Raw genomic sequence first — 57,671 nt, 5'->3', positions numbered from 1 at the left:
ATGATAAATTAGCGAGTACATATAAAGAAAATCTAGATTTCGCAAATCCATATAACAGTTATTATGAAAGACCGGCGATGATGGAGCTTATTCCAAAGGAACTAGAAGGAAAAAAGATATTAGATGCTGGATGTGCAGCTGGATGGTATACTTCTCAATTCATAGGAAGAGGAGCAAATGTTACAGCAATTGATGTAAGTCCTGAAATGGTAAAAGCAGCAAAAGAAAATATAGGAGAAGAAGCGACGTTCCTTTGTCATGATCTGCAAGAAACATTGCCATTTGAAGATAATACGTATGATGTGATTGTAAGTTCATTAACTCTTCATTATATAGAAAATTGGAATCAAGTATTTCAAGAATTTCGTCGTGTATTGAAGCCAGGTGGAGAACTTATTTATTCTATTCATCATCCTTTTATGGATTTCACAAAGTTTCCATGTGAAAATTATTTTGAAAAACAGTTATTAATAGATACTTGGGTTAAACCGAATATTACTATTGAAGTCAAGTTTTTTAGAAGATCATTACAAGACATACTAAATGAAACTACAAATTATTTTGTATTAGAAGAGATAGTGGAACCGAAGGCAATTGAAAAAATGAAAGAAGTAAGCGAAAAATCATATCATTATTTAAATATTAATCCACATTTTCTTATCATAAAAGCAATCAATAAATAGCTAGTAAAATAACTTTGTTTTACTAGCTATTTACAGTTTTACATTACATATTAGGAGACTTTAAAATGAATACGAAACGAAATAGAGTAGTATATGCACTATTTACTATAGTTGTTATTATTTTAGGTCTTAGCTCAAGAAAGTTTGCTTTTGCACTACCACATCTATTAAATGATTATTTAGGTGATGCATTATGGGCATTAATGATTTTCACTGGCTTTGGATTTTTGTTTCCTAAAACAGAGACGAAGAAGTTGGCTTTTATTAGTTTAATGTTTTGCTACGGGATTGAAGCGAGCCAATTGTATCATGCGGAATGGATAGATAGCATTCGTGCAACGACTTTGGGCGGACTCGTGTTGGGATACGGTTTTTTGTGGAGTGATGTAGTGGCTTATACAATTGGTGTTGGAGTGGGAATACTGTGTGAGGTTATTTTTCGGAAGAAATAAGAATTGTAAAAGGGGTATTTGTAAATGGAACAAGCACTGGAAATTGCAAAGCTTTGGTTTCGAAATGAACATGTCACAGCTATTGTAATGCAACCAAAAGTAGCGAAGGTTTTATGCAAGAATAAAGAGTACATTTTAAAGAGAACGGGATCGATAAAGCAACTTCTAGTTGAATTCGATGTTTTGAAGCAACTGTATGAAAAGGGAATTAAAGTACAGAGAGTAGTAAAGACAGAAAATGATGAACAATATGTATTATATAAAGAAAAATGTTATTGCTTATATGAGTATGTTGCCGGAAGTGTTTTAGAAATAAAAGATACGAATAAGCTGGAAAGGCTAGCAAGTACAATTGGAGAAGAAATAGCTAATCTGCACAAAGCATTACATTCGGTGAATAGTGACCATGAGTTAATAAAAAGAGATTTATATAAGATGGTATTTGAATGGGCTATACCGATTTTAGAAAAGAATGAGTATGTTCATCGAGAGGTAATTCAAAAGATGGAGCGAATGCACGCAGCTTTCAAGGAAACGGTCCATTCATTACCGAGACAAATTATTCATCGTGATATGCATCTATCAAATGTAATCTTTAAAGATGATAAACTGGAAGGGTTTATAGATTTTGAAATTTTAGAAAATAATGTAAAAATATTTGATTTATGTTATTGCTGTACAAGTATATTAAGCGAGCTATTTAGTGATGAAAGATTAAGAGGGAAATGGTTACATATCGTTAGCAAAGTCTTTGAAGGTTATTATAAACAAAATGATTTAACGAAAGAAGAACTAAAAGCCGTTTGGTATGTTATGCTTTCAATTCAAATTATCTTTATTGCTTATTTTGTCCAGTTACCAGATTTATTAAAGTTAAATGAAGAAATGTTCTTCTGGATTTTTGCTAATAAGGAAGCTATTGAAAAAGTTATAGAAGGTATCGTAAAGGTATGAAAAAAATAATATTAATTGGTTCTGGTGGTTCAGGAAAATCTACATTAGCAAGGCAGTTAGGAAATAAATTAAATATTAAGGTGCATCATCTTGATGCATTATTTTGGAAACCGAATTGGGAAGGTGTTCCGAGAGAAGAACAAATAGCAGTTCAAAATAACTTAATTAAAGATGAGAAGTGGATTATTGATGGGAATTATGGCGGGACGATGGATATCAGACTGAATGCAGCTGATACAATTATCTTCCTTGATATTCATAGAACAATTTGTATTTATCGTGCGTTTAAAAGAATTGTAAAATACCGGAATAAAACAAGACCAGATATGGGCGCGGGATGTGAAGAAAGATTTGATTTGCAATTTTTTAAATGGATATGGAAATATCCTAATGCTAAACGACCTACAATTTTAAAAGGGTTAGAGCAATTGTCCGAAGAGAAAAAGGTTATTGTTTTAAAATCTCCAAATGAGGTTCGGAAATTTTTAGAGCACATATAATAATAGAATGTGACACAACAATTCTTTTTGGATCTTACCGATTAGTTTAATTAAACTAATCGTTTTTTATTATGAAAAATTTAACGCTTTTTGAAAATTGTATTTTGTAATGAGTATATGACTATAAATTCATATAAAATGAACGTTTGGAGGAATAGAAAATGACTAATGATTTAATTCAAACAATCGATTCATTAATGGTAAATATTCCAGCTGGAGAGGTAGTATTAAGAGATGATCGAATAAAAAAAGAATGGCTAGTGCAAATTCAACCATTTCTTCTTGCGAAGTATGCTGTAACAATGGAACTATATGATGCTATTACAAATAGTCCATTAAATAATTTTGATAAAAATCATAAACCAGTTGTCAATATTTCATGGAACGATGCCATTGCGTTTTGTAATGTACTTTCAAAAAAAGCGGGATTAAAAGAATATTATTCTATTAGTGATGGTGGTCAAATTGTGAAATGTAATTTAGATTCAAATGGCTACCGATTACCATCTGAGGCAGAGTGGCAATATGCATGTAAAGCAAGTACAACCGGATATACATACGGGAAACTTCATGATATAGCGTGGTATAATGAAAATTCAAATGGAGAGATTCATGACGTTGGCCAAAAAGAACCGAATGCATGGGGACTTTATGATATGCTAGGGAACGTTTGGGAATGGTGTTATGATTTGTATGATGAAACAGTGTACGGATCATATCGCATTTTTCGTGGTGGTAGTTGGGCTGAAACAGCGAGAGGGTGCGGCGCTACTTGTCGTCGTCGAAGCCATCCTACATTTCATATAGATGATCTCGGTTTTAGACTCGCTAGGTCAATTTAGTAGGAACATGCTACGAACAACTAAGAAAAGAGTATGGAGAAAATCCGTACTCTTGCCAACATAGAAACGATTTAACGTAAGGAGTGTTTATTATGGCGCGTGTTTTATTTATTAACGCTGGATCAGAAGGACATATAAATCCAACTTTACAAGTTGTAGAAGAATTGATTTCTCGTGGTGAAGAGGTCGTTTATTTTTCAATAGAAGCTTTCAGGGATCGGATTGAGAAGACAGGTGCTACTGTACGAACGATTGATGATCAAAAATTTATAAAAGCGTTTCTATCTGGAGGCAGAAATTATTTACAGGAAAGAATAAACGGCCTTCTACATACAGCGGATATTGTAATATCTAGCGTTCTAGAACAAATTGAAGGTGAACATTTTGATTATATGATTCATGATTCTATGTTTGGTTGTGGCCATTTAATTGCTCAAATTCTTAAACTTCCAGCCATAAATTCATGCACATCTTTTGCGCAGGATGAAAAATCATTTGAACAAATGTTAGACCACTTGTCTAAAAGTATCCCAGTGAAAGTTCAGGATAAGATACATAATGATTTTGAAAGATTAACTAAGGGGATTGCGGAAAAATATAGTGTTGAAATAAACTCACCATATGAAGTTTTCTGTAATCCAGCGCCACTTACTATTGTGTATACAATAAAAGAGTTCCAACCTTTTGGAGATATGTTTGATGAAACATTTAAATTTGTAGGTCCATCCATCCCTGCACAAGTAAAAGATGAAGAGTTTGATTTTACTACAATTGAAGAAAAAAGCCCGATTTACATTTCACTAGGTACTGTTTTTAATGAAGCGCTTAATTTTTATAAACTTTGCATAAAGGAGTTCGAGAATAGTAATTATACAATTGTGATGTCTATCGGTAATAAAACGAAAATAAGTGATTTAGGTGAAATTCCTAAAAACTTCATTGTAAAAAACTATGTACCACAAACGAAACTACTTGCATATACAAAGTTGTTTATTACACATGGCGGAATGAACAGTACACATGAAGGACTATATAACGGGATTCCACTCATTGTAATTCCGCAAAGTGCAGATCAGCCAGTAATCGCAAAGCAAGTAGAGAATCTAGGAGCTGGGATTAAGTTATCTATAAATGAATTAACTGTGGAACAACTACGTGAAAGTGTAAAACTTGTATTAAATAATCCTTCATTTAAAGAAGCTGCTTTGAATTTGAAGGAGTCTTTCCGAAAATCTGGTGGCTATAAGGAAGCTGCTGATGAGATTTTTACATTTATAGGTCAGTAATAAATAGAAAATTATACATGAGAAGAGTGTCTATATCATTTCATATAGACACTCTTCTTTTATATGAATCGGAGAATGCGTTGTTTTGAAATGTTAAATATTCTGTTTTATAAATTCGGACCATAGTTTTACGTGTTACTAATGCTTTCATCATTTCTGCACAACTTCTGCACATACTTTGATGATTTCTATGTCATGATATATTTATCAAGTGAAATGTTTCACAAGAAATGAAATATATTTTCACTGCGGTGTATGCATAATGAACACATACATCGATACAAGATTGTCTCTTGTTATTCTTTTACATCGAAGCCCACATTACACTACGAAGTATAACAAGAAGGGGACAGGAATATGAATAATCGATTATTAAAACAACTACAAAATATGAAAATGAACAAAAAAAGTCTAGGAGCTGTTGCATTAACAGCTGGAATTATTGGCACGACACTTATTCCTCAAAACGCATACGCGCACGGTTTTGTTGAAAAGCCTAGCAGCCGATCTGCTTTATGTAGTCCAACTTATGGTGCACTAAATGTAAACTGCGGAAGTGTTATGTATGAACCACAAAGTTTGGAAGCTCCAAAAGGGTTCCCGCAAGCTGGCCCAGTTGATGGCCAAATCGCTTCTGCAGGTGGTAAATTTGGTGGTATTTTAGATCAACAAACAGCAAATCGTTGGTTTAAAAATACAATCACAGGCGGGGAAAATACTTTTACTTGGAAGTATACAGCGCCTCACTTAACGAGCAAATGGCATTACTATATTACTAAAAAAGGATGGAATCCAAATAAAGCGCTCACAAGAGCAGATTTAGAACCAATTGGAACTGTACAACATGATGGCTCTGCAGCCTCAAATCATTTAACTCACAAAATTAATGTACCTACTGATAGAAGTGGATATCATGTGATTTTAGCAGTATGGGATGTAGCTGATACAGCAAATGCATTCTATAATGTAATTGATGTTAATCTAATTAATGATGTGAAACCAGATATAGAAGCTCCAAGTAGTCCAAATGGAATTCAGACACAAAAAGTAACAGCGAATAGTATAGAACTAACGTGGAACGCTTCTACGGATAATGTAGGGGTAAAAGGGTATCAAATCTTCCGTAACGGAGAGATGATTGATACAGTACCAGGAACTCATTTTATTGATAAAAAATTACAACCAAGTACAGAATACTCTTATACTGTAAAAGCAATTGACTCAGCTGGAAATGTATCGAAAGAAAGTGCAGCGCTTACAGTAAAAACAACAGTTGAGGTGCCTGATACAGAAGTACCAACACAACCAAAAGGATTACATAGTATGGGAACGACAGCGTCAAGTGTGGATCTAATGTGGAGTCCTTCTGACGATAATATTGGTGTAGACCATTACGATATTTATAGAGAAACAGAAGGATCAATGAAAAAGATTGCAACATCCAATGCGACTTCTTATATGGATAAAAATTTACTTCCTAATACTACTTATAAATATGTAGTGAAAGCTGTTGATGTAGCTGGAAATGAATCTGTACAGAGTGATATATTCACAATTACTACAAAAACTGAAAGCGCTTCATATGAAGAGTGGAATGCAAAGAAAGCATATGAAAAGGGAGATAGAGTTCTACACGAGGGAAAAGTATATGAAGCTGTCCAGAGTTATAAAGGAAATGGGGATCCAAACTGGATTTATGCCTTATCATTATGGAAAAGAGTGTAAGCTTTACCTAGGTATGAACTAAGAGATGATGGGCTTTGATGCAAAAGGAAATTTTGAGAATTCACTTTTCTGTTTATAAAAAAGACGACGTTGAATACGTCGTCTTTTTTTCTAAATTTTACTTTCCTTCATTAAATGATGATAAGTCCCGTAATTAAACTAAAGTGTTATTTTCATAAAATAACGGGGAAGGAGAGATTTAAAGAAAAATCATAGTGTATGATTCTAAAATGTTTTTGAAAATGTATGGAGCGAAATAAAAAGAACCCTGTATAAAACGGTTTCTTTTGCTGCGTTAATCTATTAATTACAATCTTGATAATATTCATCACACGAATCCTTATTATCGTTACAGCAAATACAAAATGTTTTTTGCACAAATAAACTAACTATACTAGTAGGACCTTCCTGTTTGGTAAAAGTAAGACTTTGAAAATCTTCAACTTGAAATATTTTTGTTTGAACAGGTTGTAATGTTGCAGTAATTGGGCGGCTAGATTTTCTTGTTAGAATAGTTACTTGAACGGGTGCACTCATCCCGACAACGAATAACTGAATTAATGTTTTATTATGATTGTTTGTGAAATCCTCAAATACAGTTTGTGGCGCGGTGGTTTCAAGGAAAATAGATAAAGGTATATTTCCATTTGCATTTTCTGCAGAACCAGTTATCGTATGAGTTTCAATAAAACAGTTATTTTTTTGATCGTTCGAATGCGATTGATTTTTATAATATTTTTTACCATCTTTATAAAAATAATTAGCCATAAATATTTTGCTCTCCTTTCTTTGGAATATCAATATATATTATTAATTAAAAGGAAAGAGTGCTTGTACAAAAGAATAATATCCGCTTTTGTAAAAAAAGAAATATATTTGAGGATGTTGTAGTTTCTAACTAAAAATCAGCACACATTGAAGTGTGCTCTAGATAAGAAAGGTAAGAATCTTATGAATGGAGAATCTCCATTCAATAACATATGCTTGTCTAATTTTAAGGTGAAAACTTTTTAACAAAAAAGTTATTCGGAAAATTTTCCTGTGATGATACAATTATATTTTTTGATTTTAGATGTTTGGAATTATGAATATCGAGATGTATTTTAAAAAAATTCAGAAATTTAATTTCATTGCAAATAATGAAGCAGTTAGCCAACTTTAACTAATCGATACAGGGGTAGTAATCTAGATACATAGATATTATATTGAGTTATGTATTGTATTCAAGGGGGAATACAGAATGTGTACGTATGGGGAAACGTATTTAAAGAATTCTTCGAGAAGCAAGAACGAAATAAAAGAGCGATTAGCAAAAGCTAACTGCTCCAAACAGAGATGTCACACTTGATGTATTTATAGTATTGACGAAATATCGAGTTTTATTCAAATGGAGAGTAGTAGGCTATTAACATGGAGATGCATAAATTCATATCCTGTAAGTAGTAAATTAATGACGGGATAGATTGAAAATGGATGATCCGATTAAGGAGATAGTTGGTGCTTGGTTTGTTGCAGTAGGGACAATTATTGCTGCGATTGGTAGTACACCTTTTAAAAAATTGAACGACGAATTAAGAAGAGATTTAAACGTATGGGGGAATGTATTACAGGCAACAGGGAACGGCCTGGAAGCTGATGGACAAGGGGAAATATCTCTTGAAAAAATCGGTAATGAAATCCAATCAATTGGTAATATAACGGTTTTAACAGGACTCATTATAGAATTTGAAGATAATACACAAAAAAAAGTAGTGATTGCAGGAAATTGGATACAAGCATTAGGTGGTATTACATCAATAGGTGGGGAATTAGAGGATAGTTCCGATATAGATGAATCGTATAACATTGCCGGGAATGTGTTACAAGCGACTGGAAATTCATTACAGGCAATTGGTGGAATAGATGAATTGAAAACTAGTGGGGATAAAGTGGAAGAAATTTCGGAAGGAAATGAGGAGGATGGACAGATTATAGTGATTATGGGGAGTTGGATTCAAGCAGTTGGTTCTGTAGTTTCATTAATCGGTCAAATAAGAGAAGAAAGAGAAGAGATAGTAGAGAACAATTCATAGTGAGTTTAATAAAATAATCTTTTTAAAGTGAAAGCTAACAGAATATAGTGCGAATAGAAAACTAGAGAACACCAATTCATTAAGGTTGTTTTAAGACTATGTATGATAGGTTCTTTGCTTTCAAGTGAATAAGATACAGAAAGGTGACTATATGAATAAACAATATAGTCACCTTTCTGTTATGATAACACTTTCATCATAAGTATATGTGGAATACCATCTTCCATAAATATATCAGAAGAAGTTTCATAGCCTAATTTCCTATAAAATCCTTCAGCTTGTGTTTGCCCGTGTAATTTCACTTTTGTAGCTTGTTCATTACGAGCAATTTCTTCTAACGTTTGAATGATGACTTTACCTAATCCATATTTACGATAGTCTTTTAAAATACAAATTCGCTCTAATTTTCCTGCACCGTCAACAAATCGTATACGACCTGTACCTACAGGAAGATCGTTATAATAAACTAAAATATGTTTGCATTTCTCACCGATTTTATCGAATGTATCGAATTCATCTTCAAGAGGGACACTTTGTTCTTTTACAAATACTTCTTTTCGAATATGAAAGGCAGTCTCTAAATCTGTAAGTTCTGTTATGACTTTAGAGTGCAAATTGTTCAGTCCTTTCTAGTGTGATGTTCTTTTGTTTTCATAGTATATCATAATGATACGCAATACAGAGAAAATATAAAAAGCTGACTGTAAGAGTCAGCTTTCATTATAGTTCCTTTATCCCGTTTTTTGTTCCAATAATCGCCTTACTAGTCATATTAACAAACAATCCTGTTTCAACTACACCTGTAATCATTTTTAATTGAGTGTGTAAATTGGTAGGATTAGTTATGTTATGAGGGAATATACAATCAATAATCATGTTATTGTTATCGGTAATAAACGTTTCATTATTTTTTAAACGTAACGTTGTTTGACAACCTAAAGATTGAATTTTCCTTTCGGTTTGTTTCCAGGAAAAAGGTATTATTTCAATAGGTAATGGGAAAGTACCTAAATGTGTTACAAGTTTCGATTCGTCAGCAATAATAATTAGTTCTTTGGAGGAAGTGGCAACAATTTTCTCGCGAAGTAATGCGCCACCACCACCTTTTATAAGTTGTAAATTAGCATCAATTTCATCCGCTCCATCAATTGTAAGATCAAGGCTTTGTACGTCGTTTAACGAAATTAGAGAGATATTTAGTTGTTTAGCTAATACTTCCGTTTCTTTTGACGTTGGTACAGCTTGAAATGATAAGCCTTCTTTTACACGCTCACCTAATTTTTGTATCAACCAATATACAGTAGAACCTGTGCCAAGTCCAACTTTCATCCCATCTTTTACAAAGTTTGCAGCATATTCACCAGCGAGCTGTTTTAAATTCAGCATATTATTCTGCTGGACGTGGGCCTGCATCTAGACCTGAATTTTCCACTGTAAGTATAGGACGAACGACTATATCTTTATGTACGTGCATTTGGCATGATAAACGTAAGTGATCTTCAATTCCTTTTTCCGTAATTGCATTTTTTTCATTAGAACTTGCTTCACAAAACTCACCTGCTATAATTTCTACTCTACAAGTTGTACAGCGCGCTTTCCCACCACAGCGATGGAGAATGTGTACACCGTTATCTTCGATCGCTAATACTAACTTTGTGCCTTCTTTTACATCAAAAGTTCCCGCACCTTCAATTGTTAATTTTGGCAAATTTGTTCCTCCTCACGTAAAATTGTACATAACATATTTATGACCGCGAATTATTGAACATAAACATAATATTTTTATATGCCCCGTAACTTTTTTATTTGTTTAATCGTTAATTAAGTAAGCGCTGAAAAGGAGTGGTTATTTTGTGCACAAAAGTAACTCATATTTTAAAGAATCATATCGATATGAATCATTCAAATATAAACTTTTTAATTGAGCAATATGGAGAATTGAAAAGGTACTGTACATTTTTAACAAAAAACAAATGGGACGGCGAAGATCTTGCCCAAGAAACAGTTTGTAAAGTTCTTCAAAAATATAGTAATAAAGATATTTGTATGACGCTTGTATATAAAATAGCTAGAAATCGTTGGTTAGACCAGATGAAATCAAAATCAGTTCATGAAAAAATAAAGGAACAAATTACTTTTGAAGAACCACAAGAGAATATTGCAGATTTGCATGAAATGGTAGGGAAAGTATTATCTTCATTAAATGTACAGCAATCCACGATTTTATTATTAAAGGATGTTTTTCAATATAGTATCGCTGATATTGCTAAAGTATGTTCCGTATCGGAAGGGGCAGTAAAAGCTTCTTTGTTTCGTAGTAGAAATAGGCTGAAAACTGTAAGTGAAGAAGGGATTGAGATCGTCGAATTCACAGATGATATGGAAGTTGTAGTAACGTCTATTCGAGAGGAGAGACCGGAATTATTAACGAAACTGCTTCCGACAATAGATTTTACTAAGTTACCATCTAAACAGCCAGTCTTATTATTTAATGTGAAAAAACCTTCTTCCTACAGTTGTGTGCTTTGCGCCGCATAACAATTATTGGAGGGATATAAAATGAATGCAATTCCATATGTTGTAGAACAAACGAAATTAGGAGAACGTTCCTATGATATATATTCAAGGTTATTAAAAGACCGTATTATTATTATCGGTTCAGAAATAAATGATCAAGTAGCGAGTAGTGTCGTAGCTCAATTATTATTTTTAGAAGCGGAAGATGCAGAGAAAGATATATATTTATACATCAATAGCCCAGGTGGTTCAACAACAGCGGGTTTTGCCATATTAGATACGATGAATCTCATTAAACCAGATGTACAAACGCTATGCATGGGATTTGCAGCATCATTTGGTGCATTGTTATTATTATCAGGTGCAAAAGGAAAACGGTTTGCGCTCCCTAACAGTGAAATTATGATTCATCAGCCACTTGGCGGTGCGCAAGGCCAGGCAACAGAAATTGAAATAACAGCGAAAAGAATACTAAAGTTAAAGCGTGATATTAATAAAATGATTGCAGAAAAAACGGGGCAATCGATTGAAAGAGTAGCACATGATACAGAAAGAGACTATTTTATGACTGCTGAAGAAGCGAAAGAATATGGGATTGTAGATGATGTTGTTACGAAAAAATAAGATAAAACAGGCTAGAGGAATAGCATATCCTCTAGCCTGTTTTATTAATCTTTTACCCATTCATCAACTAGCGCTTGATTCTTTTCAATCCATTTGCGCGCCGCTTCTTCAGGATCTTTCGTTTTATTTAACATGACCATTAATGTACCAAGTTGTTCATCGTTCATTTTCCATTTGTCAAAGTATTTCACGATATCTGGATAATCTTTTTCGAAACCTTTACGAACAGAGTAATAAATGTCATCTTTTTCACCATATACTTTCTTAGGGTCTTTTAAATATTTTAAGTCAAATTCTGAAAAGCCCCAATGCGGATTCCAAAGCGTAACAGCGATTGGTTTCTTTTTCGTATATGCTTTCTTTAATTCACTCATCATCGCAGCTTCAGAAGATTGGACAAGTTTTAGTTTAATATCATATTCCTTCATCGCTTTATTTGTTAAATTCATAAGACTACTACCGGGTTCGATACCGACAATTTTGTTATCTAGTTCATCTTTATGAGCATTTAAATCCTCAATACTGTTAATGTTTTTCATATAAGAAGGGACGACAAGGCCAAGTCCAGTACCCTCATACCATTTTGATTTTAAGACTATATCATCTTTATAACGAGCATTTAGCGGTTTATCCGTAACGGGTAGCCATACTTCTAAATTAGCATCAACATCACCGCGAGCAACGCCAGTCCAAATTGCAGCTTTTTCTAAGTACATGAGCTCAACTTTGTAACCTTTTTGTTCTAATAAAACTTTCCACATGTTTGCAGTTGCAATGTTTTCTTTCCAACTTGTTACACCAAGTTTAATTTTTCCTTTCGAATTTGCATTTGTTGCATTACATGAAGAGAATATCATAGTAATAAATAATGCAAGGCATATAAGCCATATTTTCTTTTTCATCGAAACCCTCCTAAAAAATGCTTGCCTTTTTAAATAAATGTATAAGTAAGCATTCTTATTATGAACGGAAACGCGAATTTTAAAGAAATCTTATGAATGTCATTTTTATGTAATATTTCTTTGTAAAATCGCAACACTATATGAATAGATGGGTAGAAAAGGAGTAGTGACATGGATAATACAAAGGTGCGTGTTGAAAACGTAACAAAAGTATTTGGGAAACACCCGCAAAGAGCGCTGTCTTTATTAAAAGAAGGAAAAAGCAAATCGGAAATTTTGAAAGAGACAGGAATGAACGTTGGTGTAAAAAAGGCAACCTTTGAAGTATATACTGGAGAGATTTTCGTTATTATGGGTTTGTCTGGTAGCGGGAAATCTACGTTAGTTCGGATGTTAAACCAATTAATTAAACCAACAGCGGGACATATATACATAGATGGTGAAGATATCGCAACGATGGGAAAAGAAGAGTTGCGAAGAGTGAGAAGAACGAAGATGAGTATGGTGTTTCAAAAGTTCGCTTTATTTCCACATCGTACAGTGATACAAAATGTTGCGTACGGGTTAGAAATTCAAGGAGTTCCAGTAGAGGAACGAGAGAATAAAGCGTTAGAATCGCTACAGTTAGTAGGACTTGATCATCATAAAGATAATTATCCAAGTCAACTTAGTGGCGGTATGCAGCAACGTGTTGGAATCGCAAGGGCATTAACAAATAATCCAGATGTATTGTTAATGGATGAGTCATTTAGTGCATTAGACCCACTGATTCGAAAAGAAATGCAAGATGAGCTGTTAGAATTACAAGATAAAATGGAGAAAACAATTATTTTTATTACACATGATTTAGATGAAGCTCTTCGAATTGGAGATCGTATCGCATTAATGAAAGATGGAGAGATTGTCCAAATTGGAACACCGGAAGAAATTATGATGAGTCCTGCCAATGAATTTGTAGAGAAATTCGTAGCGGATGTAAATTTAGGAAAAGTAATCACGGCGGAATCTATATTAAAACGACCGGAGACTTTATTAATTGATCGTGGACCGCGTGTAGCACTTCAAATTATGAGGAACGCTGGTGTTTCTACTGTGTATGTTGTTAACAAAAAGTATGAGTTTTTAGGGATATTAACGGCAGATGATGCGAGTAAAGCCGTTCAAAAACAGTGGCCAATTGCTGATTTATTACTTACCGATATCCCGCATGTGTATTTAGATACTTTACTTGAAGAAACGTATGCGAAAATGGCGGAGATGAAATATCCGTTACCAGTAATTGATGAGAAGAAAAGGCTAAGAGGAATTATTAAACGCGAAAGTGTCATTCAAGCTCTTGCAGGTAATATTGAGGAAGAGGTGAAAGACGATGAGTAGTATACCACGTATTCCATTAGGGGAATGGGTCGATTCATTTGTTGCAAGTTTATATGAACACCTTGAAGGCTTATTCCGAGGATTCTCATATATTATCGGTGGATTCGTTGATTTACTCACTAATTTTTTAACAATAATACCGGCCATATTGATGATTATTATCCTTTGTTTCCTCATTTGGTACACAACGAGAAAGGTATCTTTAATTATTTTTACACTGATCGGTTTATTATTTATTTTAAATATTAACTACTGGGCACAGACGATGCAAACATTAGCACTTGTACTTACGTCTGTTATTATTTCAATTATTGTAGGAATCCCAATCGGAATTTTAGCTTCTCAAAATGAACGCTTCTCAAAATTTTTAAAACCGACATTAGACTTTATGCAAACAATGCCGGCTTTTGTATATCTTATTCCTGCGATTACATTTTTTGGAGTAGGTGTAGTGCCTGGGATTATCGCATCCGTAATCTTTGCAATGCCACCGACAATTCGTTTTACTGACTTAGGAATTAGACAAGTTCCAGAAGATTTAATTGAAGCAGCGAATGCGTTTGGCTCTACCGCATCACAAAAATTATTTAAAGTACAATTACCACTCGCAACTGGAACGATCATGGCTGGCGTGAACCAAAGCATTATGCTTTCTTTATCTATGGTAGTAACAGCATCTCTTGTAGGAGCACCAGGTCTTGGAGTTGATGTATACCGATCTGTAACACAAGTTAATATCGGAATGGGATTTGAAGCCGGACTAGCTATCGTTGTCATTGCGATTATATTAGACCGTATTACACAAGGATTTCATCAAAAAAGAAGATAACAAAAAAACACACTTTATTATACAAAGTGTGTTTTTTGTTTGAATAGATTACATACGAACAATGGCAGAACCACCAGGTGGTGCACAAACTTGTTTTTGGTGTTGTTCCATTGATTTATATTTGGATTCCAATGAGGATGCATTTGAATCATTCCTCCTTAAATAACTTACTGATATTTCTTATAGTAAATGCCTATATATATTTAATGGTTACTTGAAATTTTTTCATTATAAAAGGAGTATGCACAGAAAATGGAAAATATTATATGTGAAGTTATAGTGCATTTTTTGGAAATATTCAAGTGAGATAGTGAATATATTAATACATTCAAGTAAATGTATGTTATTTAGGGAGAAATGATGGGAGGAGATGCAATTTTGGCTAAAAATAATAAAAGGAATGATGCCTTGGCAATAGGTGTCGGTATAGGGGTTGTAATCGGTGTGTTTCAAGGGTTCTTTACTAATAATTTAGTAATCGGAATTGTGATTGGAATCGTAATTGGGATTGCGTTTTTGAAGAAATAATAAGGTGCAAATTTATTTCAAAAATTGCCGAATTGAAAGAATGAATTTTCGGAATATAAATCCTTTTTTTATGATATTATTAATAAAAAGGATGGTGATGGATATGTCAACAAATAATCAAGTAGAACGAAAATGCTTTATTTGCGAGAAACATAAAGGAAATATTACAGTTCCAGGTGGAGCTATTTATGAAGATGAACTCGTTTATGTTGGACATGTCCACTGGGATAGTGAAGAAACATACCTTGGTTATGTAATGATAGATATAAAAAGACATATACCCGGTCTTGCTGAACTAACAGATGAGGAAGCGAAAACGTTCGGACTTATAACAAGTAGAGTAAGTAAAGCGTTAAAAGAAAGCGAAGGTGCAGAGCATATTTACACTTTTGTTTCAGGAAATGGTGTACCACATATGCACATGCACATCATACCGCGTTATCCAAATACACCCAGAGAATTTTGGTCACCAACTGAAGTAGCGAAATGGACTGATGCGCCATATGGTGACGAAGAGAAAATCAAAAAAATATGTGAAAGAATACGAAAGTATATGTTAAATGAGTATGCATACAACAAATAATAGACAATATTCTTGGGTTGGAAATACAGAAATGTGTTTAGGAGAAATTTCAGTTAAACAATATGGTGACGTTGTACTTGGAAAATACGGCGGGAATATAAGCGCCGGAGCAAAAAAGAACGAAGATGGTGCGTTAGTTTGGTCAAATGGTGATTGGGAATTTGCAGCTATTTTAGATGGACATAATAGTGCGGAAAGTGTTGATTTAGTAGTAAATACAATCCAAAAAGAATATGAAAATATAAAAGTAATGATGAATGAATCGATTGATACAGTATTTCGATCTGTTGAAAATCATCTACTTACAATCTTTCAATCCCCCTCATTTAAAGAAAAGTGCAAAAGAGTAAAAGGTGAAACAGCGTGCTTAATATGTGTAAGAAAAGAAAACTACATATGGTGGTTATCTATTGGCGATTGTTTAGTTTATGTATTTCATGAAGAGTTATATAAGTTAGGACAATATGCATTAAATCAACGTCACTTTTACGAATGGATTGGAAATGTAAATACCTTTGATTTATCTGTACCTTGCTACTCAACCGGAATTCGTGAATTACGTACTGGGAAGAATCGAATTGTAATGGTTACAGATGGAGTATTAGAATGCGGGGAACGACACTATGAAACACCATTAAATCTGTATAATGATATGAACAGAAATAATATAGAACTTGAAGAAAGTGTTTATTATGTATTAGAGCACGTTCATCATCAATTCGGACGAGATAGTGCGACTATTATTAGTTGGGACGTAGAGAACAAAATGAGTACTACGTATCCGAGTGATCAGCCGGAGAAAATCCAGACGATAAGATAAAGGAGGTGATCTCTCTAATCCATGTGAAAGTAATTGTATTAGTTTTATGGATCATATTCTTATTTGTTTTAGAAAATATAGTGAGAAAAAGGCTAAATATACCGAAACAAAAAGGATGGAATAATAAATATGTAAATAAGCTGCATAAATGGGGAAACAGGATTATTATTTTTTCGTATATAGTAGTTATAATTATATGTTCTTCTCTTTCGAACCCTCTATACATGGGCTTCCTACCCTTTCTGTTTTTAATTACGTTGTATAGTTTCGAATCATATATGGAATGGAAATATGATAGAGAATCAAGGGAGTTTTTGATGTCCTTAGGCGGAGTTGTATCACTATTGATGTTACTTATTAGAACAGTTTTTAAGAATAAAATTAAATGTGGAGAAAAGAGGCTTCTTTGGATATAAGCATGTGAATAGTTTACATGTAAAAATAGAAATAGGGCTTATTATTATTTATGTAATAAGTAGTTGTTATTATATGTTTAAATTTGAAAACGCTAAAATGGCTTATGTCATGTTCGTTTATTTAGGGATATCATTGACTTTAAGAGCATGGATGGAATGGAAGTATGATAGAAAATCAAAAGAATATATACTGTCGATAACGGGAATGGTTACATGTATATTGATGCTCTCAATACTCGTTTATTTCGTTCCACCTGCTGCATAATAAGGTGATTATTAATGGTACAAATAAAGAGTTAACTAATAAATAAGAAACCATTTACTACTAAATGGTTTCTTATTTAAATTCATCATTTATTTTGGCTAATATGGATGTAACGAAATTCGTTTTATCCTCAGCATATTGATGTTTATCATTAGGATTAGCTTGTAAAAGTTGAATCTTTAACTGTTCATACTGTATACGAGAAGTTTTGTTGTTTATTAAGTAATCTCTAAATTGTAATTGCTCTATTAAATATGTATTTCCTTGTTCATACATATGAATTTGATGAGTTCGTGGTTCTCCTTTATTAAAATAATATCGTTCAGGTAGTACATCTTTTCTGTATTTATAGTTTAGCAGTTCTAACTTTTTAATACATGTTAAACCGTCTGTATAATCTTTTAGTTCGATTGCAATATCAATAATTGGCTTTGCGCTTAAATGTGGAATAGAGGTACTACCAATGTGGTGTATCGCTAAAATATGTTCGCCAATTTGTTCCTCAATGAATTGTTTCTCTTTCATATATTCAATTTCCCATTGTTCAGTCCACGGAACTAAAAATACTTGTCCATATGGTAAACCTAACATTTAATTCGCACCCCTTTCAAAATGGTTTTCAAAAAGTCTATTACATTTTCTTAAAGGTTCTCAAAACAATGTATTCCCACAATCTCCAAGGAAGAATCTTCTTTGCAAAGATCATAAATTTTACACCTTTTCCAATCGGATATCGTAAATTCGTTCGCTTAGATTCAGCGATTTCTACAATTTTATTAGCAACATCTATCGGATTACCAAATGTATCACTGCCGCTATTAATATGTTTTTGTATTTTATTCATATATTCTTTGTAAGGAGAAGTGGTATCAGATTGGTTTGTAGCTAGTTGTTTACCAACTTCCCATATATTTGTGTTATAAGAACCAGGTTCCACTAAAGCAACATCTATTCCGAAAGGTTTTACTTCTAAACGAAGGGATTCACTCCAGCCTTCTAATGCATATTTTGAAGAAACGTAAGGGGATAGACCAGGGAATCCAACTTGACCACTAATGCTGCTTATATTAATGATTTTCCCACTTTTTTGTTCTCTCATATAAGGTAATACAAGTTGAGTAATTGATATAGCTCCAAAAAGGTTCGTTTCAAATTGTTTACGGTATTCCTCTACTGGAATTTCTTCTACAAAGCCCCCATTTGCATATCCTGCGTTATTAATAAGTAGATCTACTCTATTTATTTCTTTTATATATAATTGAAAGTTATGTATAGAGTTTTGATCGGTTACATCTAATTGTTGAACTGTTATGTTTTGCTGCAAGTTGAGTTGAGTAGCTTGAGATATTAAGTTCGCTTGTTTTTCAAGGTTTCGCATTGTAGCGATAATTAAATAATCTTTTTTTGCGAGTTCGAGTGTAGTTAATAGTCCAAATCCACTTGAGGCTCCTGTAATAATTGCGACTTTTTTGTTCATTTTCTGCCAGCTTTCTTTTTCTTTTATCATAACGAGTTATGATAAGAAAATCTATTATTCTACCATTCATTTTGAAAGAAGTACCCATTCATGTTATACGAGCTTTTTTAACGACTTTTAAAAGAGGGAATTATATGGACTTAGCGTATATAGAGAAGTGAGTATGAATACGTTAATGAAATGAGGGAAGAAAAATGGCCCATGTGAAAGATGTATTAGCAGATCAATTATTGGCGAATGCAAACGATCCCAGTTGGTATATTCCATTTTCAGATGCAGTGAAAGATTTATCAGAGAGAGAAGCTTTCTGGAAACTGAATGAAGAGAGTAATAGTATAGCTGAAATTGTACAACACTTACTGTATTGGAACTCAACGTGGCAAACTAGATACAAAGAATCAAATGTGAATGCCGTGCCCGCAATTGGTGATAATAATAAAAGTTTTATGCTTTCAGATAATCAATCTTTCGATGAATTAAGAGAAAAACTACTAGAGAAACTGTTACTATGGCAAAAGCTAATAAATGAAGAAAAGGTTGAAAGTGATGTGGTTGGATTTCCGGTATGTGCAAAGTGGTGGGAAGTGCTAGCAAATGTCACAACTCATAATGCTTATCATATAGGTCAAATTATTTACATCCGGAAGTTACAGAAGAGTTTTGATCATGAATAAAATAATAATTCTCAAATTAGGTGAACAAAAGTGGACAAAACGAGACAGATGTCTCATTTTGTCCACTTTTTTATTTTGAAAGAAAAGAGGAAACCTATTAAATCAAGGATTAGAATTTGGCACAGTAGTTGCAATATAAAAGATGAACAAAAAAATAGGAGGGCTGAACATGTTAAAAACAACTGAAAGTAAAGGGAATGAAATTACGAAAGAACAAGCTCGTTGGATGTATGAAAAAATGTTAGAAATTCGTAAGTTTGAAGATAAGGTACATGAATTATTCGCGCAAGGCGTTTTGCCAGGTTTCGTTCATTTATACGCAGGTGAAGAAGCAGTAGCAGTTGGTGTATGTGCCCACTTAACGGATCGTGACAGTATTACAAGTACGCATAGAGGACATGGGCATTGTATCGCAAAAGGCTGTGATTTAAACGGGATGATGGCTGAACTTTTCGGGAAAGCGACAGGGTTATGTAAAGGGAAAGGCGGTTCCATGCATATTGCTGATTTAGATAAAGGAATGCTTGGTGCAAATGGGATTGTAGGCGGAGGTTTTCCACTTGCTTGCGGCTCAGCATTAACTGCTAAATATAAAGGAACGAAAGATGTGAGTGTTTGCTTCTTCGGTGACGGAGCAAATAATGAAGGGACATTTCACGAAGGGGTTAACTTAGCAGCGATTTGGAAGTTACCAGTTATTTTTATCGCCGAAAATAACGGTTACGGTGAAGCAACGACATTTGAATATGCGTCAAGTTGTGATTCCATTGCAGATCGAGCAAAAGCTTACAATATTCCAGGTGTTCAAGTGGATGGAAAAGATTTACTTGCAGTATATAAAGCCGCGGAAGAAGCAGTAGAACGTGCGCGTAATGGTGGTGGTCCAACAATAATTGAATGTATGACATATCGCAATTACGGTCATTTCGAAGGTGAAGCACAAACGTATAAAACTTCAGAAGAAAAAGAAGAACATTTAAATGAAAAAGATGCGATTGTGAATTTCCGTAAGCATTTAATTCATGAAGCGCTATTAACTGAATCTGAACTTGTCGATATGGAAAAGGCAGTAGATGAAGCAGTGCAAAGATCAATTGAATTTAGTGAAAATAGTCCATATCCAGAGGATGAAGAATTATTAAAAGATGTATACGTTTCTTACAAATAAGAGGAGGGTGAAAAATAATGACTAGAACAGTAAGTATGTCAACTGCAATTAATGAAGCGATGAAAATATCAATGCGTCGTGATGAAAATGTAATTTTAATCGGAGAAGATGTTGCAGGCGGTGCACAAGTTGATCACTTGCAAGACGATGAAGCATGGGGCGGTGTGCTTGGTGTTACGAAAGGCCTTGTACAAGAATTTGGTCGAAATCGTATTTTAGATACACCTATTTCAGAAGCGGGTTATATGGGAGCGGCGATGGCAGCTGCAGCAACAGGATTACGTCCGATTGCTGAATTAATGTTTAATGATTTTATCGGTAGTTGTCTTGATCAAGTATTAAACCAAGGCGCAAAGTTCCGCTACATGTTCGGTGGTAAAGCGAAAGTGCCAGTTACAGTACGTACGATGCATGGTGCTGGTTTTAGCGCAGCGGCACAGCATTCACAAAGTTTATATGCGTTATTTACGAGCATTCCAGGTATAAAAGTTGTCGTTCCTTCTACTCCGTATGACGCAAAAGGTTTATTATTAGCAGCAATTGAAGATGACGATCCAGTTATCTTCTTTGAAGATAAAACACTTTACAATATGAAAGGCGAAGTACCAGAAGAATACTATACAATTCCATTAGGGAAAGCAGATATTAAACGTGAAGGTTCTGATGTAACAATCGTCGCAATTGGAAAACAAGTTCATACAGCACTTGCAGCTGCTGAGCAATTATCGAAAAAGGGACTTGAAGTAGAAGTAATTGATCCACGTTCTTTATCACCACTGGATGAGAATATGATTTTAGCATCTGTAGAAAAAACGAATCGCCTAATTGTTATTGACGAAGCAAATCCAAGATGTAGTATCGCAACGGATATTGCAGCAATTGTAGCGGATAAAGGATTCGATTTGTTAGATGCACCTATTAAACGAATTACAGCACCACATACACCAGTTCCGTTCTCACCACCACTTGAAAAGTTATATTTACCAACTCCGGAGAAAGTAATTGAAACTGTATCAGAAATGATCGGAGACCAATCTTTATTACATGTGTAATGAAACGATGAGAAGGGAGAGAGAAACATGGCTGTAGAAGTTGTAATGCCAAAGTTAGGTATGGCGATGAAAGAAGGTATTATTACGAGCTGGAATATTAAAGCAGGCGATAACGTATCAAAAGGTGAACTAATTGCTAGCATTAACTCGGAAAAAATCGAAACTGAAATAGAAGCACCGGCTGATGGAACTGTTCTTGATATAGCTGTAAGTGAAGATGAGGGAGTGCCGCCGGGTACTGTAATTTGCTATATCGGTAAGCCGAACGAAAAAGTAGAAGTCTATGAAAATACAAATGTTGTAGAAGAAAAAACACCTAATGCAGAACCTAAAAATATACAACATCCAGAACCATATGCGAAAGAAGTAGCGAAGCAAAGAATCAAAATATCTCCGGTTGCGAAAAAGATTATAAAAACTGAAAGTCTTGATATTAGATCATTAATTGGTACAGGACCTGGAGGAAGAATTACAAAGGTAGATGTTTTAAAGGCACTTGAGGAAAGAGTTGCAATTCCAGAAGTACTTGAACAAGAAGAAAGTAAAGTCATTCCTGTGACTGGTATGAGGAAAGCAATCGCAAACCGTATGCATGCAAGCCTACAAAATAGTGCGCAATTAACATTAACGATGAAAGTAGATGTGACAGATTTAGTAGCTTTACATAAAGACATAGCGGAAGTTGCACAAAAACGATACGATAACAAACTAACCATTACGGATTTCGTTTCTCGCGCTGTTGTATTAGCACTTGCGGAGCATAAAGAAATGAACAGCGCTTATATAGATGATGCAATTCATCAATTTGAACATGTTCATTTAGGCATGGCAGTCGCGTTAGAAAAAGGATTAGTCGTTCCGTCTATTCGCTTTGCTAATAATTTATCTTTAGTAGAGTTATCTAAAGAAATTAAAATTGTGGCACAAAAAGCAAGAGAAGGTAGTTTAAGTAGTGACGATATGCAAGGGACAACCTTTACAATTAGTAATTTAGGTAGCTTTGGGATTGAATATTTCACACCAGTATTAAATACACCTGAAACTGGTATTTTAGGTGTTGGTGCAATTGAACATGTTCCTGTATATAAAGGGAAAAAATTAAGAAAAGGAAGTATGTTACCTTTAAGTTTAACATTCGATCATCGTGTATTAGATGGTGCACCAGCAGCTGCATTTTTACGTACAATTAAACGTTATTTAGAAGAACCTGTAACAATTCTTTTATAAAGAGAAGGTGAGAGAATGAGTAAATTAGTCGTTATTGGAGGCGGGCCTGCTGGTTATGTAGCAGCAATTACTGCGGCTCAAAATGGGAAAGATGTCACTCTTATTGATGAAGCTGATCTTGGCGGGACTTGTTTAAATGTTGGTTGCATGCCTACAAAATCATTGTTAGAAAGTGCGGAAGTGCATGACATTGTGAGAAAAGCGAATAATTACGGAGTTACGCTTAACAATGGAAGTATATCAATTGATTGGAAGCAAATACAGGTGAGGAAATCACAAATCGTAACGCAGCTCGTCCAAGGAATCCAATATTTAATGAAAAAAAATAAAATAAAAGTTATACAAGGTAAAGCAAAATTTGAAACGGATCACCGTGTGCGAGTTACAAACGGTAATAAAGAAGATGTAGTAGATGGAGAACAGTTCATTATAGCGGCAGGTTCAGAACCGACTGAATTACCTTTTGCTCCATTTGATGGGAAGTGGATTTTAAATAGTAGTCATGCAATGTCCCTAGAAAATATACCGAAATCATTATTAATCGTTGGCGGTGGTGTAATAGGTTGCGAGTTTGCAAGTATTTATAGTCGTCTTGGAACAAAAGTTACGATTGTTGAAATGGCACCGCAATTACTACCTGGTGAAGATGAAGATATCGCACATATTTTAAGAGATAACCTAGAAAATGATGGCGTAGAAATATTTACAGGAGCTGCTTTAAAAGGATTAAATAATTATAAGAAGCAAGCTTCATTTGAATATGAAGGAAGTATCCAAGAAGCCAATCCGGAATATGTTCTCGTTTCTGTCGGCCGAAAACCACGTGTACAAAAATTAGATTTAGAAAAAGCAGGTGTTCAATTTTCAAATAAAGGAATTTCTGTGAATGAACATATGCAAACAAATGTATCACATATTTACGCAGCAGGTGATGTGATTGGTGGAATACAACTGGCTCACGTTGCTTTCCATGAAGGAACGACAGCAGCGTTACACGCGAGTGGAGAAGATGTGAAGGTTAACTATCATGCAGTACCTCGATGTATATACACATCCCCAGAAATCGCAAGTGTTGGTTTAAACGAAAAAGATGCAAGAGAACAATATGGTGATATTCTTACCGGAGAATTTCCTTTTACAGCGAACGGAAAAGCGCTTATTATTGGAGAACAAACGGGTAAAGTAAAAGTTATCGTGGAACCTAAATATCAAGAAATTGTTGGGATTTCTATTATCGGTCCTCGTGCAACCGAACTAATCGGACAAGGAACTATAATGATTCATACAGAAGTTACCGCTGATATTATGAGAGATTATATTGCAGCGCATCCAACTTTATCTGAAGCGATTCATGAAGCGTTATTACAAGCTGTAGGGCATGCTGTGCATGCTTAAATAGAAATATAATAACCCACTATTCTCTACATTAATAAGAAAATAGTGGGTTGGATTTTTTCAATTAGTAAATATACAATTACTATTTAATTTCAATAGCTGAAGTAATGTCGTTCCAATCCGCAGCTAAATTGGCAGTCTTACCGTACCAATCAGCATGTTTAAATAAAACACCTTTTCCATATCCTTGTGTTGAAGTATGCTCCCAAAGTGTCGTTGAATAACTTGCAGAAGGTGAAGCTGTACTTACAGAAGAAATTCTATCATTCCAGCTAGAAGGTAAGTTTTTAAAACCGCTGCTCCAGTAAATATATTGGCCACCTTTATCTTTATGTTCATAAAAATCAGTACTACCAGCACCGCTACCTAAAGGATTAATTTTATTTTTAAGTACTTTTTTATCCTTTTCAATATAAGCATCTAATGTTTCGCGGCTAGTAAAACCGTAAGCTAGCCAATCTCCATTTTCATTTTGCTCTGGTAATACCATAGTAATTTGGATGTCTTTCTTATCCTGATCACTTAATTTTGCAAATGAATTAACATTCTGTTCATCCACTTTTAAATAATCAAAAGACTTAATTGTGTTAGCTTTTTCTTCAGCACTTGCTACGCCTAGTCCGCCAGTTAATGCAAAACCTGCTACTAATGTCCCTGCTACTAATTTCTTCAACATATAACCATCCCTTTTTGTTTAGATTTTTGTACAGGTGAATCTTGTACAACTAAAATGTATTCTATTTTTTTATTTTTGTAAATATTCTGAAGTTTTAGAAATAAAAGGCGGAATATTTATAGTTTTGCATTTTTTCTTTAGAAAAAATAGTTATTGGAATGATATAATAAATAGATGTATTGCTTTTGTGGGATGTTAAAATGTTTTAGGGGTGGTGCGATTGAAGAATTTCACTGGAGATTGGTATAAAGAAATGCAAATTATAGAATTTGTAAGTTTTATAGAGTCTATAAAAGAATGGTCAGAAATGGATATACAAAGTTTAATAGAGGAAATAAAGGAAAGGAAAACAGATTTATTAAAATTCCTTCCTGAATCCATACACCCATTTATTCATAACACCATAATTAATTCAGAATATCCTTCTAGTGAATTGAAAAAACTTATGAAAGAATGGATAGAGGATTGTGAGAAAAGAAGGGCTCATTTAGATCGATTCTACTTAGAGCAATTCCATTCGATTAAGAAAAAACTCCCAACAAATGTTATTCAGTTACATGATTACTCACTACATGACAGTGTAGTCAAATCAGTAGAGAGAATATCAAAAGATACGCTAATTATTATATTAGATTGCAGTGGTACTTTCAGTGAATTTGATAAACTAGAAGTAACTTTTACAGGCGTAACGAAATGTTCTATTCCGGAAGATTTTGAAGGTGCTTGGTGGTTATGTCATGAAATAGATCTTATTAATGAAGGATTCGAATTGGGTGTTTTATTTGATTGCCCATTTCAAGAAGTGACGATTTGTGCAAAAGACGTATTGCTTGAGATAGGTAATTAGTAAAGTTTATAACTTTACTAATAAAAAACAGTCTTATAGGACTGTTTTTTATTTAGATGCTAAATTATCAAGTTTCCAATATATATATGTTAAAGGGCAGATTTGCTATATATATAATTATTTTGGTGAAGTTTTCAAGTTAAAAAGGATAGAAAGAGGGAGAATACTGTATAAAACGGAATAAATAAGAATTGAAAATATTGTAAAACGGAAGAGACATGCATATAATTAAAATAAGGATGAGATTTCAGAATCTTCAATAACGGCGGTGGGTATATGTTTACTGAAGAGCGTAGAGAGAAAATTTTGGAGTTACTGAAGAAAGATGGAAGGGTAATTGCTAAAAATCTTGCGGAAAGTTTCGATATGTCTATTGATTCGATAAGAAGAGATTTGTCTATTATGGAAAAGGATGGATTATTAAAAAGAACGCACGGAGGTGCAATTGAACTTACGCGAGTGAGAAACTTAGCTGCCGAACCAACGAAACGTTATAGTGATCGTTCTATAAATGAAGAAGCGATTGCAAAAGTTGCTGCATCCTACATACAAGAAGGAGATTCCGTTTTTATTGGCGGGGCCTCTATTCATTATGCGATGTTAAAGTATTTACCTGAAACATCATTTACAGTGATTACGAATGCTTTAGAAATTGCTAGTAAGTTAAGGGAATTTAAAAATGTAGAAACGTATTTAATTGGTGGAAAGGTGAAACCATCAGGAAATATGACAGATACACTTGCCTCCGAAATGATAAGTAGATTATCTATTGATCTTTATTTCTCTACAGGTGGTGGCATTTCATTGAACGGTATAAGTACTGCAACTCCAGAAGTTGCTTATTTTGGAAAAAGAGTAAGTAAAATTGCAAGAAGAAATATTTGTTTAGCTCCTCATAAGAAACTTGGAATAGACGGATTTATAAAAGGAGAGTCACTGATAGAAATTGACCTTATAATAACAGATGAAGAGGCTAGTAAAGAAACGATTCAAGAATTTGAGAAACAAGGTAAAGAAATTATAATAGCGTCAATAACCCCCATTTAAAAGGAGTTTGAAATGATTATAAAAGAACAAGAGTTTTATATAAATGGATTAACTTACACAATTCGTTCAGCAGCTCAAACGGATGCTGAGCAATTATCGAAGATTAGAGTTCAGATCGATGGCGAAACTGAAAATATGGATAGAGAAGCTGGAGAGGGATTTATAGATAAGATAGGTTTTCAAAAAATAATAAAAGCAGATAGTGAAGAGATGAAAAATCTCTTTTTAGTTGCAGAAGTGCACAACCAAATCGTAGGATTCTCAAGATGTGAAGGATCAAATTTGAAAAAATTATCCCATAAAGTAGAGTTTGGCGTTTGTATTTTAAGAGAGTTTTGGGGATATGGAATTGGTAAGAGTCTCTTGCAACAATCTATTCAGTGGGCTGATGAAAATGAAGTGAAAAAGATATCATTACAAGTGTTAGAGACAAACGAAGCAGCCATTCAACTTTATAAGAAATTAAGTTTTGAAGTAGAAGGTATTTTGAAACATGATAAAAGACTATCGGATGGGAAGTATTATAATACAGTTGTAATGGGAAGATTCATAAAAGAGGTGTAGTGGGATGTTTTACAGAAGAAAGTATTATATAGTAAAGAATGAATTTGTAGAAACATTTAATGAGCATTTTAATACTACGAACTTCCCCAATCAATTAAAGCATGGTTCCAGGTTAATAGGACGCTGGATGAAAGATAATAATGATGGCACAACAGAAATATTCGCCATATGGGAATATGATAGTTATGACCAGTATAAAGACATTGAATCGAAAATTAGAAATGAAAAGATACATGTTAACAGAATACATGATTGGTATGAAAAACATGGCGGAAGAGAATATGTTTTACAGAAGTACATATTAGAGTTGAAAAATGAAGAGTTAGTATGTACTGTAAAGTCATAGAGGAGTGAGGGATAGTGGGAATTAAAACAAAATTATATTTTAGTTTAGCATCCACTACTTTATTTGCAATAGCGTTGATAGTTTTCTTTATAAACGGCAATCCACAAAAGTGGTTTTGGTTATGTATTTTCTTTGCGTCTATTATACAAAATATAGTTTTACTAAAAAAGAATAAAGAATCGCATTGATATATTCATATTATTAACATATTTGTGTCGTCTTTCTAGTTTCATTGAAAACGCTTTTATACAGTTTTATAATAAAAGTATGTTTTTACAGATCTCCAAAACAATGAATAGGGAGATGATACAATGTTAGCTTCACCGTTTTACTTACATACATGGAAAAAGTTTGTTGATGAAGGAGTCCTTGATTCGAACCGTATGAACGAAAGAATTTCAGAGTCATGGCATCGATGTAAACAAGCAAATGTGAATCCTCATATGAATAAAGGTCAGAAAATTTTGTCTTCTAATATTTTTCAGGATCAAAAGAAAAAGAGTGAAATCTTCCTTGATATAGCAATACCTCAAATACAAAATATGAGAAAAACCATTGATGAGCTGCAAATGATGGCATTATTAATCGATCCAGACGGTTACGTTCTATCGTTAAGTGGAAATCAACAAACGTTGAAACGAGCGAAACATATTAACTTCATTGAAGGTGTGAAATGGACGGAAGCAGCTGTTGGTACAAATGCGATAGGAACCGCGTTGCAGATTGAAGAGGCTATTATGATAAGTGGTACAGAGCATTATTCTGTCGCATCTCATAGCTGGAGCTGCGCGGCCGCTCCCATTCATAATGATGATGGGAAATTAATTGGAGTTCTAGATTTCTCCTGTCCAATTGAATTTTCACATCCGTATATGCTCGGGATGGTAACTTCGATTGCACATGCGATTGAACGTGAATGTAGTATTCGAGTGCATCAAAATGAACTACATTTAATCCATCGTTTTTTAGATGTAATTGATAGTGATGAACAAGTTGTTATTTGTAATCATCGTGATGTTATCGTTTCTGCGAGCAAGAAGGTTCGAGAACGAGTTTCGAATTGGTCACGAATGAAACTTGAAGATTTAATACAAAATGGATTGAAACCAAAATTAGAAGTACCAGTATATAGTAATGATAGAATGATTGGGAAATGTATTTATGTAAAGGAAAATAAACGCGGAAATTTATTTTCTACTTCCCCATTTATTAACGGAATTACTTTCCCTGGAGTTATTGGTACAAGTAATGCATTTCAACATACGTTAGAAGAAATTAAGCTTGTATCTCCAACTGACGCTAGTGTATATGTTTGTGGTGAAACAGGTGTAGGGAAAGAATATGTAGCGAGAGCGATTCATGAAAATAGTCCAAGAAAAAATGGTCCTTTTATAGCTGTTAACTGTGGTTCATTGCCGAAGGAATTAATGGAAAGTGAATTATTCGGTTATGCTGAAGGTGCGTTTACAGGTGCACGGCGTCAAGGATATAAAGGGAAATTCGAACAAGCAGACGGTGGAACAATATTTTTAGATGAAATTGGTGAAGTGCCACCAGAGATGCAAGTGGCATTATTGCGTGTTTTACAAGAACGAACAGTAACCCCCATTGGCAGTTCAAAAGAGGTCCCGGTAAATATTCGTATTATTACAGCGACACATAAAGATTTACTGCGATTAGTAGAAGAAGGGAAATTCCGTCAAGATTTATATTATCGGTTACATGTTTATCCGCTATATGTTCCATCGTTAATAGAAAGAAAAGAGGATATTCCGTACTTCATACAACATTTTTGTGAACGAAAGAATTGGAATGTTGTATTTCCAAAGAGTATTTGTAATCAACTTTCACAACATACATGGCCCGGAAATATTCGAGAATTATTAAATGTGTTAGAACGTATTTACATTTTGTCGCAAGGACGGGAAATATGCGAAAAACAAATCTCTTTTTTATTACAAACTATGATGGGAAATCAACATCAACTTGAATTGCAAGCAGAAAATAAAACGGAGCATACATTAAATTTCCGTGAAAAAATACAGCGTGATAGTATGATTGAAGCGCTAGAAAAGACGAATGGAAATGTTTCGTTAGCTGCAAAACTGTTAGATGTACCTCGAAGTACATTTTATAAACGAATGCAAAAATATAAGTTATAAAGTAGATTTTTGTAATCTACTTTTTCTTTATGGGCTCATGTTCTGTCGGAATGTGCGCTTACCGGGGAAATAATAGATTAGTTAGAAATTAATTTCCGAAAGGGGGACTTATGTGAAGTATATTGAAATTGGAATTGGAAATAGGTGGTTCGTTCGAACAGAAACAGAAAATAAAGATGGAACTGAATTTGAGGAACGAGGAATTATAAAACCTATTTATTTTGAGTCTTTATATGTACGAATTTGGTTTTGGAAAACGTGTTTTATTTTTGATACGAAAGAAGGGTTTAAGAAAGTAAGAAAAAGTAGAGCTGAGTATAAGTTTATTGTTGGAATTGTGAGTAGGTTAACACAATAGAATCAAATAGGGGTTGTTTTTATGATTAGAATTACCACATTTATACTCGCTATTATTGTAATGGGCTATTCTATTTACAGTTGGAATGATGATTCTAAGCAAAATATGCTTATTTTGCAATTATTGTTAGGTTTTATGCTTGCTGGAATGGGGATACAAAATGTTAAGAAGGATGAAAAAGAGAATAAGAATATGGGACTGTTGCTTTTACTTACATCGCTAATTTGTATTATTGTATCGCTAATAAAATATTTAAAATAACCTGGTACTTAATTTGTTGAGTAACAGGTTATTTTTTTGAAGTTTGCTCATTAAAAATTTTAATAGCTGTTTGGTACATCTCTTTATCAATACAAAATCTTTCTGTTATCCAATAGGCAAGTTCAGAAGAGGCAAGGCTATGTTCGCTTCTCTTACCTTGGAAATATTGCTAAGGCATTCCCGTTATTAAAAAAAACACTTTTAGCATCACCATAACCAGATAAAATATTTTTATAGACCATACAATAGCACACCTATATAAATGAGTGTGCTATTTATATAGCCCAGTCGTATACATTTCCGTCAATGTATGCACAATTTCTCCTAACTCTAATTCTTTATCATTTTTCACAATTGCCCAAAGAAACATCTCATTCATCGCGAACCAAGCACTAGCTACAATTTCTTTATTTAATTCAGGCTGTGCTAATCCACCTTCTTGAGAGTATGTAATATCCTGCGCAATACTGTTTATAAAGCGTTCCCGTATCTCGTCCCATTTTTGACGTATCTCTTTTGATAATCCAATTGCTTCCTGCACAACTTGTAATATAGCTCGTTCTTTTTCTGCTAGTTGTAGGAATGCTCTAACTTGATTTTGAATCATTTTATGTGCTTCTTCTTTCGTTTGAGGGGAAAAGGAGCGCTCAGCAATATCATAAAATTGATTCATGACATCTTCCATTAAAACGATAAGGAGATCATCTTTGTTTTTAAAGTATACATATGCCGTTCCATAACCAGTTTCTGCATGTTTAATAATTTGTGTAATAGTCGTTTTTTGAAATCCGTTATGTATAAAAATAGTGTAACCAGCGTGTAATAGTTTCTTCTTTGTCTCTATGGAGCGGTGTTTTCTTGATGAAAGAGTATTGTTTTTCAAAGAATCACCTCTTTATACTGAAATATCTGAAAATATAACTGTATTGTAAAAGAAATTCACATATAAAGTCAACTGACATAATATCATTGACGTTATATCAACTAAGGTGATATATTTCAATTAGTTAGAATAAAAAGAAAATTAAAAGAAGGTGACACCATGTATAAAGAACCATTTCAATCAACTTATGAATATGCGCTTGAATGTGATAAACATGATGAACTGAAAGATTTTCAAACTGAATTTTATAAAAAAGAAGGAACAATATATTTAGATGGAAACTCATTAGGACTACTTTCAAAAAGAGCAGAGAAATCGTTACTTACGTTGCTACATTCATGGAAAGAGTATGGAATTGATGGCTGGACAGAGGGTGAGCATCCGTGGTTTTTCCTTTCGGAGAAATTAGGTGAATTGACAGCGCCTCTTATTGGAGCTTTATCGGAAGAAACAATTGTAACCGGTTCCACTACTACGAATATACACCAAGTTATTGCGACGTTTTATGAGCCGAAAGGAATACGTACAAAAATTCTTGCTGATGAATTAACATTTCCGTCAGATATATATGCACTTCAAAGTCAAATTCGTTTAAAGGGTCTAGATCCAGATGAGCATTTAGTACGAGTGAAGAGCCGAGACGGTAGAACACTTTCTGAAGATGATATTATTCAAGCAATGACAGATGATATCGCGTTAATTTTATTGCCTTCTGTACTATATAGAAGCGGCCAAATTCTTGATATGAAGCGTTTAACAGCGGAAGCACATAAGCGTGGTATTCATATCGGATTCGATTTATGTCATTCAATCGGTTCTATTCCGCATTATTTCAAAGAATGGGATGTTGATTTCGCCATTTGGTGTAATTATAAATATTTAAATGCAGGACCTGGTGGAGTTGCGGGCCTTTATGTAAATAAAAAGCATTTTAATAGACTTCCAGGATTATCAGGTTGGTTTAGTTCTAGAAAAGATAAGCAGTTTGATATGGAACATACATTAACAGCTGCTAATCATGCAGGTGCTTATCAAATTGGTACACCGCACGTATTAAGTACTGCACCTTTAATTGGTTCTCTTGAAATATTTAAAGATGCTGGTATAGAACGTTTACGTGAAAAATCGCTACATATTACAAGATACATGCTGGATTTAATTGATTATGAATTAAAAGATTACGGATTTACAATTGGAAATCCATTAGAGGATGAAAAACGAGGCGGGCACATTTATTTAGAACATGCAGAAGCAGCACGCATATGTAAAGCGTTAAAAGCAAATGGAGTTATCCCTGATTTCCGTGCACCTAATGGAGTAAGACTTGCGCCGGTCGCTTTATATAACACATACGAAGAAGTGTGGAAATCTGTACAAATATTAAAGAAAATTATGAAAGATGAAGAGTATAAGCAGTTTGAAAATAAGCGAGAGGTTGTGGCATAAGTATGAAAGCTTCAGAGTGGATTGATATTTCACAACCGCTAAATAATAATATTGCTACTTGGCCAGGTGATACACCGTTCTCGTATGAAGTTTCATGGTCAAAAGAAGAGAGTGGCTCAGTAAATGTCGGAAAGTTAACGATGAGTATTCATACAGGTACTCATATTGACGCACCGTTTCATTTTGATAATGATGGAAAGAAAGTAATAGATTTAGATGTTCAAGTTTATGTCGGTCCAGCGCGGATCATTGATGTTTCTAATCTTGAAAGCATTGGGAAAAAGGAATTAGAAACCTTTCATTTAGAAGGTATAGAACGCTTGTTGTTACGCACATCTTCACATGGTAAAGCGAATGAATTCCCGGATGTAATTCCGCATTTACGTGCTGATATCGCACCATTTCTTTCTGAAAAGGGAATTCGTTTAATTGGGGTAGATGTACCATCAGTAGATCCATTAGACGATAAAGAATTAGCAGCGCATCACCAATTGTTTAAACATGGTATACACATTTTAGAAAATGTCGTACTAGATCATGTAGCAGACGGCGATTATGAATTAATCGCATTACCACTTGCCTTAACAGATGCAGATGGAAGTCCAGTTCGAGCAGTTATTAGACCAATATAAGTAGAATTATATAAAAGGGGCGTTTGGCTAATATGAAAGAAAACGAAAAGGTAATTATGGAAAAAGGAATTCATACGGACTTTAAAGAGAATATGACGTACGGGGAGTATTTACAATTAGATAGTTTACTATCTTCTCAAAAGAGATTATCAGATCATCATGATGAAATGTTATTCATCGTGATTCACCAAGCAAGTGAACTTTGGATGAAGCTTATTTTACATGAGTTAAACGCAGCGATTGAATCTATTAAACAAGATAAATTACAACCAGCTTTTAAAATGTTAGCACGTGTATCAAAAATTCAGTCGCAAATTATTCAATCTTGGGATATTCTTGCAACATTAACACCATCAGAGTACATTGAGTTTCGTGACTCACTCGGTCAAGCTTCAGGTTTTCAATCGTATCAATATCGTATGATTGAGTATGCGCTTGGCTATAAAACGCCGCACGCATTAAAAATTTATGAAAAAGATCCAGAATTACACGCTCGACTTCATACAGCACTACATGCACCAAGTTTGTATGATGTGGCAATTCAAGCTCTTGTAAAAGAAGGATTCCCTATTCATAAAGATGTGTTAAATCGTGATATTACGCAGCCTTATGAAGAAGACGCAACAGTAGAAGCAGCATGGATAGAAGTGTATGCAGATGTGAAGAAGTATTGGGATTTATATCAGCTTGCTGAAAAATTAATCGATATTGAAGACTGGCTACAACAATGGCGTTTCCGTCATATGAAAACGGTAGAACGTATTATTGGTCATAAAATGGGAACAGGTGGATCTTCTGGTGTATCTTATTTGAAAAGGGTACTTGATCAATGTTTCTTCCCAGAGCTTTGGAATGTTCGTACGAAATTATAAAAAACAAACCTGTCAGTTTATTACTGGCAGGTTTGTTTTTTATTTGAACGCATTTATGTTTTAATTAAAGCTACAAGATATAATAAATAAGGTAATGATTTAATTGGAGGTAAAGTTTTGGATTTCAAGCAACTAGAAAATAAATTTGAAAAGAAAAAAGTAAATACATTTCTCGTTTATCAAAAAGGTGAGCTAACCAATGAATATTATAAAACGATAGAATGTGCAAGTAATTTATATAAAATAAACTCGATTACAAAAAGCATTGTATCTATATTAATTGGTATTGCAATTGATAAAGGATATATAAATGATATACATACACCGATTATAGAGTGGATTGAAAATGTATCTAATGAAAAGCGGGATTTGACTCTTTATCATTTATTAACGATGACTACAGGTGAGGATTGGAAAGAGTTCGGAAATGGAGTAGTGTTCCCAAATGATTTTGTAGAATCGGAAAACTGGGTGCAGTATATATTAGAAAAACCAATAATGGAAGAACCAGCTACAAAAATGAATTATAACTCAGGGTCTTCTCACTTGCTTAGCTATATTGTTCAAGAAGTTACCGGAATGTCGACAGAGCAGTTTGCGAAAAGATATTTATTTGATCCATTAGAAATTACCGAATATGAGTGGCAACAAGATCCGCAAGGCATACATGTCGGCGGTTTCGGTATGAAAATGAAATCTAAAGATTTATTAAAGCTCGGAATATTATGTTTGCAGAATGGATATTGGCAGGGGAATGAAATTGTATCATCGAAATGGTTAGAAGAATCAAGTACACCTCTATTTGAAACGTATGAACATGTCGGGGCATATGGATATCACTGGTGGGTATTGAATAACGAAAGATTTCACATACCGTATTGTATGTATTTTGCTATGGGATACGGCGGACAATACATCGTTATCATTCCACAGTTAGAACTGGTAGCAGTTATTAGTAGCCATATGCCAAAACGCGGACTCGTTCCATTGAAATTATTTATTGAGCATGTACAAGAGAATGATAAGTTGATATAAGAAGAGGAGAGAATGTATGAGAGGTGTAAAAACATTAGCTTTATTTAGACTATGTTTAAGTCTTCTAGCATGTAGCGCCATTATTACGCAATTTATAATAAGGGCACAAGTGAAACCGTTCAATCCAGTTAACTTTTTTAGTTTCTTTACGATTGAAAGTAACATCTTAGTTGCATGTATTCTCCTTTTAAGTAGTATTGGAACAGCTACATTTGGTCGATCAGAGCAGTTTAGTATACTTCGTGGTGCCGCAACTGTATATATACTTACGACAGGACTCATTTATTTTTTGCTATTAAGAGGATTAGAAGAATCACTTCAAACCGCAATACCATGGGTGAATACGGTGCTACATTATATCATGCCAATTGCCATGCTTTTAGATTGGATTTTAAATCCACCTAGTAAGAAAATCACTTGGAAACAAGCTGCAAGTTGGCTCTTATTCCCGTTTTTTTACGTTGTGTACAGCTTAATTCGTGGTCCAATCGTAAATTGGTATCCATATCCGTTTTTAGATCCGAGAATAGGTGGATATGGTAGAGTACTTATATACAGTATAGGGATAGCAGTTGTAATTGGTGCTATTTGTATATTGGTAAGATTTTTAGGGAACCGAGATTTTAGGAAAGAATTTTAGAAATGAAAACCCCACTGTTAACATTTTAACAGTGGGGTTTTCATTTTATCTACTCGTCTTCTGAAATGTCATCTTTATAAATTTATCTGTCTTCGTTTCAAATTCTACATCAACAAAAACACCATATTCTTTTCCATCTTCACGTAGCCACAATTTAAATTTTTCAACCGTTATTTGAACGGTTTTCGGTTTTCTACCTATATGAAGGTAATCAATAATCTCCGCTTTTGGGTATTGTTCTTTCGTCTTTTCTACAGCAAGTTTCCCCCATTTGGCATACGGAGGCTGCGCATGAACAATTGATGGGACAGTATATATATTTGAACATGTAGTTATGAACAAAATGACGAGTGCGATACGCTTTAACAATTTTTTCATGATGAACTCCTTTTATATTTTTTTATATTGTTTACATATTTTTTCAACGATATGAGTTTGGATTTTTTTGTCTTCTTTACATAAAAGCGAGGCTTTTACAAAACATAACCAAGAAATCATTTCCGTAATTAAGGAGGGAAAATCATGCGTCAAAAAGCTATTTTTAAAATAGCAATTTTACTTGCTTTCATAGGACTATCTTTGATGGTAAGTAGTATACAACTAAAAAATGTTGAAGCTTTTTCTAATCAAGTCATTCAAAGAGGAGCATCTGGCGAAGATGTCATTGAACTGCAATCTCGTTTGAAATATAACGGATTTTATACGGGAAAAGTGGATGGTGTTTTCGGATGGGGTACATACTGGGCACTTCGAAATTTTCAAGAGAAATTCGGATTACCTGTTGATGGTTTAGCTGGAGCTAAAACGAAGCAAATGCTAGTAAAAGCAACGAAGTATGACAAGTCAACAGCTAATAAAGGAACGACAACGAATAAAGGAAATAGTGGTGGTACTGCACAAGAAAATAAACCATCTCAAAATAAAGGGACAAATGTTCCAAATGGTTATTCTCAAAATGACATTCAGCTTATGGCAAACGCAGTATATGGAGAATCTCGTGGTGAACCGTACTTAGGGCAAGTTGCAGTAGCTGCGGTTATTTTAAATCGAGTTACAAGTGCCTCATTCCCAAATACCGTTTCGGGTGTAATCTTTGAGCCAAGAGCATTTACAGCGGTAGCAGACGGACAAATATATTTAACGCCAAATGAAACAGCGAAAAAAGCTGTATTAGATGCAGTTAATGGATGGGATCCAACAGGAAATGCATTGTACTATTTCAATCCAGATACCGCAACAAGTAAATGGATTTGGACTCGTCCACAAATTAAAAAGATCGGGAAACATATTTTCTGTAAATAGAGCGGAGGTGGAACTATGTTACGAGGTATTATAATCGTATTATTAACAGTCGGTGTAGTTGGAACAGGATATTGGGGCTACAAAGAACATCAAGAGAAGAATGCAGTATTAATTCGAGCAGAAAATAGCTATCAACGTGCGTTTCATGATTTAGCATATGAGGTTGATTTATTGCACGACAAAATTGGAACAACGCTCGCGATGAATTCACGTGCATCTTTATCACCTGCATTAGCAGACGTATGGAGAATAACATCTGTAGCTCGTTCGGATGTAGGACAACTGCCTTTAACATTAATGCCTTTTAATAAAACGGAAGAATTTTTAGCAAATATCGGTGATTTTAGTTACCGTGCAGCCATTCGTGATTTAGAAAAAGAGCCGTTAAATGATCAAGAATACAAAACGTTGGAAACTTTATATTCAAATGCAGGCAATATACAAGATGAACTAAGAAAAGTACAACATCTTGTTTTGAAGAATAATTTACGCTGGATGGATGTTGAGATGGCACTCGCATCAAATCGTGATCCTGCAGACAATACAATTATTGATGGATTAAAAACAGTAGAGAAAAACGTAACATCGTATTCGTCTACAAACTTCGGACCGACCTTTACTAGTGCGCAAAAAAATAAAAAAGGCGGATTTGAAGCAGAAGGAAAAGCAATTTCTAAAGATGAAGCGGCGAAAATCGCAAAATCATTTTTGAATTTAAAAGGAAATGAAAAAGTAGATGTTGAGAAAAGCGGAAAAGGTGCGAAAGAATCTTTCTATAGTGTGAAAATTAAAGATCCAGCAACGAATAATGAGTTTTATATGGATATTACCGGAAAAGGCGGATATCCAATTTGGGTTATGAATAACCGAGAAATTAAAGAACAGAAAATTAGTTTAAACGATGCAGGAAGTAAAGGTTTGAAATTTTTAAAGGACCACAAGTTTAATAATATGGAGCTTTTTGATAGCTCACAATATGATAACGTTGGTGTATTTACGTATGTAGTAAATGAGAATGGCGTACGAATTTATCCAGAAGCAATTCAAATGAAAATTGCTTTAGATGATGGTTCTATCGTTGGTTTTTCTGCAAAAGAATATTTAGCATCACACCAAAAACGAACAGTTCCCTCAGCAAAGCTAACTGCAGCAGAAGCAAGAAAGAAAATCAATCCAGATGTTAAAGTTATGGAAGAACGTAAAGCCGTAGTTGTAAATGATTTGCATAATGAAGTACTTTGCTATGAATTTGTAGGTACTTTAGGGAAAGATACGTACCAAATTTTCATTAATGCAAATAGCGGAGCAGAGGAAAAAGTGAAGAAAATGCAAGCTGTTGAAAAAATTTATGATTAAACTTTAATAGTAAAGTGGTGAGAATAATGAAGATCTTAATATATATGTTGATGCTTTGCTTTTTTATAACAGGATGCAGTATTGGAAAAAAGGACAATCCAAACGAAAAACCGGAGCAAAAAAATGTTTCGACGAAAAATGTTAATTATACAAACAAACCAAATAAGCCAAATGAAAAAGCGGCGGACCATTTAGCATCTTTAGCCGCAAGTGTGCCAGGTGTGAATGATGCAACAGCGGTAGTTGTGGGGAAATATGCTATTGTAGGTATTGATGTAAAAGCGAAACTCGATCGAACTCGCGTGGAGTCCATTAAATACTCTGTAGCAGAAAGTTTAAAAAACGATCCGGATGGTGCTAATGCAGTCGTTGTAGCGGATGTTGATACGTATGAACGACTGAAACAAATTGGAAAACAAATTAAAAAAGGAAAAACAGGTGAAGGTATACTTGATGAGTTAGCAGCAATTGTTGGCCGAGTAATGCCACAAGTTCCAAATGACATGATTGAAAATCGAGAAACGAATCCAATTAAAGATAATGATAAACAATTACCAAAAGATGAAGAACAAGAACTAAGAAAAGAACAGAATGACCAATCAAATAATCATTTGAATAAATAAAGTTAACCCCGTACTTAATTGTACGGGGATTTTTCAATATAATATTTAATATTCAGTTTATTTTTAAGGAAATATATGGTTTAATTATGGTGGGAGGGACAACTGTTATGATGAAAAAAAGCGCATTAATAGTATGTAGTTTATGCTTAGGTTTCAGTATGACAGCGTGTGAACAGAAGAAAGAAGTAAAAAAACAAACAGCGACTTCTTCTACTGTGTTGGAAAGTGAGAAGAAAGAGTCTATCAATATAAATCATTTCTCGAATATAAATGAAGGAATGACTTATATTGAAGTGAAAGATGTAATTGGTTTTGATGGTAATTTACTTATAGAAGAAGGTGTAGAAGATTCTACACAAATTAAACAAATTTTTTCATGGAAGGGAAGCGATCCAACTTCATTAGTTGAAATTACCTTTTTAGATGGAAAAGTGCATTCAAAAGCGCAGCAAGGTTTAAGTTAATAAGTTGAAAAATGGGAGAGTTTAGCATGAACATACATACAGGGGAAATTCAATTAGTTCCGTATAAGGAGAAGTATAAAGAAGTTATACAAACATTTACTTTACCAAGTGAACAAGTTCAATTCACATTAGATCCAGGTGAATTATTGGTGAAAGCAAAAAGTGATCGAACAAAAAATGTGATTGTTATTTTAGATTACAATGGGGTACCTGTTGGTCTTTTCGCATTGCAAACAGGGGATAGAGTACAGGAGTTCACAGACAATCAAGATGCTTTACTTTTAACTTCGTTTTCTATAAATCACAATAGGCAAAGGAAAGGATATGCTAAAAAATCATTGGCATTATTACAAGAGTTTGTAAAACGTTATTTCCCGATAAAAAATGAGGTTGTACTTGCTGTGAATGAAAAAAATATTCCTGCACAAAATTTATATGAAAAAGTCGGCTTCCAAGATAAAGGCTTTAGAAGAATGGGACCAATTGGTCAACAAATTATAATGCATTTACCTATCATGAAATAACGAGAAGAAAAACTTACTCTTGCATAACAAAGTAGTAAGTTTTTTTATTTAGTACGATATATAATGTAGATTATATATATAAATGAAATAGAAATGAAGGAAATACAAAATGAATCAAGTTAGAAAATGGAATATTGTTGGAGGAAGGGTGATAAAAACCGGAATAGCAGTTTTTCTTACAGTTCTAGTTTGTGAATTTTTCAATATACCTACTATTTTTGCTGTCATCACGGCTATTGTAACGATTGAGCCAACTGCAACGGATTCTATAAAAAAAGGGCTAGTTCGTTTTCCAGCTTCAACAATTGGATCGGCGTATGCAATGACTTTCACATTTTCCCTAGGTCATCAGGCTCTTTCTTACGCGTTAGCAGCGATGTTTACAATCGTTACATGTCAAAAACTAAAGTTACATGCGGGAACGTTAGTCGCAACATTAACTGCTGTTGCAATGATCCCTATTACGACAGATCATTATTTCACTGCATTTTTAATTCGATTAGCTACTACATCTACTGGTATTATAGTATCTACTTTAGTGAATTTTTTCATTTTGCCACCACACTACCTTAAAACCATTTCGGGATGTACAGAGGAGTTATTTGTTAAAACTGCAAATATTATGGAGGAATGGCTTAATGCATTAATTGAAGGGAAAGTTATAACGAAAGAGACAACCTATAATCTATCTAATTTGAATTTATCATTACATAAAGCGGTACAATTTGTTCAATATGAGCAAAAAGATTGGAAATATCATCGACATACAAAGAAGGAAATGAGAAGCTTTTTAGCCATGCAGAAGCAACTCCATATATTGCAGCAAATTATTTACCATATAGATAATTTAGCTCGAGCACCAATTGAAACATGAGACTGGTCACAAAATAAAAAAGAGATATTACAGCGAACGGTTCATTCTGTAATTTCTATATTAAGAAATAATTGTAATGAAATAGATGAAGAACATTTTAAACTGATTGATGAATTAGACAAAAAATTTTAGGATTATAAAAATGATTTAGGACATTGTAAACCAAATCAATAACATCATCACTTTTCAAGCGAATCTATCATTTTGTTTGAGGTATTATCTATACATGATATGTTAGAGGAATTAAAACAAATATCCGAGAAATATGAGAGTGAAAATCAACTCAATTGTTCGGCTCATTTAAATGGGGAGGATTGATATGACAATTTATATTACATTACTAAGAGGAATCAATGTAGGTGGGCATAAGGTAATCAAAATGGCGGATTTAAAACAAATGTTTGAATCAATAGAGTTAAAACAAGTAAAAACATATATTCAAAGCGGTAATATCGTGTTCGAATCTGAAAAAGATGTTGATTTTTTAAATAAACGAATACAATCGGAAATTAAAAACGTTTTTGGTTTTGATGTTCCAGTCATGTTAAGAACACATGAGGAATTTATAAATATGATAAAAAGATGCCCCTATGAAGCCGATTCATTGCTAGAAGGGGAAAGTATACATGTTGCTTTCTTAGCAAACGAACTTTCTGAAAAAGAAAAAGATCAGCTGCTTATGCAAAAAAATGAGACTGAAGATTGCTATATTCATGAAAAAGTTGTGTATTTATTTTTCAAAAATAGCATTCGAAATTCTAAATTAATGAACCAGTTTCAGAAGTTACATACACCAGCTACAGTAAGAAATTGGCGGACTGTGAATAAATTAAAAGCGATAGTTGAGGGGATGTAAAGAAATACGGTAAAGTATATTGGAATACGATTGACAATAGATTAACATCTACAGAAAAGAAAACTCTTAGAGACGTATTACTTAGGGTAGATAAATGTTTAAGAGACTATGGTTATAGTATAAAATAAAACGAATTAAGAGGTAGGTAAGATGGGGAAATTTGTGAAAGACCAAAGGGTAGTTGCATTTACATTAGAGGGGTTAGCACCATGTACAGTTATAAGAGTTGGTTGGATTTTTATCATGGTACAAGTAGAAGAAACGAAGCACCTATACTCAGTTACAAAAGGTAAGATAACGTCTATAGAAGAGGATAAACACTATTTTTTAGAAGAGAGTTTTGATGAAGAAGGGGTTTTTGATATTGGTAGAGTTTTTGGTGCGATTGAAACAACAGACATGGAACTTGCAAAGAAATCATTTGAAGAAAATGAAGACTTCAAGAAATACGAAGATTTTCACAATCCATCAGAAGGGAAACTGTATGGTGGAGAGTACTATACTACAATCAAAACAGGTAAAGAGTTACTAGAACAATACTTTAATCGAGAAGGAATAGAGTGTAATGGTACAAATTAAATTAGATGTGAAAACAGTTAAAAGTCAAATCTTATTTATGTTAGGTATATAGATTAATAAAAAATTTTTATATTTTATTATTGGGAGGACGAAGTAATGGATTTGGTAAACAAATTTTTAAACGGCTTGAGAGCAGCATTATCAACAGATGATCTCGAAACACTAAATAAAGCGTGCGGTGCTACAAAAGAGGATATTGATACATTAAGGCTAGAATATCCAAATTGTCCAGAATCACTAATCTCTTTTCTTGAAAATATTGATGGTACATATTGGCGGAAATATGGAGAAAATAAAGTTGCGGTATGTATTTTAGGCTCAGATGTTGAAGAGTATCCATATTATTTGCTTTCTACACAGCAGATGCTCGAAAGTTCAAAAGAAGAAGAAGACGTATCCTATCTTTTAGAATACCAAGATGACGAGGATACTGTTGATTCTAAGATAAATCCAAAAGGACTTCTCCCTGGCACTTATATTCATTTTTCAGACTGTATGAACAATGGTGGAACATCAAGGACTCTATATTGATTTTAACCCTTCTGATGAAGGTGTATGTGGCCAAATCATTTGTTTTTTGCACGACCCTGATGAATATGAAGTGATTGCAAACAGCTTTGATGAGTATTTACAGAATCTTATTGATGGTGATTTTAATTTTCTAGAAAAAGAATCCCAATAATTTTTTTACAAACTCATTTAAAAGGTTAGAAATTAAACAACTTTAAAGAGCCTTACTACAATATGATTTGTAGCGAGGCTCTTATATTTTTTAATCAAAATTAAATAACATTATTATCACTTTACAAAATCTCATCTTTTTATTTATATTGTTTTGCGACTATAAGTTCGACGATAGGATAAATAAAGAACGAAGAACAAAGTGCGATAAAAAGAGGAAGATTCTTTATTTCATCGAGTATTAGGAATGAAAATCCTTCTGATAATATTACAATAAAAAACATAAGGCATATAAGTGCAAAATAAGCAATTTTAAAGCTTTTATATTTAATTTGTTGTCCCATTTCATCTTTGCTTTCTTCCGATACTCCGTTTGGATCTCCCCAAGTAATTTGATTAAGTAAATTACCAAGTATTAACGAAAAAGCGAATATTGTCCCTCCAAAAATCGAACCTTCCGTTACATATTTATATGCGCCATGTATGAGAACTCCGATTAATGATAAAACGATAATTATGAAAATAAATTTTTTATGATTCAATTTAGAAATGACACCTCCTGTGATGTAAAAAACTCTTTACATCCATAGTATAAAATTGGAAAAGTTTAATGTCAAATACTTTTTACATAAATGGTGCAAGAATATGATATTTTGTTTTTACGATTTATAAAAAATTACATTACATTTGAATGTAAAAGAAAGGGCTCGCATATATTTGGAAGGGATGTCAGATTAATTTAGGGGGTAGTTATGTCTATTCTATTAAAAGCTGGTGCTGATGCAGGAAATAACGGTTTGAAGTTAATGGTGAAAGGGCAAGACCCTATTTTTATTCCAAGTATATATTCTTTATATATAGGAGAGCCTACAGGATTGTTAGATGAGAGTGATGTTTCATTATCTGAATTAGAAAATCACATTGATGTGACCATTAGTTCTCCATCGCTAATGTTAAATAACGTGCGGTATATCGTTGGGGAAAAAGTCATTCAAGATCAATTAAAAGGTACTGAGGTTGAGAAGAAATCAAATAAGTCAACTGATGAGTTAATGGTTATTACAATTCTATCTGGTTTAGCAGTAAGTGCTATGCGTCAAAGTCCAACTTCTAGTCATATTAATATTCGTTATGATTTATCTGTTGCTCTTCCTATGCAGCTTATTACACAAGAAATAGCTGCGGAAAATGCGAAACGTTATATGGGCAATCATAAGGTTGTGTTCCATTATCCAAACGGACGTGATGTGACAATTAATATTTCAATCGAATATTGTAAATGCCTACCTGAAGGCGCTTCTGGTACGTGGGGCATTGTATATGATGAAGAAGGAAATGTAGTGAAACATAAAATAGAATGTGAACAAAATCAAGTTTCAGAAATTGATTTTGTTGATAAAACTTTATTGTCTTTTGATATTGGTGCAGGGACGACAGAAGAAGTAGTTTCACTAGGTGTGAACTTTAGACCACAACTAAGTAAGGGCTTATCATACGGTGTGAAAGAAACGTTACTACAAATTATTACAAGATGGAATCGGAAGTATCCAACAAAGACGATTGATAGTATTACAGAGTTTAACCAAATTTATTTAAATGAAAAGCACCCAAGAAATGCGTTACTAGTTGAAGAATCACAACCAGCATTATTAGGTTTAGCAGCGCGTGTCGCAACAGATATCATAAACAAAATTGATGACATGAAAGACGATCCATACGTATTTATTTATGGCGGGGGCGCAGTAATTATTAAAAACAGTTTAAAAATGATTTTAAAACAAAAAGGACGACTAACAAATGTAATCTTTGTAGATAATCCATTATTTACAAATGCACGTGGATTATTAGTCTACACTTGTTCGCCAAAATATAGAGAGCATAAGCAAAAAGATTTAGGATTTACAAACTTAACGATAAGTTAGTTGGTGGAAGTATGCGATCTAGGCGATATAAACGTGGTGATCGAGTAAAAATCAATATTCATAAATCAGTATCACCTGAAATGATTGCATGGCTGAATAAACAATCAAACCCAACCAATTTCTTTTTCTTTGCAGCGCAGCAACTCTTTAAACAAGTAGGAGATATTGATGTGTCAAAAGCCATACCAAGTAGCCATGTTTTCTCATTATACGTGGAGCCATCATCTTTATTAAAGGTCGAAGTAAATCCCTTTAAAAACGTGCCACTAGAAGCTAATAAATCCACCGATAATATAAAAAAAAAATCATGGGAATCTGTTGATCAATTAGATTGTCCGTTTTTTTAAACATAGAAAAAATAAGTATTGCCCATCACTATACATACGGATACAGTGATGGGCTTTTTTACATGTAACGAATAGAAGGGGCACAAATTATGGTGTGCCCCTTCTATTCGTTATTTATCTATATTTTAGATGTATGTTCAATAACTGCATGAATGATGTCTTCCCAGTCATCAGGATGATTTTCATGTCCTGCGCCTTCAAGGGTTAGTAGGACTGAGTTAGGAATTTCATCAATAAGTGCGAGACCATGTTCAAAAGGGAGTGCAGTATCGTCTGTTCCGTGAATAACTAATGTAGGTGCTTGTATGGAGTGAAGCACACCTTCATAAGCATCATCACCTTGAAGTAAAGCGTGATTAAACATACTTAGTAGATTGTTTGCGCGTTCTATTTCTTGTTTTACTTGATTATAGACTCTTTTTTCATCAAATGTTCGTTTGGACCCACATAATAGGCGAGATCCGGAAACTAAATATTTTGCTACAACATTTTTATTTGTCCAATCTAAATGCGTGCCATTTGCGTGATGTGTTAAAATTCTTTCGTCCATCGGAGGTAAATCGCGCGTGTTATCGTCAGAGCCTATCACACTTGTAGCCAGTAATGTTAACGTTAAAATTCTTTCGGGATGTTTTACAGCAACAATTTGAGCGATCATTCCACCTAATGACATACCGAATAGATGTGCTTTATCAATATGATAAGCATCGAGGACCCCAATTGCATCTTCAGCCATATCTGTAACTGTATAATTGGAAGTTCCAGGCTCATATGTAACAGAGCATCCCACATCACGGTTATCAAAACGAATAACAAATTTCCCCGTGTTAGCTAACTGTTCACAAAACTCTTCATCCCAATAAACCATTGAACACGTAGCACCCATAATTAATAAAATAGCTGGGTTTTTAGGGTTCCCAAAGCTTTCTGTACATATATCAATCCCGTTTATTTTAAATATCTTTTCAGTCATAGAGTTCTCCCCATTTCTTTTGAATGTAATTGAAAATACAGTTTTGAGTGATTCTAAGTTGAGTGTACGTTTTCTTACGGAATTCATAACGCTTCTTACGTAATTACCCCCAAAAATAAGTTTATGATAATTCAAGGCAAAAAATTTTGAGAAATATTTGTATGTTATTAAAATAAATAGCAAGGAGGAATGGACATGAAAGCAATTGTTATAGATCAATATGGTAATGTTGAAGAATTAAAAGAAAGAGAAGTTTTAAAACCAATTGTTAAAGGTAACGAGGTATTGATACGTATTCTCGCGACATCTGTTAATCCTGTTGATTGGAAAATAAGAAAAGGAGACTTACAAGAACAGTTGCGATTTTCATTTCCAATTATTTTAGGGTTGGATGTAGCTGGGGTTATTGAAGAAGTTGGGGAAGAGGTAGAGTGCTTCAAAGTAGGAGATAAAGTATTTACGAAACCTGAAAATATAGGGAAGGGCTCTTATGCTGAATTTATTACAGTAAAATCGGATTTATTATCTTATATGCCTACTAATCTAAGTTTCGAAGAGGCAGCTTCTATTCCTCTTGCAGGACTTACAGCGTGGCAAAGTCTTGTAGATTACGCAAAAATAAAAGAACATGACCGAGTACTCATTCATGCTGGAGCTGGTGGAGTTGGAAGTTTGGCAATCCAAATCGCAAAATCATTTGGAGCTTTTGTTGCGACAACCGCAAGTAGTAAGAATGAAGAGTTTTTAAAGTCTTTAGGAGCAGATCTCGTTATTGATTATAAAAAAGATAAATTTGAAGAGTTACTATCAGATTTCGATATTGTATTAGATACAATAGGTGGCGAAGTACAAGAAAAAAGCTTTCAAATTATAAAATCTGGTGGTGTGTTAGTTTCGATTGTTCATGAGCCAATTCAAAAAGTAAAAGGGATAAAATCAGGGTTTTTATGGCTAAAACCAAACGGAAAGCAATTAGAAGCATTATCAAAATTAATTGTACACGGAAAAATAAAACCAATTATAAGTAAAGTTGTGCCGTTTAATGAAGAGGGGGTTAGAGAAGCTCATATTTTGAGTGAATGTCAACATATTAGAGGTAAAATTGTAATGAAAGTCGGAGGATAATGAAAATAGTGGCTTGTAGAGAAAGTGAAGTTGAACTACAAAAACGCAGAAAAAAATACTATCCAAAAAGTCACATTTTCATTTTGGATAGTATTTTTTATTGGATATGTAATGTTATTTCTATAATATACAGTTTCGTATTGTATCATGTAATTTCTCTAAACCAATCAACATATCTTTTTCATTTAACATCGAGTAGCTAATCCGTAATTGGTTATTACTTATATCTGTATTTAATAGACAAGCTGTTCCTGGTAAAAAAGAGACATCTACTTCATTTGCTTTTTGTAATAAGGTAAAGGGATCTATCGAATCAGGAAGTGTAATCCATAAATTAAAGCCACCATTTGGTATTTCAAATCGTAATTCTTTAAGTGGTGATAACATATCAATAGTTATATCACGTCTAATTTGTAAAGCCGTACGTAATTTTTCTAAATGATTTTTCATACGTTCTGCACGTAAAAAAGGAAGGAGTGCTTTTTGCGTTAATAAAGGACTACCGATATCCATTGAACCTTTTACAGCATATAACCATTCAAAAATAGGCCCATCGGCAATAAGAGATGCGATACGCAATCCTGGTGCTAACGTTTTACTAAATCCTTTTATATATATTACATGACCATTCGTATCAAAATTTTTGATAGGAGAGGAAATAGTAGCACCCTCAAAATATATTTCTCCGAAAGAATCATCTTCAATTATAAAAAACTCATATAGCTCTGCTAGTTCTATAAGTTCCATTCGCCGTTCATTACTCATTACTGTACCTGTCGGGTTCTGGAAAGTTGGATTCGTATACAATAATACGGGATTTTTACTTTGACAAATATCATCGATTAAGTCGGAGCGAACTCCATGATTATCAAGAGAAACTGGTATAATTTTAGCACCTTTATTGATGAAAATATCAAGCGCAGCACTGTAACAAGGACTTTCCACTAATACAATATCACCAGGTTTTAATAATGTTTGAGCAATTAAATCAATTCCTTGTTGTGCTCCGCTTGTAATTAATAATTTAGATGGATCGGTCACTAAATTTTGGTGTTCACTTAAGTAATTTGCTATTTCAACTCGCAGTTCATAATCACCCTGTACTGGCCCATAAGTTGCTAGGATCATCTGGTCTTTATGAAGTATTTTATGCATTTCGTCTGCTAAGAATGGATTTGGCAATAAACGAGGATACAAAATCGCTTGTGAAAAATCGTAATATTTTCGGTGCTGATTCATTGCATATTGAGATCGCATAACATTAATCGTTTTCGTTTGTTGCCATTTGTACGGAATTGGTTTGAAATCTTTCTTTACATGTTTATGTATATAAGCACCTTTTCCTTGCTCAATGCGTATATATTCTTTCTTTTCTAATTGCTTGTATGCTTTACGAACAGTTAATAGGCTAATCTGCAAATCTTCGGCCATAGAGCGTAAAGATGGAAGGAGGTCACCATGCGCAAGCATGCCACTTTGTACTCTTTCAACGATTTGCATATATATTTGTTGGTAATACGGTATGTTGGATTCTTTACGAAGGACAATCTTCATGGTTTCACCTTTTTCGTTTTTATTTTATTAAAGCGAAAAATATAAAGAGAATCAACTACAATTTTAAGTAACTGTTATATACATAGATACACTGTTATACACCATACCTTCTATACTCATGTTAAGAGTAAAAAGGAGGAAGAAAAATGGTCATTTTCAATTATATTTTAGTATGTATTATTTTCGGAACAACATTTTTAACGATAAAAATCGGAATTGAAGCAGGAGCGCCCCCATTATTTTCAGCAGGAATTCGTTTCTTTTTAGCAGGCGTAATTCTGATGATTATATTTAAGTTAAAGCGAAAGGAAATTATGCCACATGTATTTTCAAAACATATTATATATGCTGGTTTTTGCTTAACGTTTATGACATTTGCAACATTGTACTGGGCGGAACAATATATTTCTTCAGGGTTAGCTGCTGTACTTTCTGCTACGGGGCCGATGATGATTTTGTTATTACAAGCAAAGAGAAATAAGACAAAATTGCAAAAGGAGCAACTCGTAGCATTAATTATCGCACTAATAGGTGTTGTTTTTGTTTCTTTACCAGGAACGCACCAAGAAGTAAGTCTCATATGGAGTATCGCTTGTTTTGTGTTAATAATAGGAGAGTTATTTTACGGAATAGGCTCTATTCGCTCAAAAGAAATACTTTCGGATTTACAAAGTGTATCACCATTTCTCATTAATGGTATTCAAATGTTTTACGGAGGGGTATTATTACTAATCGTATCCGTCATAGTAGAACAACCGAATGTATCTGTATTAGCTTCATGGAGTGTACAGTGGCCTATTTTATATCTTATCTTTATCGGATCAATTGGTGGGCACGGATTATATTATTGGCTCTTATCAAAAACAAATCCTGTATTCCCGTCAACGTGGTTATATGTATCACCGTTAATTGCTATTATTGTAGGATATATCATATTAGGAGAACCTTTAAACCCTACAATGGGAATAGGTGCTTGTTTTATTTTGGTTGGTGTATTTTTAGTTAATCGATCCACACTCCGGAGCTATTTCAAACAAGGGAAATTATTTGAGAAGGAAATGTAGTTGTATAAAGAAGCAGCCCTGTATATAACAGGGCTGCTTGAATTTTTATTCATGATACGGATTGACTTTATTTATTGGAAAGGCGTAATATTATTAAGCTATATGAAAGAGAACTGTAAAAAGAGGGGAGTTATTATGAAAATGAATTGGACTGAAGTAAAGGAAAAAATTCGACCGCAAATTTCAAAACCATCATATGAAACTTGGTTTACTAATACTACTGTTTATTTAGAGGATGATACATTAACAATTTATTGTCCAAATGAATTTGCTCGTGACTGGTTAGAATCTCACTACAAAGAATTAGTATTTCATACATTAAGAGAAATGTTTAATACGACGTTTGAAATTCAGTTTGATCTATGTAATGACGAACCATCAAAGTTGAAAGATGTTCCAAAAGAAAGGCTAAATAGCTGGGATGAAGTAAAGAAAGCGTTAAGGCCAAAATTAGCAGAGAAAACATTTATAACCTGTGTTAGAAATACAAATGCTACTATAGAAGATAATACATTAATAATCTTTTGTGAGGATGCGTTTCATCGTGATTTGCTTGAAGGTGAGTATAAAAATATAATTTCAAGTACCGTACAGAAACTTACTAATGAAGAATATCAAATTTGGTTCGAAATAGAATCAAAAACCACTTCTATCACACATATTTATCATATGCAAAGTAATCCACTCACCTCCGGACAAGAAGAACCCAATACAATTTGGAATGAAATAAAAGGTAAAATGCAATTAATAATTTCAAGACCTTCATATGAAACATGGGTTAAAGAAACGACAGCTAGAATAAATGAAAATTCATTAATCATTTATTTTGAAAACGAATTCCAACAAGGATGGGTTGAAAAGTCTTATAAAGATTTAATTGCGGAAATAGCTAAAGAGTTAACTGGAAATACATATGAACTTCAATTTGAATTAGAATCAAATAAAGATGCAACCAGTAGTGGTGAAAAATCAAAATCACCTACTGAAAATACTATTTTCGAATTATGGGAGCAGTTCAAATCTTCCAATGATGAGTTAAAATATAATAATGTAGAGGATAGCGAAAAACGCATCCAAGCATTAGAAGAAAAAATTGTGAACTTAGAAAAAGTGATTGATACATTAGTGGGAAAATTAGAGGTAGTAGAATTAAAAACACAGTTGGAAAAATAACCAACTGTGTTTTTTACTTAATTTACTTTTTTTATAAACCCTTTATAATGACGTTTCACAAGCTGACTTTCTAACGTCTTCATTGTTTCAAGTGCTACACCGACGATGATAAGTAAGCTTGTACCACCAATTTGTGCAGAAGGTGGTAATGTAGCAATTTTTGTGAATACGAGCGGTAAAATTGAAATGGCACCTAAGAAAATTGCACCGATAAATGTTAAACGGTATAAAATTTTCGTTACATATTGTTCGGTTGATTTACCAGGACGAATACCAGGCACATAGCCATTTTGCTTTTTCAAATTCTCAGCCATTTGTTCAGGGTTTACTTGAATAAATGCGTAGAAGTATGTGAAAGCAACGATCAGACCGACATAAAGCGTCATTCCAAGTGGATGTGCGAAATCAAGATTTGCAACTAACCATTGCGATACGCTTGAATCAGGGAAGAGCTGCGCAATTGTACGCGGCGTCATTAAAAATGCGGAAGCAAAGATAACTGGAATTACACCAGCACTATTTACTTTAAGAGGTAAATGAGTGTTTTTTGCTCCTTGATATTGATTGTTTCCTGAAACAGCTTTTGCATATTGAATCGGTATTTTACGTACAGCTTGTTGAATGTAAATAACACCAACAACTATCGCTAAAATTACGAGACCAATTAAGATCATCTTTATAATGTGCATGAATAATTGATCGCCTGCATTTTGAAATTGTTGCAAATAAATTTGATTCGCAACATTTGGAATCGCCGCAACAAGTCCTGCGAAGATAATCATCGAAATACCGTTACCAACGCCATTAGCGGTAATTTGTTCACCTAACCAAAGTAAAAATGCAGTACCTGCAGTTAAAACTGTCGCAATAAATAAGTATGTAGTCCAGCTTTGATCTGTAATTAATTGTCCACCTGCTATATTATTAAAACCATAAGACATCCCAATGGCTTGTATGAATGCGAGAATGATTGTAAAGTATCGAGTGAATTGAGCTGATTTCTTTCGGCCCATTTCTCCTTGCTTTGCCCATTCCGAAAATTTAGGTATAACGTCCATTTGTAGTAATTGTACTATGATGGAAGCTGTAATATATGGTGTAATACCTACAGCAAAGATTGAGAAGTGTTGCAGTGCTCCTCCGCCAAATACGTTTAGCATACCTAAAACGTTAGCTTGATCTTGTACTTTTAATACCTCTGCGTTAGTATGAGGAACTGGAATAAACGTGCCAATTCGAAAAACAATTAGCATCGCTAGTGTAAAAAGAATTTTGTTTCTTATCTCAGCTACTCTCATGAAATTTGAAATCGTACGAAACATTATGTCGCCTCCTATATTTTTATCAGTTCAAAACTGATGGTTATATCCCGATGAAGTAACCACAAACCTCCTTCCGCATTAAATTCATTTGACAAATGGAATTTTATACACTTTGTAGTTTTCTCGGATATAAAAATATAAGGTGTTTTTTAGCGACCAATAAGCTTTTCGTAATCATTCAATACACATAATATATCGAATAAATTAACAAATGTACATACATACGCATGAAAAATGAATGAATAGGGGCATTTTTTACATTTATTTAATGCTAGATTGATAATTAGGAACGTTTTATGTAGTTGTATTGAAAGGATTCGGTGGAAAGTATTATGGTGTAACTGCAGCACATGATAACTTCAAGGAAATCTTCAAGGATGTTGAGAAAACTCATATATTTAGTCGTGAATTAGAGAAACAGTAGTGAAGGAAAATCTTTCTTCTATAGAGAATATTTCTAACGCAGGAATCTAAGTATATAGGTTCTAATGAAAGGAGAATTCACATGAATACATTTGTAAAGGACAAGTTTTATGAAACGAGAAATCAATTATTTGAGGAAATTACTTTGTTAAGTGATACTCAATTTAATAGAAAACCAGATAAGGATAAATGGAGTATAGCACAAGTTTGTCATCACTTAGTTTTATTAGATGAGAGAGTTATAACGGTTATTTTGTCAGGATTAAAAAAGATGGATAGTTTCCAAAATGAGCGTAAAGAAATTCATACTATTGTATTAGATAGATCAATAAAATTTATAGCACCAGAAATGATTGAACCAAGTATAGAACCATTTGAAGTGCTGCAAATGGTTGATTTGTTAACCGACTCTAGAAAAGCATTGATGCGTTTTCTGAGTACAATAGAAGATGAATCTAAATTGGCAAAAAAATCAGTGATGCATCCAGCTCTTGGAGAATTACTTCTTGATCAGTGGATAGAATTAATCTATTTGCATGAACAACGTCATATAGAACAAATCAAAGAGGTAAAATTGCTTTGTGAAGTTGAAAAGTAAAAATTATTATCTATTTATTGAGCGATTTAGGAAAGCATCAAGGGTTCGAGTGATAAAATATAAGTCCTGATAAGCAGAAGAAAATACGAAACTAGCAGATCTTACTCTTGAATAGGAAACGAATATTCGAAAAAAAACTGAATCCGAATTGTTGTATAAGTGGAACCCCGTCTTAAATGAAGAACGGGGTTATTATTTTTGGAAGTGATCTCAGCATTTTCGTTTAGAAGGAAATAAATTAGCAATGAAATCCGAAAATGTAATCAGCATTACACACTATATCTTTAAGTTATAATGATTTCCGGAAATGAGTTATATGTCCATAATTTTGACAGTACATATACATCTACCGTTGGTTTAGCGCTCTTCACACGTTGGAGGAAGAAGTAAATACTATTCTGCTAGGGGGTATATGCATTTTATTCTCTATATTTTCACAGCAGAACCATCTCCAAAATTTTCTTTTGCAGTTGAAGTTTTCCGAATAATAAGTTACATTTTTAAAGTTCAAGCAACTTTATGAAAGTACAAAAAGGGGAGAAATATTGTTATTATGCAAAAAATGAAATGGAAGAACTATTTATGTTATTTTGTTATTTTTATACTTCTTGGAACAGCAGTAACAGTCAAACCATCTATCTCAAAAGCTGAGGAATCTGATGTTAATATTACACTGTTAGGTACTGCCGATATTCATGGTAGATTTATGCCTTGGGATTATGCGCTTGATGGTGCAAATACGAGTGGAAGTTTAACGCAGCTTTATACGGTTATAAAGAAGGTGCGTCAAGAAAATCCCAATACCATATTAGTAGATGCCGGGGATACAATTCAAGGAAATTCAGTAGAGTTATTCAATGATCAGCCACAATCGCCAATGATGGTAGCGATGAATGCAATGGAATATGACGCCTGGGCATTTGGAAATCATGAATTTAACTTTGGATTAGATACATTGAAAAAAGTTAGTGAGCAATATAAGGGCAAGACACTAGCAGGAAATATTTATAAGGAAAATGGAGAGCGTTTTCTTCCTGCATATACAATTGTTGAAAAAGGTGGAATTAAAGTCGGGATTATTGGTATGAATACACCAATGATTAGTGATTTTGAAAAAGGGACAGATCATTTGGATGGTTTAGTTGTGAAAAATCCAGTAGAAGAGACAAAAAAGGCAATTAAAGAATTAGAAGGTAAAGTAGATGTAATGGTAGGCGTTATGCATATGGGACTAGAAAATGAGAATGGAATCCCTGGTACTGGTGTTCAAGATATTGCGAATGCTTGTCCGGAACTAAGTGCTATTTTTGCAGCTCATATGCATAAACTTGTTAAAAAAGAAGTTGTAAATGGCGTTATTATTACAGAACCAGATAAATATGGAACACATATCTCACGTATTGACCTTACTTTTACAAAGCAAGATGGAAAGCTGGTTTTAAAAGATAAAACTGCTACAGCTATACCTGTAAAAAATACTGATGGAACAACAATAGTATCTGATCCTACACTTGAAGACACACTGACACCTTTTCACGAGTATGCGAGGGGAGATGCAAATGTTGTAGTCGCTCAATTAAAGGGTAGAAACCTTGTTCCTGAAAATGAAATAAAAGGTATTCCAAGTGTGCAGATTCAAGAGACACCTTTATCGGATTTCTTTCATGAAGTCATGCTCTACTACAGCAAAGCAGATGTAGTAGCCCATCAAATTGATAACGATAATGCCCGTTTGGATGTAGGTCCTATTAAGAAAAAAGATATTGCGTATAATTATCAATATGCTTTGGGAGAAATTACGGTATATAAGGTAACTGGGAAAGACTTAAAAGACTATATGGAATGGGCGGCAGGGTACTTTAACTCATCTCGTGCCGGAGATGTAACAGTTAGCTTTGATAAAACCCGTCGTGCTTCTAAATACAGTACGAATGATTTCTTTGGAGGCGTAAAATATGAAATTGACTTAACAAAACCATATGGTAGTAGAATTACAAATTTACGCTCTATTCGTACAAATAAACCAATCAAAATGAGTGATGTTATGACGCTAGGAATGAATGCGTATAGAATGGAGGCTCTTCAGGCAAAAGGGGGAGCTTTAGAGGGACGGAAATTTGAACAAACTTGGTCATCTAAACAAGAGAATGCATTCGGAGAAACAGGTGGAACCATTCGTAACCTTGCTATTACATATTTAAAAGAGGTAAAGAACGGTGTATATACGCCAAAAGTTATGCATAATTGGAAAATTACTGGCGTGAATACACATTCTTCAGAGCATAAGGCTGTAGTGGATCTTGTAAATAAAGGGATTTTAGAAATTCCAAAAACTGAAGATGGAAAATATACAAATATAGCATCTATAAATACTAAAGATTCAATTACAAAAGAAGAGATTGTAGCACTCTCACAAAAAGCTAATATTAATCCAAATCAGTTTAATCATGTAAAAAGAAAAGGTGAATTTTACAAAAAACTTAGTAGGATAATTAAATAAATATAAAATAGATAGCTTTCGTGCAAAAAACTATTAAACTTGGACATACCATTATCCTAAAAAAAGTTTGTGATTGGTATGGAAATATAAAGAATCAACGATAAAAAATCCCCTGGATCATTAAACAAATCCGGGGGATTTTTTATTTGAATAATTTTGGTTTTATTTCTTACTATGCATATTTATAATATGCTTTAAAAGAACATACCTTGAGCTAATAACATGCAATAGATGTGTCCTTTACTATATTTAAATGGGAGACAAATTAAAGATATTTTTGACAAAATAAAAAAGCCTGAAACTCATATGAGACTTCAGCTATCTCATGATGTTACAATCCATGCAGCTATATACATAACAACATTATATTAAAAAATCTAAATTGTAGATGCGCTGCCTCACTAAAGTATTTATATACTATATATCATAAAACAATACACGCACTTTCTTTTTCTTGTTTATCAAGGTCATTAGTATTTATTTGATCCATCTTTATCCTAAATCAACTTCATGTCCGAAATATAAGTTTAAATAAGTAATATAAATTATAAGATGTCCTATAATAATTGTTATTTTAATAGCATTAAACCTACTCTTAAAATAGTAAAGAGTGGGTTTTTATGTTGTTATTTAGATGTAAGGGTACTTTGATTAGAATGAATATAGATAATTAACAACTAACCAATTGGATGAGCGCCTAAAAGAGCTCTGTTTTATTGAAATTAATATACATATATGTGTCGTTCTTTATTTATATCATCGACCACATATATGTAATTTTGCATAATGTTACATAAATTGTGTATTTTCTCTTTTTTCCGACAGGAATAGACAGTATACTTTGTACAAGCTTTCTATTTCAAAAATTATACGAGGTGAAAAAATGAAAAACAAAAAGACATTAACTAAGGTAGCATTAACAACAGGCTTAGCTTTAACAGCTGTAGCACCATACGGAGTAGGTCATGCTGAGGAAACAGATCAACTACAAGTTCAAATTCAGGAAGAATCGTTCCGTTCAGGTGAACTTACACAACCGTCACAAAAGGCACCAGAAAATGTAGTAAAAGATGCTCTTAAGGAGAAAACAGAACAAGCTCTTTCTCCAAAGCAAGTCAATGGAGAAACAGGAGTAGATTATAAAGTTCTTCAAAAACGTGGTTCATATGATGGAACTACACTTGTACGTATACAGCAAACATACGAAGGAAAAGAAGTATATGGCCATCAATTAACTGCACACGTAGATAATAACGGTGTTATTAAAAGTGTTT

At 33.6% G+C, this 57,671-nt stretch carries 63 protein-coding genes and 2 pseudogenes (2 of these 65 running past the window's edge); 51 read left to right on the top strand and 14 right to left on the bottom strand.

What is annotated here, in order from left to right:
* The 7 genes from ABH961_RS09010 to ABH961_RS08980 all read left to right on the top strand — a co-directional run.
* A protein-coding gene (locus tag ABH961_RS09010) for a class I SAM-dependent methyltransferase (RefSeq protein ID WP_070184076.1) crosses the window boundary here: on the top strand, positions 1–683 show its 3' portion. It extends 25 nt beyond the left edge of the window; only the last 683 of its 708 coding nucleotides appear in the window; its start codon lies off the left edge, out of view; the stop codon is at positions 681–683.
* 65 nt (positions 684–748) lie between these two features.
* The gene (locus ABH961_RS09005) at positions 749–1,135 is read left to right on the top strand and encodes a ribosomal maturation YjgA family protein (RefSeq protein ID WP_001093461.1); all 387 of its coding nucleotides are present in this window, start codon (positions 749–751) and stop codon (positions 1,133–1,135) included.
* A 24-nt stretch (positions 1,136–1,159) separates the two neighbouring features.
* Complete coding sequence (locus ABH961_RS09000; protein ID WP_098630784.1) at positions 1,160–2,089, top strand: phosphotransferase enzyme family protein; 930 nt, start codon at positions 1,160–1,162, stop codon at positions 2,087–2,089.
* A complete protein-coding gene (locus ABH961_RS08995) occupies positions 2,086–2,589 on the top strand; it encodes a DNA topology modulation protein (RefSeq protein ID WP_000720552.1) in 504 nt (167 codons plus the stop codon). Before ABH961_RS09000 ends, ABH961_RS08995 begins: the two co-directional genes overlap by 4 nt.
* Positions 2,590–2,750: 161 nt before the next feature.
* Positions 2,751–3,431 (top strand): formylglycine-generating enzyme family protein, encoded by a 681-nt coding sequence (locus tag ABH961_RS08990; RefSeq protein WP_098067952.1) that lies wholly within the window; start codon positions 2,751–2,753, stop codon positions 3,429–3,431.
* 92 nt (positions 3,432–3,523) lie between these two features.
* The gene (locus tag ABH961_RS08985) at positions 3,524–4,717 is read left to right on the top strand and encodes a macrolide family glycosyltransferase (RefSeq protein ID WP_404519253.1); all 1,194 of its coding nucleotides are present in this window, start codon (positions 3,524–3,526) and stop codon (positions 4,715–4,717) included.
* Between the two features lie 357 nt (positions 4,718–5,074).
* A complete protein-coding gene (locus ABH961_RS08980) occupies positions 5,075–6,442 on the top strand; it encodes a lytic polysaccharide monooxygenase (protein WP_404519252.1) in 1,368 nt (455 codons plus the stop codon).
* A gap of 303 nt (positions 6,443–6,745) precedes the next feature.
* Here the strand turns inward: ABH961_RS08980 and ABH961_RS08975 are convergent, their stop codons facing one another.
* Complete coding sequence (locus ABH961_RS08975; protein WP_098077546.1) at positions 6,746–7,210, bottom strand: exosporium protein D; 465 nt, start codon at positions 7,208–7,210, stop codon at positions 6,746–6,748.
* Between the two features lie 701 nt (positions 7,211–7,911).
* Between ABH961_RS08975 and ABH961_RS08970 the strand changes: the two genes are divergently transcribed.
* The gene (locus tag ABH961_RS08970; RefSeq protein WP_098077543.1) at positions 7,912–8,514 is read left to right on the top strand and encodes a DUF6944 family repetitive protein; all 603 of its coding nucleotides are present in this window, start codon (positions 7,912–7,914) and stop codon (positions 8,512–8,514) included.
* A gap of 179 nt (positions 8,515–8,693) precedes the next feature.
* On the opposite strand, the gene ABH961_RS08965 is transcribed toward ABH961_RS08970, so the two are convergent.
* The 3 genes from ABH961_RS08965 to ABH961_RS08955 all read right to left on the bottom strand — a co-directional run bounded on the left by ABH961_RS08965 (position 8,694) and on the right by ABH961_RS08955 (position 10,222).
* Positions 8,694–9,128, bottom strand: coding sequence for a GNAT family N-acetyltransferase (locus ABH961_RS08965; protein WP_404519250.1), 435 nt, complete (start codon positions 9,126–9,128; stop codon positions 8,694–8,696).
* A gap of 106 nt (positions 9,129–9,234) precedes the next feature.
* A complete protein-coding gene (gene rpiA / locus ABH961_RS08960; protein WP_098079791.1) occupies positions 9,235–9,897 on the bottom strand; it encodes a ribose 5-phosphate isomerase A in 663 nt (220 codons plus the stop codon).
* Between the two features lie 4 nt (positions 9,898–9,901).
* Positions 9,902–10,222, bottom strand: a complete 321-nt coding sequence (locus ABH961_RS08955; RefSeq protein WP_001125375.1) for a 2Fe-2S iron-sulfur cluster-binding protein — start codon at positions 10,220–10,222, stop codon at positions 9,902–9,904.
* Positions 10,223–10,365: 143 nt separating this feature from the next.
* On the opposite strand from ABH961_RS08955, the gene ABH961_RS08950 reads away from it, so the two are divergent.
* A complete protein-coding gene (locus tag ABH961_RS08950; protein WP_048547354.1) occupies positions 10,366–11,052 on the top strand; it encodes an RNA polymerase subunit sigma-70 in 687 nt (228 codons plus the stop codon).
* A 21-nt stretch (positions 11,053–11,073) separates the two neighbouring features.
* Positions 11,074–11,655 carry an ATP-dependent Clp endopeptidase proteolytic subunit ClpP gene (gene clpP / locus ABH961_RS08945; RefSeq protein WP_000991621.1) on the top strand — a complete coding sequence of 194 codons (582 nt, stop codon included), beginning with the start codon at positions 11,074–11,076 and terminating at the stop codon, positions 11,653–11,655.
* A 44-nt stretch (positions 11,656–11,699) separates the two neighbouring features.
* On the opposite strand, the gene ABH961_RS08940 is transcribed toward clpP, so the two are convergent.
* Positions 11,700–12,557 (bottom strand): glycine betaine ABC transporter substrate-binding protein, encoded by an 858-nt coding sequence (locus tag ABH961_RS08940; protein ID WP_048547352.1) that lies wholly within the window; start codon positions 12,555–12,557, stop codon positions 11,700–11,702.
* A 171-nt stretch (positions 12,558–12,728) separates the two neighbouring features.
* Between ABH961_RS08940 and ABH961_RS08935 the strand changes: the two genes are divergently transcribed.
* The 7 genes from ABH961_RS08935 to ABH961_RS08905 all read left to right on the top strand — a co-directional run bounded on the left by ABH961_RS08935 (position 12,729) and on the right by ABH961_RS08905 (position 17,375).
* The gene (locus ABH961_RS08935; protein WP_000370614.1) at positions 12,729–13,934 is read left to right on the top strand and encodes a quaternary amine ABC transporter ATP-binding protein; all 1,206 of its coding nucleotides are present in this window, start codon (positions 12,729–12,731) and stop codon (positions 13,932–13,934) included.
* A complete protein-coding gene (locus ABH961_RS08930) occupies positions 13,927–14,763 on the top strand; it encodes an ABC transporter permease (protein ID WP_000095064.1) in 837 nt (278 codons plus the stop codon). The genes ABH961_RS08935 and ABH961_RS08930 overlap by 8 nt, the downstream gene beginning before the upstream one ends.
* A 360-nt stretch (positions 14,764–15,123) precedes the next feature.
* A complete protein-coding gene (locus tag ABH961_RS08925; protein ID WP_048547350.1) occupies positions 15,124–15,291 on the top strand; it encodes a glycine zipper domain-containing protein in 168 nt (55 codons plus the stop codon).
* 40 nt (positions 15,292–15,331) lie between these two features.
* Complete coding sequence (locus ABH961_RS08920; protein ID WP_098077537.1) at positions 15,332–15,874, top strand: HIT family protein; 543 nt, start codon at positions 15,332–15,334, stop codon at positions 15,872–15,874.
* Positions 15,858–16,694, top strand: a complete 837-nt coding sequence (locus ABH961_RS08915; RefSeq protein ID WP_098077585.1) for a PP2C family serine/threonine-protein phosphatase — start codon at positions 15,858–15,860, stop codon at positions 16,692–16,694. Before ABH961_RS08920 ends, ABH961_RS08915 begins: the two co-directional genes overlap by 17 nt.
* A 17-nt stretch (positions 16,695–16,711) precedes the next feature.
* Positions 16,712–17,110, top strand: a complete 399-nt coding sequence (locus ABH961_RS08910; protein WP_098077582.1) for a DUF4181 domain-containing protein — start codon at positions 16,712–16,714, stop codon at positions 17,108–17,110.
* Positions 17,070–17,375, top strand: coding sequence for a DUF4181 domain-containing protein (locus ABH961_RS08905; protein ID WP_098077535.1), 306 nt, complete (start codon positions 17,070–17,072; stop codon positions 17,373–17,375). The genes ABH961_RS08910 and ABH961_RS08905 overlap by 41 nt, the downstream gene beginning before the upstream one ends.
* Positions 17,376–17,447: 72 nt before the next feature.
* Here the strand turns inward: ABH961_RS08905 and ABH961_RS08900 are convergent, their stop codons facing one another.
* Both ABH961_RS08900 and ABH961_RS08895 read right to left on the bottom strand, forming a co-directional pair.
* Positions 17,448–17,966, bottom strand: coding sequence for a GrpB family protein (locus tag ABH961_RS08900; protein WP_098077533.1), 519 nt, complete (start codon positions 17,964–17,966; stop codon positions 17,448–17,450).
* 40 nt (positions 17,967–18,006) lie between these two features.
* Positions 18,007–18,852, bottom strand: a complete 846-nt coding sequence (locus ABH961_RS08895) for an oxidoreductase (RefSeq protein WP_048547873.1) — start codon at positions 18,850–18,852, stop codon at positions 18,007–18,009.
* Positions 18,853–19,046: 194 nt separating this feature from the next.
* On the opposite strand from ABH961_RS08895, the gene ABH961_RS08890 reads away from it, so the two are divergent.
* From ABH961_RS08890 to lpdA, 5 genes are all read left to right on the top strand, one after another.
* Complete coding sequence (locus ABH961_RS08890) at positions 19,047–19,526, top strand: DinB family protein (RefSeq protein WP_048547343.1); 480 nt, start codon at positions 19,047–19,049, stop codon at positions 19,524–19,526.
* A gap of 169 nt (positions 19,527–19,695) precedes the next feature.
* Positions 19,696–20,694 carry an acetoin:2,6-dichlorophenolindophenol oxidoreductase subunit alpha gene (acoA, locus tag ABH961_RS08885; protein WP_098077530.1) on the top strand — a complete coding sequence of 333 codons (999 nt, stop codon included), beginning with the start codon at positions 19,696–19,698 and terminating at the stop codon, positions 20,692–20,694.
* A gap of 17 nt (positions 20,695–20,711) precedes the next feature.
* Positions 20,712–21,746: an acetoin:2,6-dichlorophenolindophenol oxidoreductase subunit beta gene (gene acoB, locus ABH961_RS08880; RefSeq protein WP_404519249.1), complete on the top strand. Its 1,035-nt coding sequence runs from the start codon at positions 20,712–20,714 to the stop codon at positions 21,744–21,746.
* Between the two features lie 27 nt (positions 21,747–21,773).
* Complete coding sequence (locus ABH961_RS08875; protein WP_404519248.1) at positions 21,774–22,973, top strand: dihydrolipoamide acetyltransferase family protein; 1,200 nt, start codon at positions 21,774–21,776, stop codon at positions 22,971–22,973.
* Between the two features lie 15 nt (positions 22,974–22,988).
* Complete coding sequence (gene lpdA / locus ABH961_RS08870) at positions 22,989–24,368, top strand: dihydrolipoyl dehydrogenase (protein WP_404519246.1); 1,380 nt, start codon at positions 22,989–22,991, stop codon at positions 24,366–24,368.
* 82 nt (positions 24,369–24,450) lie between these two features.
* Here lpdA and ABH961_RS08865 read toward each other — a convergent pair whose 3' ends face one another.
* Positions 24,451–25,044, bottom strand: coding sequence for a hypothetical protein (locus tag ABH961_RS08865; protein WP_048547333.1), 594 nt, complete (start codon positions 25,042–25,044; stop codon positions 24,451–24,453).
* A gap of 220 nt (positions 25,045–25,264) precedes the next feature.
* On the opposite strand from ABH961_RS08865, the gene ABH961_RS08860 reads away from it, so the two are divergent.
* The 7 genes from ABH961_RS08860 (at position 25,265) to ABH961_RS08830 (ending at position 30,629) form a co-directional block, all read left to right on the top strand.
* Positions 25,265–25,891, top strand: a complete 627-nt coding sequence (locus ABH961_RS08860; RefSeq protein ID WP_048547331.1) for a DUF4085 family protein — start codon at positions 25,265–25,267, stop codon at positions 25,889–25,891.
* A 276-nt stretch (positions 25,892–26,167) separates the two neighbouring features.
* Positions 26,168–26,938 carry a DeoR/GlpR family DNA-binding transcription regulator gene (locus tag ABH961_RS08855; protein ID WP_098642434.1) on the top strand — a complete coding sequence of 257 codons (771 nt, stop codon included), beginning with the start codon at positions 26,168–26,170 and terminating at the stop codon, positions 26,936–26,938.
* Positions 26,939–26,950: 12 nt separating this feature from the next.
* Positions 26,951–27,502 carry a GNAT family N-acetyltransferase gene (locus tag ABH961_RS08850; RefSeq protein ID WP_098077515.1) on the top strand — a complete coding sequence of 184 codons (552 nt, stop codon included), beginning with the start codon at positions 26,951–26,953 and terminating at the stop codon, positions 27,500–27,502.
* 4 nt (positions 27,503–27,506) lie between these two features.
* The gene (locus ABH961_RS08845; protein WP_107134566.1) at positions 27,507–27,848 is read left to right on the top strand and encodes an NIPSNAP family protein; all 342 of its coding nucleotides are present in this window, start codon (positions 27,507–27,509) and stop codon (positions 27,846–27,848) included.
* A gap of 311 nt (positions 27,849–28,159) precedes the next feature.
* Positions 28,160–30,010 (top strand): sigma-54-dependent Fis family transcriptional regulator, encoded by a 1,851-nt coding sequence (locus ABH961_RS08840; protein WP_098642432.1) that lies wholly within the window; start codon positions 28,160–28,162, stop codon positions 30,008–30,010.
* 112 nt (positions 30,011–30,122) lie between these two features.
* Complete coding sequence (locus ABH961_RS08835) at positions 30,123–30,368, top strand: DUF3977 family protein (RefSeq protein WP_098067942.1); 246 nt, start codon at positions 30,123–30,125, stop codon at positions 30,366–30,368.
* 21 nt (positions 30,369–30,389) lie between these two features.
* Positions 30,390–30,629, top strand: a complete 240-nt coding sequence (locus tag ABH961_RS08830; protein ID WP_048547317.1) for a DUF3953 domain-containing protein — start codon at positions 30,390–30,392, stop codon at positions 30,627–30,629.
* 271 nt (positions 30,630–30,900) lie between these two features.
* Here the strand turns inward: ABH961_RS08830 and ABH961_RS08825 are convergent, their stop codons facing one another.
* Entirely contained in the window at positions 30,901–31,512 is a 612-nt protein-coding gene (locus ABH961_RS08825; protein WP_098191622.1) for a TetR/AcrR family transcriptional regulator, read from the bottom strand.
* Positions 31,513–31,671: 159 nt separating this feature from the next.
* Between ABH961_RS08825 and kynU the strand changes: the two genes are divergently transcribed.
* The 5 genes from kynU (at position 31,672) to ABH961_RS08800 (ending at position 36,137) form a co-directional block, all read left to right on the top strand.
* On the top strand, positions 31,672–32,958 hold the full coding sequence (gene kynU, locus ABH961_RS08820; RefSeq protein WP_404519245.1) for a kynureninase: 1,287 nt from the start codon (positions 31,672–31,674) through the stop codon (positions 32,956–32,958).
* 2 nt (positions 32,959–32,960) lie between these two features.
* Positions 32,961–33,590 carry an arylformamidase gene (kynB, locus tag ABH961_RS08815; protein WP_048547311.1) on the top strand — a complete coding sequence of 210 codons (630 nt, stop codon included), beginning with the start codon at positions 32,961–32,963 and terminating at the stop codon, positions 33,588–33,590.
* A gap of 32 nt (positions 33,591–33,622) precedes the next feature.
* Positions 33,623–34,462, top strand: coding sequence for a tryptophan 2,3-dioxygenase (gene kynA, locus ABH961_RS08810; protein ID WP_000661964.1), 840 nt, complete (start codon positions 33,623–33,625; stop codon positions 34,460–34,462).
* Positions 34,463–34,579: 117 nt separating this feature from the next.
* The gene (locus ABH961_RS08805; RefSeq protein WP_098047680.1) at positions 34,580–35,497 is read left to right on the top strand and encodes a serine hydrolase domain-containing protein; all 918 of its coding nucleotides are present in this window, start codon (positions 34,580–34,582) and stop codon (positions 35,495–35,497) included.
* Between the two features lie 16 nt (positions 35,498–35,513).
* Complete coding sequence (locus ABH961_RS08800; RefSeq protein ID WP_064475460.1) at positions 35,514–36,137, top strand: Pr6Pr family membrane protein; 624 nt, start codon at positions 35,514–35,516, stop codon at positions 36,135–36,137.
* A 45-nt stretch (positions 36,138–36,182) separates the two neighbouring features.
* Here ABH961_RS08800 and ABH961_RS08795 read toward each other — a convergent pair whose 3' ends face one another.
* A complete protein-coding gene (locus ABH961_RS08795; protein ID WP_048547304.1) occupies positions 36,183–36,515 on the bottom strand; it encodes a DUF3889 domain-containing protein in 333 nt (110 codons plus the stop codon).
* Between the two features lie 144 nt (positions 36,516–36,659).
* Between ABH961_RS08795 and sleB the strand changes: the two genes are divergently transcribed.
* The 9 genes and pseudogenes from sleB to ABH961_RS08750 all read left to right on the top strand — a co-directional run bounded on the left by sleB (position 36,660) and on the right by ABH961_RS08750 (position 43,397).
* Complete coding sequence (sleB, locus tag ABH961_RS08790) at positions 36,660–37,439, top strand: spore cortex-lytic enzyme (RefSeq protein WP_048547302.1); 780 nt, start codon at positions 36,660–36,662, stop codon at positions 37,437–37,439.
* Positions 37,440–37,454: 15 nt separating this feature from the next.
* A complete protein-coding gene (gene ypeB / locus ABH961_RS08785) occupies positions 37,455–38,795 on the top strand; it encodes a germination protein YpeB (RefSeq protein WP_048547301.1) in 1,341 nt (446 codons plus the stop codon).
* Positions 38,796–38,821: 26 nt separating this feature from the next.
* On the top strand, positions 38,822–39,418 hold the full coding sequence (locus tag ABH961_RS08780; protein ID WP_048547299.1) for a YhcN/YlaJ family sporulation lipoprotein: 597 nt from the start codon (positions 38,822–38,824) through the stop codon (positions 39,416–39,418).
* Positions 39,419–39,525: 107 nt separating this feature from the next.
* Positions 39,526–39,882: a hypothetical protein gene (locus ABH961_RS08775; RefSeq protein ID WP_048547297.1), complete on the top strand. Its 357-nt coding sequence runs from the start codon at positions 39,526–39,528 to the stop codon at positions 39,880–39,882.
* A gap of 26 nt (positions 39,883–39,908) precedes the next feature.
* On the top strand, positions 39,909–40,406 hold the full coding sequence (locus ABH961_RS08770; protein WP_098847638.1) for a GNAT family N-acetyltransferase: 498 nt from the start codon (positions 39,909–39,911) through the stop codon (positions 40,404–40,406).
* A gap of 109 nt (positions 40,407–40,515) precedes the next feature.
* Positions 40,516–41,598, top strand: a pseudogene (locus tag ABH961_RS08765) (aromatic acid exporter family protein).
* A gap of 1 nt (position 41,599) precedes the next feature.
* A complete protein-coding gene (locus ABH961_RS08760) occupies positions 41,600–42,136 on the top strand; it encodes a DUF1697 domain-containing protein (protein WP_098077491.1) in 537 nt (178 codons plus the stop codon).
* Between the two features lie 150 nt (positions 42,137–42,286).
* A complete protein-coding gene (locus ABH961_RS08755; RefSeq protein ID WP_048547289.1) occupies positions 42,287–42,715 on the top strand; it encodes a hypothetical protein in 429 nt (142 codons plus the stop codon).
* Positions 42,716–42,811: 96 nt separating this feature from the next.
* A pseudogene (locus ABH961_RS08750) lies at positions 42,812–43,397 on the top strand (SMI1/KNR4 family protein).
* A 139-nt stretch (positions 43,398–43,536) separates the two neighbouring features.
* On the opposite strand, the gene ABH961_RS08745 reads toward ABH961_RS08750, so the two are convergent.
* Positions 43,537–43,938, bottom strand: a complete 402-nt coding sequence (locus ABH961_RS08745; RefSeq protein WP_098642431.1) for a hypothetical protein — start codon at positions 43,936–43,938, stop codon at positions 43,537–43,539.
* A gap of 210 nt (positions 43,939–44,148) precedes the next feature.
* On the opposite strand from ABH961_RS08745, the gene ABH961_RS08740 reads away from it, so the two are divergent.
* Together ABH961_RS08740 and ABH961_RS08735 are read left to right on the top strand one after the other, a co-directional pair.
* Positions 44,149–45,318 carry a ParM/StbA family protein gene (locus tag ABH961_RS08740; protein WP_404519242.1) on the top strand — a complete coding sequence of 390 codons (1,170 nt, stop codon included), beginning with the start codon at positions 44,149–44,151 and terminating at the stop codon, positions 45,316–45,318.
* Between the two features lie 11 nt (positions 45,319–45,329).
* Positions 45,330–45,665 carry a hypothetical protein gene (locus ABH961_RS08735; protein WP_001257747.1) on the top strand — a complete coding sequence of 112 codons (336 nt, stop codon included), beginning with the start codon at positions 45,330–45,332 and terminating at the stop codon, positions 45,663–45,665.
* Positions 45,666–45,783: 118 nt separating this feature from the next.
* On the opposite strand, the gene mleBCA is transcribed toward ABH961_RS08735, so the two are convergent.
* Entirely contained in the window at positions 45,784–46,638 is an 855-nt protein-coding gene (mleBCA, locus tag ABH961_RS08730; protein ID WP_098067935.1) for a BCA family alpha/beta fold macrolide esterase, read from the bottom strand.
* Positions 46,639–46,833: 195 nt separating this feature from the next.
* On the opposite strand from mleBCA, the gene ABH961_RS08725 reads away from it, so the two are divergent.
* Positions 46,834–47,763, top strand: a complete 930-nt coding sequence (locus ABH961_RS08725) for an NADP-dependent oxidoreductase (protein WP_098641833.1) — start codon at positions 46,834–46,836, stop codon at positions 47,761–47,763.
* A gap of 120 nt (positions 47,764–47,883) precedes the next feature.
* Here ABH961_RS08725 and pdxR read toward each other — a convergent pair whose 3' ends face one another.
* The gene (gene pdxR / locus ABH961_RS08720; RefSeq protein WP_087983905.1) at positions 47,884–49,317 is read right to left on the bottom strand and encodes a MocR-like pyridoxine biosynthesis transcription factor PdxR; all 1,434 of its coding nucleotides are present in this window, start codon (positions 49,315–49,317) and stop codon (positions 47,884–47,886) included.
* Positions 49,318–49,463: 146 nt separating this feature from the next.
* Here pdxR and ABH961_RS08715 point away from each other — a divergent pair, with 146 nt between their 5' ends.
* Positions 49,464–50,381 (top strand): DMT family transporter, encoded by a 918-nt coding sequence (locus ABH961_RS08715; protein WP_404519240.1) that lies wholly within the window; start codon positions 49,464–49,466, stop codon positions 50,379–50,381.
* Positions 50,382–50,516: 135 nt separating this feature from the next.
* Positions 50,517–51,554, top strand: a complete 1,038-nt coding sequence (locus ABH961_RS08710) for a DnaA N-terminal domain-containing protein (RefSeq protein WP_404519325.1) — start codon at positions 50,517–50,519, stop codon at positions 51,552–51,554.
* A gap of 17 nt (positions 51,555–51,571) precedes the next feature.
* On the opposite strand, the gene secY is transcribed toward ABH961_RS08710, so the two are convergent.
* Positions 51,572–52,876, bottom strand: a complete 1,305-nt coding sequence (gene secY, locus ABH961_RS08705) for a preprotein translocase subunit SecY (protein ID WP_087983907.1) — start codon at positions 52,874–52,876, stop codon at positions 51,572–51,574.
* A 505-nt stretch (positions 52,877–53,381) separates the two neighbouring features.
* On the opposite strand from secY, the gene ABH961_RS08700 reads away from it, so the two are divergent.
* The 3 genes from ABH961_RS08700 to ABH961_RS08690 form a co-directional block, all read left to right on the top strand.
* Positions 53,382–53,897: a DinB family protein gene (locus ABH961_RS08700; RefSeq protein WP_060486760.1), complete on the top strand. Its 516-nt coding sequence runs from the start codon at positions 53,382–53,384 to the stop codon at positions 53,895–53,897.
* Positions 53,898–54,450: 553 nt separating this feature from the next.
* The gene (locus ABH961_RS08695) at positions 54,451–56,397 is read left to right on the top strand and encodes a bifunctional metallophosphatase/5'-nucleotidase (protein ID WP_098077477.1); all 1,947 of its coding nucleotides are present in this window, start codon (positions 54,451–54,453) and stop codon (positions 56,395–56,397) included.
* Between the two features lie 883 nt (positions 56,398–57,280).
* Positions 57,281–57,671 carry the beginning of a M4 family metallopeptidase gene (locus ABH961_RS08690; protein WP_404519237.1) on the top strand. 1,313 nt of this gene lie beyond the right edge of the window, so only the first 391 of its 1,704 coding nucleotides appear in the window; the start codon lies at positions 57,281–57,283; its stop codon lies beyond the right edge, outside the window.

This window comes from Bacillus sp. RC251, from assembly GCF_044908765.1.
GTDB classification, from domain to species: Bacteria; Bacillota; Bacilli; order Bacillales; family Bacillaceae_G; genus Bacillus_A; species Bacillus_A wiedmannii.
This window is presented reverse-complemented; position numbering and strand designations above follow the sequence as displayed.

What these genes read in the sequence shown, in the direction of transcription:
- ABH961_RS09005 (WP_001093461.1), top strand. Translation starts at nt 749, where the DNA reads ATGAATACGAAACGAAATAGAGTAGTATATGCACTATTTACTATAGTT.
- ABH961_RS09000 (WP_098630784.1), top strand. Translation starts at nt 1,160, where the DNA reads ATGGAACAAGCACTGGAAATTGCAAAGCTTTGGTTTCGAAATGAACAT.
- ABH961_RS08995 (WP_000720552.1), top strand. Translation starts at nt 2,086, where the DNA reads ATGAAAAAAATAATATTAATTGGTTCTGGTGGTTCAGGAAAATCTACA.
- ABH961_RS08990 (WP_098067952.1), top strand. Translation starts at nt 2,751, where the DNA reads ATGACTAATGATTTAATTCAAACAATCGATTCATTAATGGTAAATATT.
- ABH961_RS08985 (WP_404519253.1), top strand. Translation starts at nt 3,524, where the DNA reads ATGGCGCGTGTTTTATTTATTAACGCTGGATCAGAAGGACATATAAAT.
- ABH961_RS08980 (WP_404519252.1), top strand. Translation starts at nt 5,075, where the DNA reads ATGAATAATCGATTATTAAAACAACTACAAAATATGAAAATGAACAAA.
- ABH961_RS08975 (WP_098077546.1), bottom strand. Translation starts at nt 7,210, where the DNA reads ATGGCTAATTATTTTTATAAAGATGGTAAAAAATATTATAAAAATCAA.
- ABH961_RS08970 (WP_098077543.1), top strand. Translation starts at nt 7,912, where the DNA reads ATGGATGATCCGATTAAGGAGATAGTTGGTGCTTGGTTTGTTGCAGTA.
- clpP (WP_000991621.1), top strand. Translation starts at nt 11,074, where the DNA reads ATGAATGCAATTCCATATGTTGTAGAACAAACGAAATTAGGAGAACGT.
- ABH961_RS08940 (WP_048547352.1), bottom strand. Translation starts at nt 12,557, where the DNA reads ATGAAAAAGAAAATATGGCTTATATGCCTTGCATTATTTATTACTATG.
- ABH961_RS08935 (WP_000370614.1), top strand. Translation starts at nt 12,729, where the DNA reads ATGGATAATACAAAGGTGCGTGTTGAAAACGTAACAAAAGTATTTGGG.
- ABH961_RS08930 (WP_000095064.1), top strand. Translation starts at nt 13,927, where the DNA reads ATGAGTAGTATACCACGTATTCCATTAGGGGAATGGGTCGATTCATTT.
- ABH961_RS08925 (WP_048547350.1), top strand. Translation starts at nt 15,124, where the DNA reads ATGGGAGGAGATGCAATTTTGGCTAAAAATAATAAAAGGAATGATGCC.
- ABH961_RS08920 (WP_098077537.1), top strand. Translation starts at nt 15,332, where the DNA reads ATGAATTTTCGGAATATAAATCCTTTTTTTATGATATTATTAATAAAA.
- ABH961_RS08915 (WP_098077585.1), top strand. Translation starts at nt 15,858, where the DNA reads ATGCATACAACAAATAATAGACAATATTCTTGGGTTGGAAATACAGAA.
- ABH961_RS08900 (WP_098077533.1), bottom strand. Translation starts at nt 17,966, where the DNA reads ATGTTAGGTTTACCATATGGACAAGTATTTTTAGTTCCGTGGACTGAA.
- ABH961_RS08895 (WP_048547873.1), bottom strand. Translation starts at nt 18,852, where the DNA reads ATGAACAAAAAAGTCGCAATTATTACAGGAGCCTCAAGTGGATTTGGA.
- ABH961_RS08890 (WP_048547343.1), top strand. Translation starts at nt 19,047, where the DNA reads ATGGCCCATGTGAAAGATGTATTAGCAGATCAATTATTGGCGAATGCA.
- acoA (WP_098077530.1), top strand. Translation starts at nt 19,696, where the DNA reads ATGTTAAAAACAACTGAAAGTAAAGGGAATGAAATTACGAAAGAACAA.
- acoB (WP_404519249.1), top strand. Translation starts at nt 20,712, where the DNA reads ATGACTAGAACAGTAAGTATGTCAACTGCAATTAATGAAGCGATGAAA.
- ABH961_RS08875 (WP_404519248.1), top strand. Translation starts at nt 21,774, where the DNA reads ATGGCTGTAGAAGTTGTAATGCCAAAGTTAGGTATGGCGATGAAAGAA.
- lpdA (WP_404519246.1), top strand. Translation starts at nt 22,989, where the DNA reads ATGAGTAAATTAGTCGTTATTGGAGGCGGGCCTGCTGGTTATGTAGCA.
- ABH961_RS08865 (WP_048547333.1), bottom strand. Translation starts at nt 25,044, where the DNA reads ATGTTGAAGAAATTAGTAGCAGGGACATTAGTAGCAGGTTTTGCATTA.
- ABH961_RS08855 (WP_098642434.1), top strand. Translation starts at nt 26,168, where the DNA reads ATGTTTACTGAAGAGCGTAGAGAGAAAATTTTGGAGTTACTGAAGAAA.
- ABH961_RS08850 (WP_098077515.1), top strand. Translation starts at nt 26,951, where the DNA reads ATGATTATAAAAGAACAAGAGTTTTATATAAATGGATTAACTTACACA.
- ABH961_RS08845 (WP_107134566.1), top strand. Translation starts at nt 27,507, where the DNA reads ATGTTTTACAGAAGAAAGTATTATATAGTAAAGAATGAATTTGTAGAA.
- ABH961_RS08840 (WP_098642432.1), top strand. Translation starts at nt 28,160, where the DNA reads ATGTTAGCTTCACCGTTTTACTTACATACATGGAAAAAGTTTGTTGAT.
- ABH961_RS08830 (WP_048547317.1), top strand. Translation starts at nt 30,390, where the DNA reads ATGATTAGAATTACCACATTTATACTCGCTATTATTGTAATGGGCTAT.
- kynU (WP_404519245.1), top strand. Translation starts at nt 31,672, where the DNA reads ATGTATAAAGAACCATTTCAATCAACTTATGAATATGCGCTTGAATGT.
- kynB (WP_048547311.1), top strand. Translation starts at nt 32,961, where the DNA reads ATGAAAGCTTCAGAGTGGATTGATATTTCACAACCGCTAAATAATAAT.
- kynA (WP_000661964.1), top strand. Translation starts at nt 33,623, where the DNA reads ATGAAAGAAAACGAAAAGGTAATTATGGAAAAAGGAATTCATACGGAC.
- ABH961_RS08800 (WP_064475460.1), top strand. Translation starts at nt 35,514, where the DNA reads ATGAGAGGTGTAAAAACATTAGCTTTATTTAGACTATGTTTAAGTCTT.
- ABH961_RS08795 (WP_048547304.1), bottom strand. Translation starts at nt 36,515, where the DNA reads ATGAAAAAATTGTTAAAGCGTATCGCACTCGTCATTTTGTTCATAACT.
- sleB (WP_048547302.1), top strand. Translation starts at nt 36,660, where the DNA reads ATGCGTCAAAAAGCTATTTTTAAAATAGCAATTTTACTTGCTTTCATA.
- ypeB (WP_048547301.1), top strand. Translation starts at nt 37,455, where the DNA reads ATGTTACGAGGTATTATAATCGTATTATTAACAGTCGGTGTAGTTGGA.
- ABH961_RS08780 (WP_048547299.1), top strand. Translation starts at nt 38,822, where the DNA reads ATGAAGATCTTAATATATATGTTGATGCTTTGCTTTTTTATAACAGGA.
- ABH961_RS08775 (WP_048547297.1), top strand. Translation starts at nt 39,526, where the DNA reads ATGATGAAAAAAAGCGCATTAATAGTATGTAGTTTATGCTTAGGTTTC.
- ABH961_RS08770 (WP_098847638.1), top strand. Translation starts at nt 39,909, where the DNA reads ATGAACATACATACAGGGGAAATTCAATTAGTTCCGTATAAGGAGAAG.
- ABH961_RS08760 (WP_098077491.1), top strand. Translation starts at nt 41,600, where the DNA reads ATGACAATTTATATTACATTACTAAGAGGAATCAATGTAGGTGGGCAT.
- ABH961_RS08755 (WP_048547289.1), top strand. Translation starts at nt 42,287, where the DNA reads ATGGGGAAATTTGTGAAAGACCAAAGGGTAGTTGCATTTACATTAGAG.
- ABH961_RS08740 (WP_404519242.1), top strand. Translation starts at nt 44,149, where the DNA reads ATGTCTATTCTATTAAAAGCTGGTGCTGATGCAGGAAATAACGGTTTG.
- ABH961_RS08735 (WP_001257747.1), top strand. Translation starts at nt 45,330, where the DNA reads ATGCGATCTAGGCGATATAAACGTGGTGATCGAGTAAAAATCAATATT.
- mleBCA (WP_098067935.1), bottom strand. Translation starts at nt 46,638, where the DNA reads ATGACTGAAAAGATATTTAAAATAAACGGGATTGATATATGTACAGAA.
- ABH961_RS08725 (WP_098641833.1), top strand. Translation starts at nt 46,834, where the DNA reads ATGAAAGCAATTGTTATAGATCAATATGGTAATGTTGAAGAATTAAAA.
- pdxR (WP_087983905.1), bottom strand. Translation starts at nt 49,317, where the DNA reads ATGAAGATTGTCCTTCGTAAAGAATCCAACATACCGTATTACCAACAA.
- ABH961_RS08715 (WP_404519240.1), top strand. Translation starts at nt 49,464, where the DNA reads ATGGTCATTTTCAATTATATTTTAGTATGTATTATTTTCGGAACAACA.
- ABH961_RS08710 (WP_404519325.1), top strand. Translation starts at nt 50,517, where the DNA reads ATGAAAATGAATTGGACTGAAGTAAAGGAAAAAATTCGACCGCAAATT.
- secY (WP_087983907.1), bottom strand. Translation starts at nt 52,876, where the DNA reads ATGTTTCGTACGATTTCAAATTTCATGAGAGTAGCTGAGATAAGAAAC.
- ABH961_RS08700 (WP_060486760.1), top strand. Translation starts at nt 53,382, where the DNA reads ATGAATACATTTGTAAAGGACAAGTTTTATGAAACGAGAAATCAATTA.
- ABH961_RS08695 (WP_098077477.1), top strand. Translation starts at nt 54,451, where the DNA reads ATGCAAAAAATGAAATGGAAGAACTATTTATGTTATTTTGTTATTTTT.